The organism is Fictibacillus fluitans (assembly GCF_030418125.1).
Taxonomy (GTDB): Bacteria; Bacillota; Bacilli; order Bacillales; family Fictibacillaceae; genus Fictibacillus_C; species Fictibacillus_C fluitans.
Genome location: NZ_JAUHTR010000012.1, coordinates 55,661 through 113,331 on the forward strand (window position 1 = coordinate 55,661; position 57,671 = coordinate 113,331).

General features: G+C 44.6%; 54 protein-coding genes and 1 other annotated feature (2 of these 55 running past the window's edge). Of the genes, 40 read left to right on the forward strand and 14 right to left on the reverse strand.

Annotated elements, in window-relative coordinates; all coding sequences use genetic code 11:
• Positions 1-507, reverse strand: the 5' end (the start) of a protein-coding gene (locus QYB97_RS18865) for a BaiN/RdsA family NAD(P)/FAD-dependent oxidoreductase (protein ID WP_301167567.1). It extends 750 nt beyond the left edge of the window; 507 of the gene's 1,257 nt are visible here — the first part of the coding sequence; the start codon lies at positions 505-507; its stop codon lies beyond the left edge, outside the window.
• 206 nt (positions 508-713) lie between these two features.
• Here QYB97_RS18865 and QYB97_RS18870 point away from each other — a divergent pair, with 206 nt between their 5' ends.
• Entirely contained in the window at positions 714-2,345 is a 1,632-nt protein-coding gene (locus QYB97_RS18870) for a putative polysaccharide biosynthesis protein (protein ID WP_301167568.1), read from the forward strand.
• Positions 2,346-2,422: 77 nt separating this feature from the next.
• Here QYB97_RS18870 and QYB97_RS18875 read toward each other — a convergent pair whose 3' ends face one another.
• Entirely contained in the window at positions 2,423-2,857 is a 435-nt protein-coding gene (locus QYB97_RS18875) for a DUF6884 domain-containing protein (protein WP_356948195.1), read from the reverse strand.
• Between the two features lie 111 nt (positions 2,858-2,968).
• Between QYB97_RS18875 and QYB97_RS18880 the strand changes: the two genes are divergently transcribed.
• Positions 2,969-3,694 (forward strand): pseudouridine synthase, encoded by a 726-nt coding sequence (locus tag QYB97_RS18880; protein ID WP_301167628.1) that lies wholly within the window; start codon positions 2,969-2,971, stop codon positions 3,692-3,694.
• Positions 3,695-3,729: 35 nt separating this feature from the next.
• Entirely contained in the window at positions 3,730-4,377 is a 648-nt protein-coding gene (locus tag QYB97_RS18885; RefSeq protein ID WP_301167570.1) for a PRC-barrel domain-containing protein, read from the forward strand.
• A gap of 73 nt (positions 4,378-4,450) precedes the next feature.
• Here QYB97_RS18885 and QYB97_RS18890 read toward each other — a convergent pair whose 3' ends face one another.
• Complete coding sequence (locus tag QYB97_RS18890) at positions 4,451-4,669, reverse strand: DeoR family transcriptional regulator (RefSeq protein WP_074440559.1); 219 nt, start codon at positions 4,667-4,669, stop codon at positions 4,451-4,453.
• Positions 4,670-5,133: 464 nt separating this feature from the next.
• Here QYB97_RS18890 and pepV point away from each other — a divergent pair, with 464 nt between their 5' ends.
• Complete coding sequence (gene pepV / locus QYB97_RS18895) at positions 5,134-6,534, forward strand: dipeptidase PepV (protein ID WP_301167571.1); 1,401 nt, start codon at positions 5,134-5,136, stop codon at positions 6,532-6,534.
• Between the two features lie 70 nt (positions 6,535-6,604).
• On the opposite strand, the gene cysK is transcribed toward pepV, so the two are convergent.
• A complete protein-coding gene (gene cysK, locus QYB97_RS18900; RefSeq protein ID WP_301167572.1) occupies positions 6,605-7,537 on the reverse strand; it encodes a cysteine synthase A in 933 nt (310 codons plus the stop codon).
• A gap of 148 nt (positions 7,538-7,685) precedes the next feature.
• Here cysK and thpR point away from each other — a divergent pair, with 148 nt between their 5' ends.
• The 4 genes from thpR to QYB97_RS18920 all read left to right on the forward strand — a co-directional run bounded on the left by thpR (position 7,686) and on the right by QYB97_RS18920 (position 12,491).
• A complete protein-coding gene (gene thpR / locus QYB97_RS18905; RefSeq protein ID WP_301167573.1) occupies positions 7,686-8,264 on the forward strand; it encodes an RNA 2',3'-cyclic phosphodiesterase in 579 nt (192 codons plus the stop codon).
• Positions 8,261-9,193, forward strand: a complete 933-nt coding sequence (locus QYB97_RS18910) for a diacylglycerol/lipid kinase family protein (protein ID WP_301167574.1) — start codon at positions 8,261-8,263, stop codon at positions 9,191-9,193. The genes thpR and QYB97_RS18910 overlap by 4 nt, the downstream gene beginning before the upstream one ends.
• Positions 9,194-9,413: 220 nt before the next feature.
• Complete coding sequence (gene pulA / locus QYB97_RS18915) at positions 9,414-11,531, forward strand: type I pullulanase (protein WP_301167629.1); 2,118 nt, start codon at positions 9,414-9,416, stop codon at positions 11,529-11,531.
• A 165-nt stretch (positions 11,532-11,696) separates the two neighbouring features.
• The gene (locus tag QYB97_RS18920; protein WP_301167575.1) at positions 11,697-12,491 is read left to right on the forward strand and encodes a phosphotransferase family protein; all 795 of its coding nucleotides are present in this window, start codon (positions 11,697-11,699) and stop codon (positions 12,489-12,491) included.
• Positions 12,492-12,542: 51 nt separating this feature from the next.
• On the opposite strand, the gene QYB97_RS18925 is transcribed toward QYB97_RS18920, so the two are convergent.
• A complete protein-coding gene (locus QYB97_RS18925; protein WP_301167576.1) occupies positions 12,543-12,824 on the reverse strand; it encodes a YtzH-like family protein in 282 nt (93 codons plus the stop codon).
• Between the two features lie 194 nt (positions 12,825-13,018).
• Here QYB97_RS18925 and trmB point away from each other — a divergent pair, with 194 nt between their 5' ends.
• The 3 genes from trmB (at position 13,019) to QYB97_RS18940 (ending at position 15,271) form a co-directional block, all read left to right on the forward strand.
• Positions 13,019-13,666: a tRNA (guanosine(46)-N7)-methyltransferase TrmB gene (trmB, locus tag QYB97_RS18930; RefSeq protein ID WP_301167577.1), complete on the forward strand. Its 648-nt coding sequence runs from the start codon at positions 13,019-13,021 to the stop codon at positions 13,664-13,666.
• Positions 13,667-13,791: 125 nt separating this feature from the next.
• Positions 13,792-14,628: a YtnP family quorum-quenching lactonase gene (locus tag QYB97_RS18935; RefSeq protein ID WP_301167578.1), complete on the forward strand. Its 837-nt coding sequence runs from the start codon at positions 13,792-13,794 to the stop codon at positions 14,626-14,628.
• A 106-nt stretch (positions 14,629-14,734) separates the two neighbouring features.
• Positions 14,735-15,271 (forward strand): hypothetical protein, encoded by a 537-nt coding sequence (locus tag QYB97_RS18940; protein WP_301167579.1) that lies wholly within the window; start codon positions 14,735-14,737, stop codon positions 15,269-15,271.
• Positions 15,272-15,316: 45 nt separating this feature from the next.
• Here QYB97_RS18940 and QYB97_RS18945 read toward each other — a convergent pair whose 3' ends face one another.
• On the reverse strand, positions 15,317-15,646 hold the full coding sequence (locus QYB97_RS18945) for a PepSY domain-containing protein (RefSeq protein ID WP_301167580.1): 330 nt from the start codon (positions 15,644-15,646) through the stop codon (positions 15,317-15,319).
• Positions 15,647-15,941: 295 nt separating this feature from the next.
• Here QYB97_RS18945 and queD point away from each other — a divergent pair, with 295 nt between their 5' ends.
• The 12 genes from queD to murC all read left to right on the forward strand — a co-directional run bounded on the left by queD (position 15,942) and on the right by murC (position 28,405).
• Positions 15,942-16,424 (forward strand): 6-carboxytetrahydropterin synthase QueD, encoded by a 483-nt coding sequence (queD, locus tag QYB97_RS18950; RefSeq protein WP_301167581.1) that lies wholly within the window; start codon positions 15,942-15,944, stop codon positions 16,422-16,424.
• A complete protein-coding gene (locus tag QYB97_RS18955) occupies positions 16,408-17,139 on the forward strand; it encodes a 7-carboxy-7-deazaguanine synthase QueE (RefSeq protein WP_301167582.1) in 732 nt (243 codons plus the stop codon). The genes queD and QYB97_RS18955 overlap by 17 nt, the downstream gene beginning before the upstream one ends.
• 2 nt (positions 17,140-17,141) lie before the next feature.
• Complete coding sequence (gene queC / locus QYB97_RS18960) at positions 17,142-17,813, forward strand: 7-cyano-7-deazaguanine synthase QueC (protein ID WP_301167583.1); 672 nt, start codon at positions 17,142-17,144, stop codon at positions 17,811-17,813.
• Between the two features lie 91 nt (positions 17,814-17,904).
• Positions 17,905-18,969 carry a M42 family metallopeptidase gene (locus tag QYB97_RS18965; protein ID WP_301167584.1) on the forward strand — a complete coding sequence of 355 codons (1,065 nt, stop codon included), beginning with the start codon at positions 17,905-17,907 and terminating at the stop codon, positions 18,967-18,969.
• A gap of 18 nt (positions 18,970-18,987) precedes the next feature.
• Complete coding sequence (locus QYB97_RS18970; protein WP_301167585.1) at positions 18,988-19,491, forward strand: DUF84 family protein; 504 nt, start codon at positions 18,988-18,990, stop codon at positions 19,489-19,491.
• A 168-nt stretch (positions 19,492-19,659) separates the two neighbouring features.
• Positions 19,660-20,667 (forward strand): PTS sugar transporter subunit IIC, encoded by a 1,008-nt coding sequence (locus QYB97_RS18975; protein WP_301167586.1) that lies wholly within the window; start codon positions 19,660-19,662, stop codon positions 20,665-20,667.
• 15 nt (positions 20,668-20,682) lie between these two features.
• Positions 20,683-21,012 carry a thioredoxin family protein gene (locus QYB97_RS18980; RefSeq protein ID WP_301167587.1) on the forward strand — a complete coding sequence of 110 codons (330 nt, stop codon included), beginning with the start codon at positions 20,683-20,685 and terminating at the stop codon, positions 21,010-21,012.
• Positions 21,013-21,081: 69 nt separating this feature from the next.
• Positions 21,082-21,498: a preQ(1) synthase gene (queF, locus tag QYB97_RS18985; protein ID WP_301167588.1), complete on the forward strand. Its 417-nt coding sequence runs from the start codon at positions 21,082-21,084 to the stop codon at positions 21,496-21,498.
• A gap of 56 nt (positions 21,499-21,554) precedes the next feature.
• On the forward strand, positions 21,555-22,358 hold the full coding sequence (locus tag QYB97_RS18990; RefSeq protein WP_301167589.1) for a DUF1444 domain-containing protein: 804 nt from the start codon (positions 21,555-21,557) through the stop codon (positions 22,356-22,358).
• A gap of 277 nt (positions 22,359-22,635) precedes the next feature.
• Entirely contained in the window at positions 22,636-25,590 is a 2,955-nt protein-coding gene (locus tag QYB97_RS18995; protein WP_301167590.1) for a DNA translocase FtsK, read from the forward strand.
• Positions 25,591-25,795: 205 nt separating this feature from the next.
• Entirely contained in the window at positions 25,796-26,893 is a 1,098-nt protein-coding gene (locus QYB97_RS19000; protein WP_301167591.1) for a nicotinate phosphoribosyltransferase, read from the forward strand.
• A gap of 186 nt (positions 26,894-27,079) precedes the next feature.
• Positions 27,080-28,405 (forward strand): UDP-N-acetylmuramate--L-alanine ligase, encoded by a 1,326-nt coding sequence (gene murC, locus QYB97_RS19005; protein WP_301167592.1) that lies wholly within the window; start codon positions 27,080-27,082, stop codon positions 28,403-28,405.
• Positions 28,406-29,044: 639 nt separating this feature from the next.
• Here murC and QYB97_RS19010 read toward each other — a convergent pair.
• A complete protein-coding gene (locus QYB97_RS19010) occupies positions 29,045-30,157 on the reverse strand; it encodes an aminopeptidase (protein WP_301167593.1) in 1,113 nt (370 codons plus the stop codon).
• A gap of 191 nt (positions 30,158-30,348) precedes the next feature.
• On the opposite strand from QYB97_RS19010, the gene QYB97_RS19015 reads away from it, so the two are divergent.
• From QYB97_RS19015 to QYB97_RS19045, 7 genes are all read left to right on the forward strand, one after another.
• Positions 30,349-30,807 (forward strand): DUF948 domain-containing protein, encoded by a 459-nt coding sequence (locus QYB97_RS19015; protein WP_301167594.1) that lies wholly within the window; start codon positions 30,349-30,351, stop codon positions 30,805-30,807.
• 14 nt (positions 30,808-30,821) lie between these two features.
• Entirely contained in the window at positions 30,822-31,256 is a 435-nt protein-coding gene (locus QYB97_RS19020) for a YtxH domain-containing protein (protein WP_301167595.1), read from the forward strand.
• Positions 31,257-31,337: 81 nt separating this feature from the next.
• On the forward strand, positions 31,338-31,664 hold the full coding sequence (ytxJ, locus tag QYB97_RS19025; protein WP_301167596.1) for a bacillithiol system redox-active protein YtxJ: 327 nt from the start codon (positions 31,338-31,340) through the stop codon (positions 31,662-31,664).
• Positions 31,665-31,791: 127 nt separating this feature from the next.
• A complete protein-coding gene (locus QYB97_RS19030) occupies positions 31,792-32,841 on the forward strand; it encodes a bifunctional 3-deoxy-7-phosphoheptulonate synthase/chorismate mutase (protein WP_301167597.1) in 1,050 nt (349 codons plus the stop codon).
• A gap of 294 nt (positions 32,842-33,135) precedes the next feature.
• Entirely contained in the window at positions 33,136-35,049 is a 1,914-nt protein-coding gene (locus QYB97_RS19035) for an LTA synthase family protein (RefSeq protein WP_301167598.1), read from the forward strand.
• A 218-nt stretch (positions 35,050-35,267) separates the two neighbouring features.
• A complete protein-coding gene (ccpA, locus tag QYB97_RS19040; RefSeq protein WP_301167599.1) occupies positions 35,268-36,281 on the forward strand; it encodes a catabolite control protein A in 1,014 nt (337 codons plus the stop codon).
• 20 nt (positions 36,282-36,301) lie between these two features.
• Positions 36,302-37,003, forward strand: coding sequence for a 5'-methylthioadenosine/adenosylhomocysteine nucleosidase (locus QYB97_RS19045; RefSeq protein ID WP_301167600.1), 702 nt, complete (start codon positions 36,302-36,304; stop codon positions 37,001-37,003).
• A gap of 26 nt (positions 37,004-37,029) precedes the next feature.
• Here QYB97_RS19045 and QYB97_RS19050 read toward each other — a convergent pair whose 3' ends face one another.
• From QYB97_RS19050 to QYB97_RS19060, 3 genes are read right to left on the reverse strand one after another with little or no spacing between them, the layout of a single operon-like run.
• A complete protein-coding gene (locus tag QYB97_RS19050) occupies positions 37,030-38,190 on the reverse strand; it encodes an acetoin utilization protein AcuC (protein WP_301167601.1) in 1,161 nt (386 codons plus the stop codon).
• On the reverse strand, positions 38,187-38,834 hold the full coding sequence (locus tag QYB97_RS19055; protein WP_301167602.1) for an acetoin utilization AcuB family protein: 648 nt from the start codon (positions 38,832-38,834) through the stop codon (positions 38,187-38,189). The genes QYB97_RS19050 and QYB97_RS19055 overlap by 4 nt, the downstream gene beginning before the upstream one ends.
• 55 nt (positions 38,835-38,889) lie before the next feature.
• Positions 38,890-39,522: a GNAT family N-acetyltransferase gene (locus QYB97_RS19060; protein WP_301167603.1), complete on the reverse strand. Its 633-nt coding sequence runs from the start codon at positions 39,520-39,522 to the stop codon at positions 38,890-38,892.
• Positions 39,523-39,692: 170 nt separating this feature from the next.
• On the opposite strand from QYB97_RS19060, the gene acsA reads away from it, so the two are divergent.
• On the forward strand, positions 39,693-41,408 hold the full coding sequence (acsA, locus tag QYB97_RS19065; RefSeq protein ID WP_301167604.1) for an acetate--CoA ligase: 1,716 nt from the start codon (positions 39,693-39,695) through the stop codon (positions 41,406-41,408).
• A 30-nt stretch (positions 41,409-41,438) separates the two neighbouring features.
• Here acsA and QYB97_RS19070 read toward each other — a convergent pair whose 3' ends face one another.
• Entirely contained in the window at positions 41,439-44,297 is a 2,859-nt protein-coding gene (locus tag QYB97_RS19070) for a transglycosylase domain-containing protein (protein ID WP_301167605.1), read from the reverse strand.
• 142 nt (positions 44,298-44,439) lie between these two features.
• Positions 44,440-44,654 (forward strand) — a binding site (T-box leader).
• A gap of 62 nt (positions 44,655-44,716) precedes the next feature.
• Between QYB97_RS19070 and tyrS the strand changes: the two genes are divergently transcribed.
• Complete coding sequence (tyrS, locus tag QYB97_RS19075; RefSeq protein ID WP_301167606.1) at positions 44,717-45,976, forward strand: tyrosine--tRNA ligase; 1,260 nt, start codon at positions 44,717-44,719, stop codon at positions 45,974-45,976.
• A 229-nt stretch (positions 45,977-46,205) separates the two neighbouring features.
• Here tyrS and rpsD read toward each other — a convergent pair whose 3' ends face one another.
• Positions 46,206-46,808: a 30S ribosomal protein S4 gene (rpsD, locus tag QYB97_RS19080; RefSeq protein WP_301167607.1), complete on the reverse strand. Its 603-nt coding sequence runs from the start codon at positions 46,806-46,808 to the stop codon at positions 46,206-46,208.
• A 352-nt stretch (positions 46,809-47,160) separates the two neighbouring features.
• Here rpsD and megL point away from each other — a divergent pair, with 352 nt between their 5' ends.
• The gene (megL, locus tag QYB97_RS19085; protein WP_301167608.1) at positions 47,161-48,366 is read left to right on the forward strand and encodes a methionine gamma-lyase; all 1,206 of its coding nucleotides are present in this window, start codon (positions 47,161-47,163) and stop codon (positions 48,364-48,366) included.
• A gap of 47 nt (positions 48,367-48,413) precedes the next feature.
• On the opposite strand, the gene QYB97_RS19090 is transcribed toward megL, so the two are convergent.
• Positions 48,414-48,899 (reverse strand): GAF domain-containing protein, encoded by a 486-nt coding sequence (locus QYB97_RS19090; protein WP_301167609.1) that lies wholly within the window; start codon positions 48,897-48,899, stop codon positions 48,414-48,416.
• A 153-nt stretch (positions 48,900-49,052) separates the two neighbouring features.
• Between QYB97_RS19090 and refZ the strand changes: the two genes are divergently transcribed.
• The gene (gene refZ, locus QYB97_RS19095; RefSeq protein WP_301167610.1) at positions 49,053-49,739 is read left to right on the forward strand and encodes a forespore capture DNA-binding protein RefZ; all 687 of its coding nucleotides are present in this window, start codon (positions 49,053-49,055) and stop codon (positions 49,737-49,739) included.
• On the opposite strand, the gene hisJ is transcribed toward refZ, so the two are convergent.
• Positions 49,704-50,543 carry a histidinol-phosphatase HisJ gene (gene hisJ / locus QYB97_RS19100; RefSeq protein WP_301167611.1) on the reverse strand — a complete coding sequence of 280 codons (840 nt, stop codon included), beginning with the start codon at positions 50,541-50,543 and terminating at the stop codon, positions 49,704-49,706. The two genes, refZ and hisJ, sit on opposite strands and share 36 nt — an antisense overlap.
• Positions 50,544-50,814: 271 nt before the next feature.
• Between hisJ and ezrA the strand changes: the two genes are divergently transcribed.
• From ezrA to QYB97_RS19130, 6 genes are all read left to right on the forward strand, one after another.
• Positions 50,815-52,506 (forward strand): septation ring formation regulator EzrA, encoded by a 1,692-nt coding sequence (ezrA, locus tag QYB97_RS19105; protein WP_301167612.1) that lies wholly within the window; start codon positions 50,815-50,817, stop codon positions 52,504-52,506.
• 205 nt (positions 52,507-52,711) lie between these two features.
• Complete coding sequence (locus QYB97_RS19110) at positions 52,712-53,851, forward strand: cysteine desulfurase family protein (protein ID WP_301167613.1); 1,140 nt, start codon at positions 52,712-52,714, stop codon at positions 53,849-53,851.
• Between the two features lie 6 nt (positions 53,852-53,857).
• Complete coding sequence (gene thiI, locus QYB97_RS19115) at positions 53,858-55,063, forward strand: tRNA uracil 4-sulfurtransferase ThiI (RefSeq protein ID WP_301167614.1); 1,206 nt, start codon at positions 53,858-53,860, stop codon at positions 55,061-55,063.
• A gap of 116 nt (positions 55,064-55,179) precedes the next feature.
• Positions 55,180-55,377: an alpha/beta-type small acid-soluble spore protein gene (locus QYB97_RS19120; protein WP_301167615.1), complete on the forward strand. Its 198-nt coding sequence runs from the start codon at positions 55,180-55,182 to the stop codon at positions 55,375-55,377.
• A 139-nt stretch (positions 55,378-55,516) separates the two neighbouring features.
• A complete protein-coding gene (gene mbcS, locus QYB97_RS19125; protein WP_301167616.1) occupies positions 55,517-57,103 on the forward strand; it encodes an acyl-CoA synthetase MbcS in 1,587 nt (528 codons plus the stop codon).
• Between the two features lie 115 nt (positions 57,104-57,218).
• Positions 57,219-57,671: the beginning of an amidohydrolase gene (locus tag QYB97_RS19130; RefSeq protein ID WP_301167617.1), read on the forward strand. It continues 1,143 nt past the right edge of the window; only the first 453 of its 1,596 coding nucleotides appear in the window; the start codon lies at positions 57,219-57,221; its stop codon lies off the right edge, out of view.

Below are 57,671 nucleotides of genomic sequence, written 5' to 3' on the forward strand. Positions count from 1 at the left end.
CGGTACCGATTTTCCTCCGACGGCAATGATCACGGCCTTGGCGGGTATGACGGTGCCGTTTTTCAAAACGACTTCTTTTACCTCTTCGTCCGCATAGTTGATGGTTTCGACTGGCGCGTTGGTCCAGATTTTCACACCGAGGGATTCAATTTTCTGTAACAAGGCCGCAACCACATCGCCTGCCTTATTGCTGACAGGAAACATTCTGCCATTGTCTTCTTCTTTTAACGCAATGCCCAGTCCCTCAAAAAAAGAAATAATATTCTCGTTATTAAAGATGGAAAATGCACTGTATAAAAAACGCCCGTTTCCGGGAATGTGTTTGATGATTTCATCAATGGGCAGCCTGTTGGTGACGTTGCACCGTCCTCCGCCTGAAATGGCAAGCTTCCTGCCAAGCTTTTCCCCTTTATCGATGAGCAGTACTTTTCTGCCCTTTGATGCTGCTGCGGCTGAAGCCATGAGTCCTGATGGCCCTCCGCCGATGACAACCACATCATATTTCATGTTTGCACCTGCTTCCTTTTCTGCCAGGCTTTTAAACCGGGTCTTGTAAAACACGTTCATTTCATACAATCAAAAAGATACCATAAATTTTATCAAATTAAAAATTCTGTTTCATTTGATCGCTTGTGTTACAATACTAATGTTGTTTTAAGAGATCACATTAAAAGATTGCATAGTTGCAGCATTTAATAGTAGGAGATGGATTCATGTCTCGGTTATTGCGAGGAACGTTAATATTAACAGCAGCAACATTTTTTTCAAAGTTTATCGGTATGCTATACATTATCCCTTTCAATGCACTTGTCGGCACGAAGGGGCTTGCGTTATATGGATATGCCTATAATCCCTATACGGTGCTGTTAAGCATTGCAACGATGGGAGTTCCGCTGGCTGTTTCAAAGTTTGTATCGAAGTATAATACGCTCGGAGATTATGAGACCGGAAGAAGATTATTAAAATCGGGACTTTGGATCATGAGCGCCACCGGCTTTGTTGCTTTTCTGATACTGTACTTCATGGCTCCCGGACTTGCGTCAAATATTCTGGGAAAACACGACGGAGTCGGTAATTCGGTCGAGGACATCACGTTTGTAATCCGGATGGTAAGTACCGCCCTGATTTTTGTTCCTTCCATGAGCTTGATCAGAGGGTACTTTCAAGGGTTTCAATCCATGGGGCCTACTGCTGTTTCGCAGGTGATTGAACAAATTGTCCGTATTTTGTTTATTTTGATTGCCAGCTACATCGTCATTAAAGTAATGCATGGCGATTTAACCACCGCTGTCGGACTTGCTACGTTTGCGGCTACAGTCGGTGCAGTCGGCGGTTTGCTTGTTCTGATCTGGTACTGGAACCGCAGACGGCCTTATCTGAAAAAACTGTATGAAGAATCCACGGTTGAATCCACGGTGTCGCTGCCTGCGATTTATAAAGAAATCGTCTCGTATGCCATTCCATTTGTAGCGGTAGGGCTTGCCATACCACTATATAAAAATATTGATCAGTTTACCGTAGTTAATACACTGCAAAACGCGGGATACACCCTGAAAAAAGCAGAAGCTGTGTTTGCGATGGTCACCCAGACTTCCCACCAGCTGGTCATGATTCCGGTGTCGCTTGCTACCGCCTTTGCATTGACGCTGATTCCGGTGATCACGAAGTCTTATACAGAAGGTGACCGGGAAAACCTGAACAAGCAGATCACTCAGGCCTTCCAAATCACCCTGTTCCTGACGGTGCCGGCGGCTATCGGGCTTTCGGCCCTTGCCTATCCGGCGTATGGTACGCTCTTTACCCTGGGGGACATCAAGCTTGGAGGACAGATTCTCGAATGGTATTCTCTGTCCGGAATCTGGTTCGCCATGTTTACTGTGACAGCAGCAGTAATGCAGGGCCTTAACCGGCAAAAATTTGCGCTTTTCAGCATGCTTGTAGGAATTCTGTTTAAGCTGTCGCTGAATATACCGCTCGTTCTTTTATGGAAGGGAGTCGGATCCGTCATTGCCACTAATATTGGCTATACGGTCTCCATTTTAATTAACCTGTATGTCATCAAGAAATACGGGGAGTTTTCTTATAAGTGGGTCATTCGGCGCTCCATCCTGATTCTTGCTTTTGGTTTGGTCATGGCTGCTGCTGTCGTTTATCTGGTAAAAGCTCCGATTGAACAATCATTTGATGGTGTTTATACAAAAGCAAGAGGCGTTATCGTGCTGGCTGCAGGTATCATTTCGGGAGGACTTGTTTATTTCTTCCTCGCTTACCGTTCAGGCCTGATTGGCCTTATACTGGGACAGAGGTTCAAATTCCTGAAACGGAAAAATCAAAAAGCCACATAGAAAGAAGGTCCTGTAACAGGACCTTCTTTCTGCAGTGATGGCTTTGTGGGTCGTGCTGTTTGCTAAACTCCGGGAATTCACTTGGGATTGACTTTTTGTTCATCATACCATTTTAATTGGTTGCCGATACTATATCCCTGCAGGGGTACTTCAAATTGGTATCCCACACGGCTGAGCGCAGGCTGAAGATGCTCGCGATATACCCAGCCGCCATGGAGGAAAACCGTGGTTTCTTCCGGTTTTTCATGAGTGAGCAGTTCATCAATGACCTTACGTGCCCATTCCTGCTTTTGTTTGGATGAGAAATTTTTAATGGAAACATTATAAGGCTCAATCTCCTCATCCTGAGTAAGAAACCCTTCTTTTGCACTGTAAAAATAAAAGGCATCATAATGTTCCTTTGCATAATGAACAGATTTCGTAAAGAGTGGGCTTATGTATAATTCAATCGCAGTTGCGGGATGGTTCAGTTTTTTTCTGGCAGTAGCCAGCAGGCCAATTTTCCGCTTCATCACATAATCTCCTCCTATAGTACTAAAATACCCGCATTTAATAATTATAAAGCAAAAATTTCAAATTATATAGGAAAATATACTTATGAAAAGAAAAGAGGTATAGCCATGATTCGCATTGATAAATTATTAGCCAATATGGGATTTGGAAGCCGGAAAGAAGTAAAACAGTTATTGAAATCAGGTGCTGTTAACGTGGATGAAACAGTTGTGAAAGACAGTAAAACAAAAGTGGATCCAAACGGACAAAAGGTGACCGTTCATGGTGAGGAAGTGATTTATCAGGAAACCATCTATCTGATGATGAACAAACCTCCTGGGGTCATTTCTGCAACGGAAGACCGTGCTCAAGAGACAGTAATTGACCTTCTGGAGGAGAAGGACAGGGTTCTTTCTCCATTTCCGGTGGGCCGGCTGGACAAAGATACAGAAGGCCTGCTCATACTTACGAATGACGGACAATTGTCCCACTCGCTTTTATCCCCTAAAAAGCATGTACCTAAAACCTATTTTGCAAAAATTGACGGCTTTGTTACCGAGGAAGATGCAGAAGCCTTCAAACAGGGTGTTACGCTGGAGGATGGCTACCTCACCAAGCCCGGGGAACTTGTTATTCTCCATTCCGGAGAGAATTCCGAAATTCAGCTTACCATTACAGAAGGCAAGTTTCATCAGGTAAAACGGATGTTTGAGGCAGTCGGGAAAAAAGTAACCTACCTGCAACGGATACGGATGGGCAATCTTGATCTCGATGAAGAATTGAAATTGGGAGAATACAGAGTATTGACGGAGGACGAATTGGACCGGCTGCAGGACGGAGAGGTTTTTTCTCGCTGATATTGGGGTAAAGCCTCCAAAAGGAGGAATGTTTCATGCTTATAAAAGGAACAGATTTGCTCGACAAAAAAGTCCGTCATGCACAAGCCAATGAAGATCATATTGAATTGAATGGCATTCTTCTAAATAAATATGACTTTTCCCTGTGTTATCTTACATTTGAGGAGGCCGTTCCTGCAGATGCTGGTAATGAGAAGTCATTTGAGGCTGTCGACAGGAGTGTCCTGGATATGCAGGCAGCGACAAGCGGAATCGGTTCACAGAGTACACCATTAAGCGGAACAGGATATCCTGTTGCCACCAAAACAACAATAAAAGAAACATACTATATTCCGTGGCATGAGATTGTTTCACTGGATGACGATATCGTCTATCAGGGGAATGAACGGCAGCTGCAAGAGCCGGAAGAATGTATGGAATCCACCCTATTTAAGGGTTGGACATTGGAAACCATTGACGGAGACAAAATCGGTAAAATTCAAGATTTGATTCTCGATACCATTGCAAAGAAGGCAGTAGCTCTAGAAGTTACCGAGGGCTTTTGGTCCAAGCTGATGGGGGAAGGCAACAAGTATATGCCCATTGCGGGAGAGCCGAACTATGCAGAGGAAAAATGGATTGTTGAAACAGAACTCAAGGATCACCTGGTAAATTCCAAAGAAGAAATTCAGCCGATATTTTAAAAATTCGCAACAAAAACCCCTGTCCACTTCCGGCAGGGGTTAACTTATGGATGCAAGAAACGGATTCTCTTGCTTAAGATACTTTTACTTTTTTTGAGGTCGCCTGCCACAATCCGCGGCTCGGGCTTGTTACCAGGTTGTTATACGCCAATACATTTAAGTCTCTCTGGATCGTACGCTGCGTAGTTCCAAATTCTTCAACCAATTCTCGTGTTGTAACAGTCCCTTTCTTTTTGATAAAAAGATACATGGATTTTACACGGTTCAACATACGGTTAGTTGAAGGACTCAAAAAACCACTCCCTATACAGTATTGTTGGTTCATAATAAATTATAGTGATAGTTCATTAATTTATTATGATGAATTGTTTAAGTTTTCTTTAAATACGAGAATGAACATAAAAAGCGAAGACTCCACTTTAGGTTCTTCGCTGCTTGGCCATGATCTTAAGTATCATGTTTCTCTATATCTCGGATGATTGGCGGCTTTGCAGCATAGAATGGGCACTGTTTCAGTTACAAAAAACAGGCATTCATTTGTACGAATATAACAACCACACCTCCTATTTACGCGATATTATACTTCAATTTTCGAAAAAAAGCAAGCAAATAAGCTCTTTTCCGAACGTTTTTTAATATATTTTCATTTTTTTGATCCAATCGGCTAAAATAGAAGAAGGTTTTGACCATTATAAGGATGAACCATCCGGAAATGGTAAATCATACATATAGATCCAGAAGAAAGGTGAACCATCTATGAACCCAATAAATTGGAAAAAAGAAGTCGAGAAAAGAAAAGATTCTTTTTTGAAAGATACACAGGGACTTCTTCAAATCAGAAGTGTCCTTGATGAAGGAAAAGGAACAAAGAATGCGCCGTTTGGTCCTGAAATTGCGGCTGCTTTGGACTACATGCTTAAGCTGGGGGAAGACGGGGGCATGACTGTCAAAAATGTGGATGGATTCGCCGGCCATATTGAAATGGGGGAAGGGAAGGAACTGATTGGGGTTCTCGGCCATTTGGACGTTGTCCCTGAAGGCGACGGCTGGAGTGTGGATCCTTATGGAGGAGAAATCAAGGATGGCAAGATTTTTGCCAGAGGAGCCATCGATGACAAAGGCCCTACAATGGCGGCATGGTACGGAATGAAAATCGTTAAAGAATTAAATCTCCCATTATCCAAACGCGTCAGGCTGATTCTTGGAACGGACGAAGAAAGTCAGTGGAGATGTGTCGAGCATTATTTTAAGCAGGAAGAAATGCCTTCTGCCGGTTTTGCTCCAGATGCGGATTTTCCAATCATTCATGCAGAAAAAGGCATGATGAATGTAACAATGCAGCAAAAAAAACGTAATAAAGAGGAAGAGCCAAACGCTGTTTTGCAATCCTTTAAGTCGGGTTTGCGCCTGAATATGGTTCCAGACCGGGCGGAAGCTGAGCTGAAATTACGGGAAAAATGGAACGAACGTTTTCAGGATTTTTTAAGCGAAAACCACTTAACGGGCGAAATAGAGGAAGAGGGGGACGTGCATCACTTTTATCTGACGGGGAAATCCGCACACGGCAGTACTCCTGATTTTGGAGTGAATGCGGGGGTTATGCTTGCAAGCTTCCTGTCTCAACTTCCTCTGGATGGACAAGGGCTTTCTTTCGTCCACTTCATTAATGAACATCTGAAGGAAAGCACGGGAGAAAAGTTAGGAATCAAGGCGGAAGATGAAGTAAGCGGGGCACTGACCGTAAACCCCGGGGTGTTCAGCTATACCAGCGAATGTGGAGGTTCCATCGGTCTGAATATCCGTTACCCTGTAAAACACTCGGGTGATGCCGTACAAATGACTCTTGGAACATTGGCGGAAAGAGAAGGATTTACGATTGAGGTTACCAAGCACACAACTCCTCATTTTGTGGATGAACAGCATATCGTTGTACAAACGCTGAAAAAGGTATACGAAGATCAGACGGGACGCACGGGGAAACCGATTGCCATAGGGGGAGGAACGTATGCCCGATCGCTTGAAGCCGGAGTAGCGTTCGGTGCTTTGTTCCCCGGAAGGGAAGACGTAGCCCACCAGAAGGATGAATATATGTTTCTGGAGGATTTGTTCAGTGCTGCGGCCATCTATGCAGAGGCCATTTATGAACTGGCTAAATAAAAAGGCAGCTGAAAGTGAAAAAGGTGGCCATCCCGCTTGATGCGAATGATGGCCACCTTTGCTGTGTATATTAAAATTGAAACAAATCAGAGGACAGATAGCGTTCTCCTGAATCACATGTCATGCAAACAACAATATCGTCCTTGGAAAGTTTTTTTGCCACCTCAATAGCTCCGTGAACGGCAGCTCCGGATGAAGGGCCGACCAGAATACCTTCTTCTGCCGCAAGCCTTCTCACAGCTGTATAGGCCGGTTCATCTTCCACCCTGATAATTTCATCGTACACCTTTTGATTGAGGATAGGAGGGATGAAACCCGGGCTGGTTCCGACAAGCTTATGTTTTCCCGGCTTTCCTCCGGACAATACAGGCGATCCTGCTGGCTCAACCACGTGTACGGTCATTTCAGGAAAAGCCTCTTTTAATGTTTCGCCAGTACCGGTGATGGTACCGCCTGTACCTGCGGGAGCGATGAAGGCACTTAACGGCTTATCAAGTTCTTTCATCGCCTCAATAATTTCAACGGCGGTTGTGGTACGGTGCGCATCGGGATTGGCTTCATTTTCAAATTGCATCGGCATGAAGCTTGTATCCGGGTTGGCCGCCAGCAATTCTCTTGCCTTGTTAATGGCACCCGGCATCTTTTCCTCTCCCGGAGTAAGAACAACTTTCGCTCCATACGCTTTCAAAAGGTTGATTCGTTCCGCCGTCATGGTATCCGGCATTACAATGATCGATTTATATCCTCTGGCTGCAGCATTCATGGCTAATCCGATCCCTGTGTTGCCGGAGGTCGGCTCAATAATCGTATCTCCGGGTTTTAACTGTCCCGATTGCTCAGCCTGAACCAGCATATGATATGCCGCCCTGTCCTTCAGGCTTCGGCTTGGATTATAGAATTCGAGTTTGACATAAACAGCTGCTCCTTCTGGATCGGGCAGGCGGTTTAAACGGACAAGAGGGGTGTCTCCGATCAGGTCCGCGATGTTTTGAACAACTTTCATTGGTTTGCACATCCCTGTCTTTTACTGATTATTATGTGTAAAAGTATATCAAATGAAGCTTTTAAATGAAAATCTTCCGGCTTTGTGGGGCTTAGGCGCCTTCTTTTTGGTAAGATTAAACTAATTCCTGATAATGGAGATGGTACTTTTGAACAGACACATTTTTGCGGCGGTCCCTCTTCCTGTACATATAAAAAATGCCATTCATGATACTGCAGGTGGTTTAGAAAATAAGGTCCCTTTTAAGCAGTGGGTTCATCCGGATGATCTGCATATCACCCTGTCCTTCCTTGGACAGGCAGAGATAACTAAAGTACGTCCCTTGAAAGAAATCTTGCACGGGGAACTGCTGGACATTCCTGCCTTTACGCTGACTCTTTCTGATCCCGGCTTTTTTGGAAAAAAACAGCAGCCCCGTATTTTCTGGCTTGGTGTTGAGAAAGAGCCGGCCTTAATTGAACTTCAAAAAAAAGTGCACCATTCCTGCGAACAGGCAGGTTTTACACTGGAATCAAGGGCCTATTCCCCTCACGTCACCCTCGCTAAACGGTGGAAGGACCCTGATTCTACGATTAATGAAGTATTTGACGGGCAGGAGCTGTCTTCATTGTCGGGCCGGTCTTTTGATGTGAATGCGATCGTGCTTTACGAAACCCACCTGGATCAGGTTCCTAAATATAAAGTGATAGAAAAGATACCTCTTAAAGGGGAACTCCCTGATTCATGAAAAAAGAGTGCTTTTTTATAATTAATGCAAAAAGCAATAAAGCGAGAAAAGCCTGGGATGCCGTAAAGGAGATCCTTGCTGCAGAAGGAGTTCCTTACCGCGCTTTTTTCACAAACGGCAAAGGGGACGCCAAAAAGCTTGCGGAAACGGTTCAAAGCATCCATGGTAATCAGGCACAAGCCATCATTGCGGTCGGCGGAGACGGAACCATTCATGAGGTGGTTAACGGGCTAAACAACAAGGATATACCGGTTGGGTTTTTGCCGTGCGGTTCGGGCAATGATATTACCCGCGGGCTGGGAATTCGGAATAAGGAACATATGGACTCATTTATCAAGCATCGTTTAAGCTCTGAAAAAAGTGAGCGGAAAATGGATGTGGGATATTTGAAGAGTGCCGGTATCGGCAAGTTCGAAAAAAGGTTTGTAAGTGTTGCGGGAATCGGATTCGATGGGGAAGTAACGAGATTGACGAACATCTCCTGGTATAAAGACTGGCTCCAGCGGGTCGGGCTCGGAGGCTTTTCCTATACCATCAGCACGCTGCGGCTGCTTTTCTCATACCAGCCAGGGGATGTGACACTTAAGCTCGACGGAAGAACCTATGAATTTAACTCTGTGTGGCTGATTGCAGCCGGCAATTTGCCTTTTTACGGAGGCGGGATGAAAATCTGTCCTTCAGCTAATCCTTATGATGGAAAACTGGAAATCTGCATTGTACATAATTTAAGTCCTTATCAATTGCTGATCCTTTTTTTTACTGTTTTTTTCGGCCGCCACATAAAGAAAAAAGGGGTCACCATGCTTACCGGCACCGAACTCAGCATTGTCAGCAAGACACCTCTTACTGTCCAGGCCGACGGGGAAGTTATTGGCTCTACGCCTTTGGAGTGCAGGGTGCTCCCTTCCATGCTGACGATAAAGGTGTAGTTCCGTATAAAGTTTCAAAAGCCAATTCTGTTTTTTATATCTTTGGATAAAATAATAAGAGAGTATGGTTTCAAGCAGGCTGGTTTAAAGGTAAATAACAAGCATGAGCAGGTAATACATAAACGCCGCAATTATTCTGTAAAGCCATGGTTGAAACTGGGGGTGCAGTATACTGGACACAGAAAACAGAACGATTAATACAGATCAAATCGAAGCTTACCTGGATACCTTCACGATGATTACCCTTGTAATATTTACCGAGGTGTCAAGGGAAGCACAATTTGAAGTGACAGATAATGAAAGGGGTTACCCGCTCAAAAAGATCTCGGAACAGCGGCTGGAGGATCGTCTTCTCTTTCATATGGTGCTTGATGAGAAAATCCCCCTTTACCGCGACTATTGGGTGGTTTGCCCGGACGGCAGCAGGATTCCCCTCAAAACAGGCGCTGTTGTAAGAACGGGTGAGTTTGACGAATTATATGCGTACGACAAGCGTGATTTGGGAGCCGTTTATTCACCCGGGCAGACCGTATTCAAATTATGGGCGCCGACGGCTTCCTCTGTCCGCTTAAAGCTGTTTACCAATTCAAGTACAGCTTTTGAATACTCCATGAACAGGGAGGAAAAGGGTGTTTGGACCGCAGTGCTTGAAGGGGATCATCATCTGCATGAGTATACCTACCTCGTTCGTGTAAATCACAGTGTGAATGAAGCGGTCGATCCCTATGCGAAAGCTGTTACGGTCAATGGAACCAGGGGAGTAATAGTGGATATGAATAAAACCCATCCTCCGGGGTGGGACGAAACCCCTGACCTTCCTCAGATTAATAAAACAGACAGCATTATTTACGAGCTGCATGTCCGGGATTTTTCCATTCATCCATTAAGCGGGATTCAATACAAAGGAAAGTTTAAGGGACTTACAGAAAGCGGGACCACAGTCCCCGGTCCATACAGTACAGGTCTTGACTATTTAACATCACTCGGGATCACTCACGTGCAAATTTTGCCTGTTAACGACTATGGCAGCATTGACGAATTAAAAGCCGATACCGAGTACAACTGGGGGTACGACCCCTTGCACTTCAATGTACCTGAAGGATCATATGCCACAGACCCGGCTGATCCGGTAACAAGAATCAGAGAGTTTAAATCACTGGTCTCAGCCCTTCATCATAAAGGGCTTCGTGTGATTATGGACGTCGTATATAATCATGTGTTTATCCGTGAAACGTCTGACTTTGAAAAAATTGTCCCCGGCTACTATTTCAGGTTTGATTACGGCGGAAATCCGGTGAATGGGACGGGTGTGGGAAATGATACCGCATCTGAGCGGTATATGATGAGAAAGTTTATCCTGGACTCGGTTCTTTTTTGGAGAAGTGAATATCAGGTGGATGGCTTTCGTTTCGATTTGATGGGCATCCATGATATTGATACAATGAACCTCCTGTATACCGAGCTGTCTTCCATAGACCCGTCCATCTTCCTGCTCGGGGAAGGATGGAAGATGAACACTTGGCTTGATGAAGATCAAAAAGCCTGTATTGACGCTGCTGTTCGGATGCCTGGAATTTCTTTTTTTAATGACCGTTTTCGTGATCATGTGAAAGGCAACATATTTAACGAAGCCCAGGGAGGCTTTATCAACGGGAATACAGCCATGCTGAACGGGCTGTATGAAAATGTTTCCGGCAACAGCGGTGATCAAGGCCTGTTTAATACACCGGGCCAAAGCATTAATTATATTGAATGCCATGATAACCATACATTATGGGACCGTTTGAAAATCCTTCATCCACAGGAGGACGAATCTATTCTTCGCAGGCGCCATTTACTTGGTACCGCCCTGGCCCTATTTTCGCAGGGAGTCCCCTTTATTCATGCAGGGCAGGAATTTTTCCGTACAAAGCAGGGAGATGGCAACAGTTACCGTTCGGGAGATCTTATTAATCGTCTGGATTGGGAGCGGAGGGCGAAGTTTGCTGCGGATGTACAATATGTTCAGGAGCTCATTCGGATCAGACAGCGTCATCCGGCATTTCGAATGAATCATCCCGGTGACATTGCCGCTCATGTATCCATGGTTGGCGATCTGCCTGATGGCGTGTTTGGGGTTATTCTTAAAAGGGTGGGTAAGATGGATACATGGCAGGATATCGTTCTCTTTTTCAACGGCCATCTTGAAGAAAAAAATGTGGCTCTTCCAGAACCGAAAAAATGGCGGGTTGTCGCTGAAGACATGGAAGTAAAAGAGGATGGGCTGTATGAGACAGAGACAGGAAAACTGCTGCTGCCTCCTCTTGGATTTACTATGGCTGTACAGCATTCATTGTAAAAACCTGAGAAAACGCGGAAAGGTCATATAAATATGTACGAATTTTCATGAGGCTGTGTTAAAATAATGTATTCGTAGAGGTTTTTATTAATTTGTGTACGGAGCATATGAATCAACCGATAGATATAGGACATAATTTTCCGCATGAGATTGAAGGTGAACGTTTTGGAACATATACTAGGCAAAGGCTGGCAAATCATGCCTGCCGGCGGAGCAACAGGAGAAGCATACCAAGCTAAATATGAAGATCAGACCCTTTTTCTAAAGCGCAATTCATCACCTTTTCTTGCAGTACTCTCTGCGGAGGGAATTGTTCCGAAATTGTTATGGACAAAAAGATTGGGCAACGGAGATGTTATCACCGCCCAAAAATGGCTGAACGGCAGGGAACTGAAGGCTTCAGAGATGAATAACGATGGCGTCGGCAGACTGCTCAGCAGAATACATGGTTCTTCTGAACTTCTTGATATGTTAAAGCGTTTGGGAAAAAAGCCGCTTACTCCGGAACTGATCATTGATGAGATAGAAACCAATATCCAATCGGAGCAGGAATGCCCTCCCAAAATCAAAGAAGCTGTTTCTTACTTGAAAATGCAGAAAAATGTGATTCATCATGATAAAAAAGTCGTCTGCCACTGTGATGTGAACCATAACAACTGGATGGTGAGCGAAACGAATGAACTTTTCCTGATTGACTGGGATGGAGCGATGATTGCGGATCCGGCATTGGATCTTGGATTATTGCTTTACTGGTACATCCCTCGCGACAGTTGGGCACAGTGGCTTTCTGTCTATGGAATAGAATTGACCGTCGACCTTCAGCGAAGAATGCACTGGTACATTGTGGCGCAAACCATCCAGTCTGTTTTCTGGCATGGACAGAGAAAGCAGACTGCTGAAAAAGAGTACTGGTATAATTTTTTAAAACAAATTCTGAGAGAAAGCTACTATATCAATTAAGTTTCGACATTTTTTCCATTTATTACCCGGGGAATCCAAGTTTGTTAATGGTCAGCCCTGGGGACTCTGAATGGTATTCAGCCAGCCTTCGATATGCGTTTTGTGATCCGTAATATGCTGCTGCAGATTTTCATGAGTAGAGCCATCATGGCTGTACGTGTTGATCAGTCCGAGTATGTTTCTTACGTCACTGTTTACACTTCCATGCTGCATCAAATGGCTGGCAAGGCGTTCCAGTTGGGCACATTCCTGTGGGGTGCCATTGCAGTCGGTATGATGGTCCTGAAGAATATCATGAAGCAGGGTTAACTGATGAGTATAATCAAGAGGCATGCATTTCACATCCTTTTTTAGTGGGTGTCCCAATATAGGGTATGGAAAAGCCCTGAATTTATCCATGGCTGAACTCGGTTAGAGTTCTTTTTTTTGGAAGGAAATTCAGATGGGAATCCCTTTCTCTTTTTATATACTTCATGGTAAAATGTCGGAGTTATGAACTGGCACCGAGTCTAGAAAGGAAGATTATAATGCGTCAGCGTTTTAAACCGTGGGCAAAAGAAAAGCTTCACGAGTACCCCGCAATTGTTGCCCCGAATCCTGCCGAATTAAAAGGCAGATGGCACGAGTATTTTGGAAACAGCCACCCCATTCATATTGAAGTGGGGACAGGCAAAGGGCAATTTATCACAGAAATGGGAAAAGCCCATCCGGACATTAATTATATTGGAATGGAAATATACGATAGTATTATCGTTTCTGCGTTGGAAAAAGTCGTTGAGGAAGACATTGGTAATGTAAAAATCATCCGTGAAAATGCACAAAAACTGACGGAGTTTTTTGAACCTGGGGAAGTGGACAGAGTGTATCTGAACTTTTCTGATCCATGGCCGAAAAACAAGCATGAAAAACGCCGTTTGACCCATGAATCCTTCCTTTCCATTTTTGAAAACATATTGAAGGTAAATGGTGAAATCCATTTTAAAACCGATAACCAGGGGCTGTTTGAATACTCTCTTCACAGCTTTTCAAAATACGGCATGGTATTAAATCAAGTCTGGCTTGATTTGCACAATAGTGATTATGAAGGAAACATTATGACGGAATACGAAGAAAAATTCTCTTCTCAGGGCTCCAGGATTTACCGCTCAGAAGCCCAATTCCGTTCAAAAAACTGACCCGGGCCACGCTGCGGGGTTTTTTGTTGTTGAAATTTTGTCTAAAAATGTTGTCGGACGGAAAATACAAAGTATGGTAAACTAAATTCAGACTATTGTTACTACTGCTAAAGGAGTGTGAAGGAATGGATCAATGGAAAATAGGAGGTCTCACATTGACCTGGCTGGATGGCGGTGTCACTCATATGGATGGCGGCGCAATGTTCGGAGTCGTCCCCAAGCCGCTGTGGAGCAAAAAATATGCAGCCAATGAACTGAATCAAATTGAGCTGAGAACCGAACCCATTCTGGTTCAGGGGTTCGGAAAGAATATTTTGATTGAGGCCGGTATCGGCAGCGGTAAATTAACCGATAAGCAAAAAAGAAATTATGGAGTACAAGAAGAAGCTTCAATAGAAGCAAGCCTGAACGAGCTGGGATTGAACGAGAAGGATATCGACATGGTTTTAATGACGCACATGCACTTCGATCATGCATCCGGATTAACCCGTAAGAGCGGGGAAGATTATGTATCTGTTTTTGAAAACGCTGCCATACATACCTCCTCGATTGAATGGGAGGAGTTAAAGAACCCGAATATCCGATCCCGAAACACGTATTGGGAGGAAAACTGGAAACCGATTGAAGACCAGATCGTGACGTTCAACGAAACAATTGAACCCATTAACGGGATTAAAATGGTTCATACCGGCGGGCATAGCGATGGACACAGTATTATCGAAATACATACGGACGAACAAACGGTATATCATTTAGGCGACATTATGCCAACTCATGCCCATAAAAATCCTCTGTGGGTACTGGCTTATGATGATTATCCGATGACCTCCATTTATGAAAAGCAAAAATGGATTAAGCCGGATACCTGGTACTTTTTTTATCATGATGCCGTATACCGGGCCGTGAAATGGAACGAGGAAGGAAAGATCTCAGAAAGCATTAAGCGAACAGGAAACCGGTAACGTTGTCATATTTTCGTCACATTATTTCCAAATTCAAGTGGGTAAACAATATGGAGATTTATGATATGATGGAAGAGATTAGGACTGAAAGCAAGGAGGATTATTTATGAAAAAGAAGATTTTTGCACTATTTTCCGTTTTTACTCTTGTTTTTTCCTTTGCTTCGATTGCTTCAGCTGCTGGAGCAACTGCAGAAATGAAAGCAGCTATTGAAAAAGGATTGAAAGATGCTCACTATGATTACAAAAAAGGCAGCATCGAAATCAGCGATTTACAAACGGTGCCAAATGAGGACAAGAAGCTCGATACGTCAGAAATTGTTGTCGGCATGGGGTCCTACAAAACAATGAGGGACAACATCTTTTCTTTCACGCACAAAGAAATTGTCTTTTACAACCAAAAAGAAAATAAGATGCTGACAGAGCAGGAAGTGGCCAAGGCTGGTCCTGAACTGCAAAAGTACAAGAAAGATCATGAAAGCCAGACAGGAACCAAAATGGATTTTGTGGTTGTTCTTCTGCTTCTTTCCCTTGTATTGCTTGTGCCTCTGTTCCTTCTTACTATTTGGGAAAAAGGACAGTACCGTACGACAAGCTTCAAGATTAAAAACAACTTGTATAATCACACGAAAGAATTCAACTAAAAAAAGAAAACACCGCTTGCTCGAGCGGTGTTTTTTTTATGCCGGTTAGACAGTGGCAGCCACTTTTTCTCCATGTTTTGAAATATCAAGAATACTTCCGGTTTTTGCATCGATCATGAAATCATATTGTGTCAATGTGGAATGAAGTCTGCTGGACAGACCTCCTTTATACACGGTGTATGGAAGCCCGAAACGCTTAACCTCTTCCGGATGGACATTGATCCAGGAACCTGTAATCATAAACTCGTCCCTGGTCTGGTCCTTGACGAGGTTTAATGCTTTTTCAGGAGTCAATGTCTGCGGTAAACGTTTTGCGGCGACATATCCTGCCGCAAATCCTGCAACTCCGGCAAGAATCCATTTGCTAGCTTTCATGTTCAGCATCTCCTTTTTTATGTGAGCTTTTCCCATTAAGTATAACAGAAAAGAAGTCATGAACAAAAAACAGGGCCCTGTCCGTAAAAACGGGGATGAGAAAGCAGCTTGCGTATTTTGGTGTGTTTTTGCTATGCTAAAAAGCGTAAGGAAAGAGGGTTCGAAATTCCCGCCCCTCATTAAAAAAAACTAGGGAGCGTGGAAAACCATAAATCTTTCACTCTCTCCCGTTCGTATGCAAACAGGGAGATTTTTTTGTGGTTTTTTCATGTTCTTGGAAGGATGTCGAGTATAAATGGAATTTGAAATTCCAAAAAAGGTTCAAAAGATAGATGAGGATATTCAGCGCAGCAAGCTGAAGTACCACCATAAGCGCGTTGCGGTAACAAAAGAATTTACCTTCGATGCGGCTCATCATCTTCATTGCTATGAAGGTAAATGCAAAAACCTGCACGGCCATACCTACAGGCTTGTTCTGACCATCAGCGGGTTTGTAGATCCGGTAGGAATCTCCATGGACTTTGGGGACATTAAGAAAATTTATAAAGAAGCGATCGAAAGCAGGCTGGATCACCGTTATTTAAATGATGTTCTGCCGCCGATGAACACGACAGCGGAAAATATGATTGTATGGATTTGGGAAGAGTTTGACCAAAAACTGGACGATTACCAGTGGAAAGAAAAAGGCTTCCGCCTGGAGGAAATCGTGTTGTACGAAACACCGACAAGCTATGCGACGATGAAAAGGGAGTGGATGGATCATGATGAAACTCTTTGATCTCCCTACAGGCGAGGTGTATTCCCAATGGAAACTGCCTATGGTTGAAATTTTTGAAACCATTGAAGGAGAGGGAATGGCTGCTGGCTTTCCAACCATTTTTGTCCGCGTGTTTCATTGTAACTTGAGGTGCACGTGGTGTGATACCACCTACAGCTATGCTCCGGCCAAGCCTGAATTTGAAGCCACGATTGAGGAGATCATTGAGCGCATCAACACGTTCGCCTCAAAACGCATTTGCTTTACCGGCGGGGAGCCATTGATTCACAGAGAAAAATCCGCTGCGCTATTAAAAGCGATGGCAGACATTGAGCGGATTGAGGATATTCATGTGGAAACAAACGGGGCGATTGACCTGGAGCCTTTTCAGGATCTGCGTGAAAGCGACCCGGTGCTAAACAGCAAAGTCCGATTCGTGATGGATTACAAGCTGCCGGCTTCCGGTGAGATGGACCGCATGATCCATGGAAATTTTGAAGTTTTGAAGCCAGGGGATGAAATAAAATTCGTAATCGGAAGCGACGAGGATTTTGAAATCGCCGCGTCTGTACTCGAGCAGCATCACAAACAGGGTCTGGCATTATTCAGCCCGGTCTGGGAAACCATGCCGCCTGAGAAACTGGTAAACAAAGTATTGAATGCACGCATGGCAGATGTCAAAGTCAGCATGCAGCTTCATAAAATCATCTGGGATCCGGAAAAAAGAGGAGTATAAACATGAAAAAAGCAGTTATCGTTTTAAGCGGAGGTCTTGACAGCACCACCTGCATGGGGATTGCAAAACAAGAAGGATATGATCTCTATCCTTTAACCTTTAATTATGGCCAGAGACACAGCCGTGAAGTAAACCAGGCAAAAAAGGTTGCTGAGTATTTTGAAGTAAAGGAACACCGGATTGTGGATATTGCCTTCCTTAACCAAATTGGAGGGAGCGCCCTTACCGATTCTTCTATCGATGTTCCTACGGAAAAAGAAGAAAAGGAAGAGATTCCATCTACTTATGTTCCTGCCCGTAATATGATCTTTTTATCGCTGGCGAGCGCTTATGCGGAAGTAATCGGTGCTGAGGCCGTCTTTATTGGTGTGTCAGCAGTCGATTACAGCGGTTACCCTGATTGCCGGCCTGAATTTATTAAAAGCATGAACGAAACGATTAATCTTGCAACCAAGGCGGGCACGACCGGAGAGCATATTGCAATCCAGGCACCGCTGATGCATTTGACGAAAAAGGAAACCATTGAAAAAGGACTCGAGCTTAAGGTGCCTTATCAGTTAACGACTTCCTGTTATAACGGAGAGGAAGAAGCATGCGGCGAATGCGACAGCTGCCAGCTCCGCTTAAAGGGATTTGAGGAAGCAGGCGCAAAAGATCCAATTCCATACAAATAATGCGCTTTGCCCCTATTGATGGTTGGTAAATTTTGATTGCCAGCGGTACAATAGGGGTATTACATATATCCGTTTGCTGAAAGGAGAAACAATGAATACTGAAACATTACAATTGTTTAAAACATTGACAGAACTTCCAGGTGCGCCTGGGTTTGAACACGATGTTCGTAAATTTGTGAGAAAAGAGATTGAACCATACAGCGATGAAATCATCCAGGATGGAATGGGCAGCATTTTTGGCGTCAGACATGGAGAGGGACCGAAAGTCATGGTTGCGGGCCACATGGATGAAGTTGGATTTATGGTGATCCGTATCACACGCAACGGCATGATTCATTTTGAAACCCTCGGCGGCTGGTGGAGTCAGGTTCTGCTTGCCCAAAGAGTTCAAATCATTACAGATCAAGGCCCGGTGACTGGTGTGATCGGCTCCGTTCCACCACATCTTTTGAGTGAAGATCAACGAAAACGGCCGATGGACATCAAGCATATGTATATTGATATTGGAGCTGACAGCAGACAGGATGCAGAGAAAATCGGCATTCGGCCCGGGCAGCAAATTGTTCCCATCTGCCCGTTCACCCCGATGGCAAATCCTAAAAAAATTCTCGCTAAAGCATGGGACAACCGGTATGGTGTCGGACTGGCGATAGAACTTTTAAAGGAATTAAAGGATGTGAAGCTGCCAAACCAGCTTTATTCAGGGTCAACGGTTCAGGAAGAAGCGGGCCTTAGAGGGTCTAAAACAGCGGCAAATCTAATTGAACCTGATATTTTTTATGCCCTTGACGCAAGTCCGGCCAATGATATGACTGGAAACGAAAATGAATTTGGACATCTTGGCAAAGGGACACTTCTCCGTATTTTGGACCGCACGATGATTACCAATAAGAATCTTCGTGAATTTATCCTTGATACGGCTGAAACACATAACATTCCTTATCAATACTTTGTGTCTCCAGGGGGCACAGACGCGGGAAGTGTTCACCTTTCAGGAAAGGGAGTTCCGTCAGCTGTCGTGGGAATATGCTCCCGTTATATTCACACTCACGGCTCTATTGTTCATGTTGATGACTATGCAGCGGCAAAGGAACTGCTGATCCAGCTTGTTAAAACAACAGATCAATCCATGCTGGACAGCATCCTGAACGACTGAGTTTTGGCTGGTGATGAGATGAAATATGCAATTGGGTCAGCGAACCCCGCAAAAGTAAAAGCAGTGGAGAGCATGGTGAACGATTCCGTTGTGCCCTTGGACGTGCCTTCAGGTGTATCACCGCAGCCTTTTTCCGATGAAGAAACACGGCTTGGGGCGGTTAACCGTGCAAAAGCGTGTGTGGAAAAAGGAGCAGAGCTTGGATTTGGCCTTGAAGGCGGCGTCACTGAAATCGGAGAAACACTATTTCTTTGCAACTGGGGAGCGCTGGCTGATCAGGATGGCTGGCTTATTGTTGCCAGTGGAGCAAAAATTCCTTTGCCAGATGAGATTGCGGCTCCTATCCGGGCAGGTAATGAACTGGGTGAAGTGATGGCGAGGTTTACGTCCGATAAGGATATTAGAAAAAAAGCAGGGGCTGTCGGTGTTTTGACGAATGGCGAAATGGCACGGGATGAGATGTTCATGCACATTGTCAAGCTCCTGTATGGCCAATATCAATTTCAAAAATCATACAAATAAAAAACTCCTTTTACGGGAGTTTTTTATTTGTGGTTTTTAAAGTCCTTTTTGAACAAGAATAAGTTTATATTCCTTTTTTATATGAAGTGTCTTTACAGTTGTTAATCCTTTTGTATAATGAATAGGTTACACTATGCATTCAATATAAGATCATAAAGGAGAATGGGTGTGGGTCAATTTTTGGCAAGAAAAGGAGTAACCTTATCCCCGAAGGTATATTTCATAACGGGGTTCAGCTATTTTGCGCTTGGATTAATGTCCTCACTGGTGATTGGACTTATCTTAAAAACGATTGGCGAGCAGGCCGGGTGGCCGTTTTTCATTAAAATGGGAGCCATTGCCATGAGCATGCTTGGCCCGGCCATAGGAGCCGCGGTTGCTTATGGGCTTCAGGCACCTCCGCTCGTTTTGTTTGCGACCGTAGCTGCAGGAGCGGCAGGGGCCGAGCTTGGAAGTGTGGCAGGCTGTTTTGCAGCTTCACTTGTTGCGGTTGAAGCAGGCAAGCTAGTTTCAAAAGAAACGAAAGTGGATATTCTCATCACTCCAGCAGTTACTGTTTTTGCGGGCTTTACGGTCGCCTATTTTGCCGGACCGGGAATCGATCAGTTTATGAAGGGGTTTGGCCATCTCGTCATGTGGGCTACGGATCAGCGGCCCTTGGTCATGAGTATTCTTGTTGCTCTTTTGATTGGCCTTGCCCTGACAGGACCCATTTCAAGCGCGGCCATCGCCATCATGCTCGGTCTTGAAGGAACAGCAGCTGGTGCAGCCACCATTGGATGTGCGGCTCAGATGATCGGTTTTGCAACTATCAGCTTCAGGGAAAACGGATTTGGTGGCTGGATTACACAGGGAATCGGGACCTCTAAGCTTCAATTTCCCAACGTGGTACGCAATCCGAGAATCATCATTCCGCCAACGGTTGCCGGGATGATCCTGGCGCCGATTGGCACACTTGTTTTTCAAATGGAGAACATACCGGCTGGTGCTGGAATGGGGACCAGCGGCCTGGTTGGACAAATTATGACGTTTCGAACAATGGGTTTTAGCTGGGACGTATTTTTATATGTGGTGCTGCTGCATATTGCTGGACCTATTGTCATCAGTCTGGTACTTTCAGAATGGATGAGAAAAAAAGGTTATATCGCATTTGGGGATATGAAAATAAATCAGTAAGAGGAGCGGATTTTCATGAAAACTGTACAATCCATAGAAGAATTTAAAGAGGTTGCGGGAGCAGGGAAAACCTTCGCTGTGTTTTCGGCAGACTGGTGCCCTGACTGTGTGTTTATCAAACCATTTCTTCCGGAACTGGAGCAGGAATTCAGTGAATTTACATTTGTGTATGTGGACAGGGATGAGCTGATTGAATTGTGCCAGGAACTTGATATTTTCGGGATTCCAAGCTTTGTGGCTTTTCAGGATGGAAAAGAGATCGGCCGGTATGTGGACAAGGACCGTAAAACGAAGGAACAAATTTCATCGTTTATAAATAATTTGCCTGTTCATGCCAACGAATAGAAGAAATATGTTAAACTCATAAATAGTACGTGAAAACGTCGAGCATCATATTAAGAAAGGGCGTTAGCAATGGCAAAGGTAGAAGTAAATCATTCAAAATACGAAGGAATTCGTTTTGATATAGAAGATGAAAGTGTTATTTTGGTAGACATTCTTGAAACCATTCCTTATGAGTATGTAGGAAAGGACACTATGGTCACCATTCCTACAACAGAGTTCACCTCTGTTTGTCCATGGTCAGGTCTTCCTGATTTCGCGGATATTATTATCAGTTATGTTCCGAACGAAGAACTCGTGGAAATGAAATCGTTAAAATACTATTTGACATCTTACCGCAACGTCGGCATTTATCAGGAACACGCAACCAACAAAATCAAGGAAGATCTGGTTGATCTTCTTAAACCTAAGTATCTTAAAATTGTCGCAACCTGGAACGCTCGCGGAGGGTTGGGTACAGAAGTGGTTGTAGAATACAAACAAGACTAATAAAAAACCTCCGTCCAGGAGGTTTTTTATGCTTTTATTAATGGAGGGATTTTCGCATGAGTACAAGTCTGAAGCTGAAAAAGGCACTCGAGGACCGGCTGAAACGCCCGGAATGGGAACTGTCCTATGACCGGGAAAGTGAACAGCTTAGAATTGAACACAAGGACATTCGAAAGGGAATCACACTTTCTCTTTCAGGACTAACAGTGGAATGGGAAAAAAAGAAGGATGCGTTTTTGGATGAACTTGTCTACCATGTTGAAGAAGCGCTGAAAGCAATTGAAGAAACGCCTGCCGATAAAGCGGAAAATCAAATTTATCCGGTTATCCGCTCCACCTCTTTTCCAAAAGAATCACCCGAGGGAGATGCGTTGATCAACGAAGAGCATACGGCAGAGACGGCTGTCTTTTATGCATTGGACCTTGGAAATACGTACAGGTTGATCAATGAAAAGATGCTTGAAGAAATGAATATGACGATGGATCAGCTGAAGGAAGTGGCCCGTTTTAATGTGAGATCGCTGGACACCTCGATGAAAAAAGACGAGGTCGCAGGCAACACCTTCTACTTCATCAATCACAATGACGGCTATGATGCGAGCAGAATATTAAATGCCTCCCTGCTGGACCGAATGGAACAGGAGGCATCGGGCACATTCGCGGCTGCCATTCCGCATCAGGATGTTCTAATTCTGGCTGATATCCGTAATAATCAGGGCTATGATATTCTGGCCCAGATGGCGATGCAATTTTTCATGAACGGCCGTGTCCCTGTCACTGCGCTGCCGTTTTTATATGAAAAAGGTGAGCTCGAACCCATCTTTATTCTGGCGAAAAACAAGCCGGTGGACGAATCATAAAAAAATCATGAAATTGTTGGTAAAAAAGTGGTGAAAAAAGTCATAAAAGCCATTTGTGAACCGAAATTTTATGATAGAACATATAAGTATGGTTCTCTTTTTGAGGTTTGCCAGTGAAGCTGTTTGGATATCGGAAATGAGCTTGTGTTTTCATAACCGCTAGAGCAATCTAGTGGTTTTTATATTTTTTACTTTCGATGGCAAATTTTTCTTAAAGTATGGCCGGAATTCAGCTACAATATAAAGACAGACACAGAGAAAAAGAAGGTGAAGCCCTATGTCGTGGTTTAAAAAATTGATGAATTTAATGTTTGATGATGAACCTTCTGAGACAGAAGAAACAATAGATCCAGCCCTACATAAAAACGAGAAAACACAACCAGTGAAAAGACGTACAGTCGGCCGGTTTCAGAACCATCAAAACAGCTCTGCAGCCAGAATGGTCAGCCGCTATCCCGTAGAAGGGAAGTTTCGTTTCCCGCTGATTGATGATCAAGAAGAGATTGGAAGATATTCAGCAGCAAGAAAGCAAAGCTATTCGAAAAAACAGGACAGAGAAGAACATGAGGCAACAGCGTATACAAGGGAACGGCAGAAAGAGAAACCGTCCAAGGAAGAGATGTCACCGCCTTCTAAAGTGGAGAAAACAGAACCCTTTAAGCCTTCAGAAATCCCGTCACCCATTTACGGGTTTGGCGGCCGAAAAGGAACCAACAAAACGGCGGAGGGACAAGCGGGTGAAAAGCCGCAGGAGCAAGGTTCAAACAGCAAGTTTCGGCCTTCTGAAATTCCATCTCCTATTTATGGATTTGGAGGCCGTGACAAAAATGGGGCAAGCTCGTCAAAGCCACCAGAGGAACGTTCAAAGGGGGGCTTCATGCCTTCTCAGGTCCCTTCCCCGATTTATGGTTACGGTGAACGGAAGCCAGATACGATTATAAATCCGGGATTATGGAAGCTATCCGAAATCCAGAAAAAAAAGATGCCGGATCCTGTATTGATGGAGGAACTGCTAAAAGAGCCGGCAGCAAGCAAAGAGCCAGTTATTCTTAGTGAAGAAGAAGTCAGGAATCTTCCTGTCCGGGATATCCAGGAAGAAAAAGCGGAAGAACCCATGGCAAAGCCGGTCCCTCAAATGGTGAAAGAGCCGGTCCTTATCATTGATGAATTCAGAAAAGAAACGATTGAGCCGGCCCAAGCAGAGTTGCTGCCAGAACCGGAACCAATTCAGCCAGCTGAACCATTTGAAGAACGCAAAAATGAGCTCGTTGTTGTTCATGAAACACCGGAAGAAGTAGTTTTTGAACTGCCGCCTGAAAGTCAGGAATTAAAGGAATCTGAAGACGAACAACAAATGGAACCTGCCATTTCAGAAGTTGAAGAGCCAAAAGCTCTAGAGCCGGAAGAAGAAGTTATGATTGAGCTGCCGGCTGAAGAGCATGAACTGAAAAAAACGGAAGCCGAACAACAAATGGAACCGCCGATTGCGGCTATTGAAGAACCAACAGTTTTAGAGCCGAAAGAAGAGGAAGTGCCTGCGGTAACGAATCGGATCAAAACCGATCAGGAAGAAGAAGTCCTGATGGAAAAACCTGCTTCACAGGAACCGGAAGCAAAAGAAGAAGCGGTTACCCGCAGAGAGACTGAGAAGAAACCTGGCGGAACCTATATTCCGTTTAATGTACTAATGCTGAAGAAAGACCGGAAACCTGCTGCCAGCGCTCCTGTTGCCACCAGGCCTGCGGCTCCAGTGGAATCAAGCGTAAAAACAGCTGAGGTTGCTCCTGTTATGGAAGAAGAGGCTGATCTTTCTTTTCCACCGCTGGAATTACTTCAGAATCCTCCCGTACAGGAGGAGGATGACAGTCTTTGGATGGAAGAGCAAAGAGATTTGCTTCAGCTGACACTCGATAACTTTAATGTGAATGCCAAAGTAGTCAACATGACGAAAGGCCCGTCGGTTACCCGTCTTGAAGTGCAGCCGGCACCTGGCGTTAAAGTGAATAAAATTACCAACTTAAGTGATGATATCAAATTGAGCTTGTCAGCAAAGGATATCCGGATCGAAGCGCCCATCCCTGGGAAAAACACAATCGGCATCGAGGTGCCAAACCGGTACAGCCAGCCGGTTTTTCTAAGGGAAATCCTGCAGAGCGGTGAATTCCGCGACAGCACTTCACCGCTGACCGTTGCACTGGGGCTGGACCTATCCGGTGAACCGATTGTGACCGACCTGCAGAAAATGCCCCATGGACTGATCGCGGGAGCGACAGGATCGGGGAAAAGCGTGTGCATCAATTCCATTCTGGTTTCATTGATGTATAAAGCCTCTCCGGATGATGTGCGCCTGCTGCTTATTGATCCGAAAATGGTGGAACTGGCTCCTTACAATGCTATTCCGCATCTGGTTACTCCGGTCATTACCGATCCAAAGGAAGCAACTACTGCTTTAAAGTGGACGGTAGAAGAAATGGAGCGGAGGTATGAAGCCTTTGCAAGACATGGCGTTCGTGATATTAAACGCTTTAATGACAAAATGAAACGCGAACAGCTTTATGCGAATAAAATGCCGTATATCGTCGTGGTCATTGATGAGCTTGCAGACCTGATGATGGTATCGCCGCAGGATGTGGAAGAGGCCATCTGCCGTATTGCTCAAAAAGCAAGGGCTTGCGGCATTCACTTGCTGGTGGCAACCCAACGGCCTTCCGTTGATGTTATTACCGGTTTGATCAAAGCGAACATCCCGACAAGAACAGCCTTTGCTGTTTCTTCGGCGGTCGATTCCCGCACGATTATCGATATGAGCGGTGCGGAGCGCCTGCTCGGCAAAGGCGATATGCTGTTTCTTGAAAATGGTTCAAGCAAAGCGGTGCGCATTCAGGGTAATTTTGTATCAGATGATGAAATTGAACGGGTTACAGCGTTTGTTAAAGAACAGCATCCGACCAATTACTTATTCAGCAGAGAAGAATTGATCCAGTCCAATCAAACGGTTGAACCAGAAGATGATCTGTTTGAAGAAGCCTGCTATTATGTACTTGATGTTGGGGCTGCCTCATCCTCAAGCATCCAACGACGCTTCAGGGTTGGATACAATCGTGCTGCGCGCCTTGTAGAGATGATGGAAGGCTTTGGTCTCGTTTCCGAAGCAATGGGCTCAAAGCCCCGCACTGTTCTCATGACCAGTGACGAGTTCCAAAGCAAGCTTTACAGTGAGGCAGAGGTTTAAAAATAATATCAAATAGACGGTTCATTGCCGGCCATCAGGCCAGGCAATGAACCGTTTTTTTATGCCATTGGAATGCCTGCTCGTTCACTCCCTCTTGTTTTCTCAGTGGCACTTCTATATGATAGTTAAGGATGAGTCCAAAGGGCCCATTTTTAAAAGACAGAAAGAGACCATGAATTTCTTGACCGGATGATGAGGAGTTTGTATGAAAGAAATAGAATTAAAGCTACAAGGTAAAATCAAACGCTTGACCAATCAAACGTTTAAATTTGATGAACGGGCAGGCGATGGCTGGTTTTCAGCTGTTTATTTCTTGAAAACGTGTGAAATCGTAAAAAAATATAACCCTGACAATATAGTAACTATGCAATTTTTCCAGAAAAACGATGCAGTTCTTTGCGGTACAGATGAAGCTATTGCCTTAATCAAGACATTTGCTAAAAATGCAGATGATCTTGAAATTCACTCGTTGAAAGATGGAGACAAAATATCTCCTTTTGAAACCGTGTTTACCATCAAAGGGCCATATGAAAATTTTGGCTTTTTGGAAGGTATGCTGGATGGCATTTTGGCCAGAAGAACGTCAGTGGCTACGAATGTTTATAATGTTGTTAAAGCAGCAAGCATTTCAGGTGTCCAAAAGCCGGTCATCTTTATGGGCGACCGGGATGATCATTTTGCCCAGCAGGCAGGAGATGGTTATGCTGCTTATATCGGAGGGTCTACGGCACAGGCTACCCATGCCATGAATGAATGGTGGGGCAAAAAGGGGATGGGCACGATGCCTCATGCCCTGCTCCAAATGTTCGATGGGGATATCGTAGAAGCGACAAGAGCGTATCATGAAACGTATCCTGATGACGAACTGATGGCCCTGGTGGACTATAACAATGATACCATCACGGATGCACTTAACGTGGCAAGAGAATTTGGCGATGTGTTAAAAGGAGTCAGAGTGGATACCTCGAGGACGATGGTTGACCAATACTTCTTCCGCAATCCTGAGGTGCTCGGAAGTTTCGACCCGCGTGGTGCGAATCCGGAGCTTATTTTTGCGTTGCGCAAAGCACTCGACCAGGAAGGATTCGGGCATGTGAAAATCATCGTAAGCGGGGGTTTTACCGAGGCGCGGATTACCGATTACGAAAAACGCGGTGTACCTGTTGATATTTACGGAGTTGGAAGCAATCTTCTTAAAATTAACATTGGGTTTACCGGAGACAATGTACAGATGAATGGAAAGCATCAAGCGAAAGCCGGGCGGATTTACAGACCGAATACGCGTCTTGAAAAAGTAGAATAGTGGTTGTCCGGAAGTAATGGAGTTAGACATCATTTTTTGGTATAATGAAAAAATGAGTCGGTCAGCTTGCTCGATGATTATCACTCTATCGCAGCAGGCATATACTAACAGAAAATAGGCCTTGAAAAGTGGGTTGCCTAAAATAGGTGATTCTTGAGAAGGTTTTTTGATTGTGGAGGTCTTTACATGACACATTATCACTTTGTGGGAATCAAAGGTACGGGGATGAGTGCCTTGGCTCAAATACTTCATGACATGAAGCATGAAGTTCAGGGGTCGGATGTTGAAAAGTATTTCTTTACCCAGCAGGCTCTGGATGAGCGCGGGATTACAATACTGCCATTTAATAAGAATAACATTAAGCAGGGCCAGACGATCATTGCAGGAAATGCGTTTCCCGATGACAATGAAGAGCTTGTAGCGGCCCGGGAGCTTGGATTGCCGATTTACCGTTACCATCATTTTCTTGGAGACTTTGTAAAAAAGTATACAGGAGTTGCCGTAACAGGTTCTCACGGCAAAACATCAACAACAGGTCTGCTTGCCCATGTGGTTGGCGGAGCAGAGCCCACCTCGTTTCTGATTGGAGACGGTACAGGAAGAGGAGTGGAAGACAGCAAGTATTTTGTATTTGAAGCATGCGAATACCGCCGTCACTTCCTTTCTTATGAGCCTGCTTACGGAATTATGACCAATATTGATTTTGATCACCCAGATTATTTTAAAGATATTGATGATGTCATCAGCGCATTTCAGCAAATGGCGATGCAGGTTACAAAAGGAATCATCGCATGCGGTGATGATCAATATCTTCAGCAAATTCATGCAAATGTACCCGTAGTATTTTACGGACTGGGAGACCATAACGATTTTCAGGCTTCCAACGTCCACAGGGATGAGAACGGGACGACATTTGATGTGTTTGTCAGAAATACCTTCTACCATATGTTTACAATTACGGGATACGGTACACACAACATTCTTAATGCCCTGGCTGTTATTGCGCTTTGTCATTACGAAGATGTGGATGTGGAGATTATTGCCGACCGTTTGAAAACATTTGGCGGTGTGAAACGCCGTTACTCTGAAAAGCCATTCGGGGACCAGGTGCTGGTTGATGACTACGCCCACCACCCGACTGAAATCAGCGCAACCATTGAAGCGACGAAATACAAGTATAAAAATCGCGATGTGGTCGCTATTTTTCAGCCTCATACATTCACAAGAACGAAAACGTTCCTTCATGAATTCGGGGAAAGCTTAAGAAAAGCGGATTATGTTTATTTGTGCGATATCTTTGGTTCGGCACGAGAAAATGCCGGCAGTCTTTCCATTAAGGATCTGCAGGAGCAAATCCCAAATGCGGTGCTGCTAAGCGAAGATGAAGTAGGCATTCTCGAACAGCATAAAGATGGCATTCTTTTATTCATGGGAGCAGGGGATATTCAAAAGTTCCAAAAATCCTATGAGAAGACAGTAGAAGATCAAGGGAAAAGCACGCAAATCGGATAGAAGCGCTAGGGAGCTGTCCAGAAAGTCAGAAAACTGACTTCTGACAGCTCCTTTTTTTTTCACTTCGAAGCATTGAGTTTTGGTCATCATCTTCGTTGATAAGTTACATGGAGTGTAGGGTGCGAGACTCCTCGAAAATGTGATCACATTTTCTTCGTGCGATGTTTCGCTGCCGAAGCCTTCCTTGTCCTGCAGGGGAAGCGTGACAGGTGAGACAAGGTAGGCGTTTACGCCGGCACACAGGCGCTTGCGCCGGTGGGGCTCAGCGCACGCCCTGCGAAAGTAGGCGCCCGCGCCGGTAAAAGCGAGCGACCCCGAACGGAAAGTAACACTTTCAAGAGCGAAAGACACTTTTTAGACACCTCCTTAAAGGCATCACCACTCATTTGATGAGAGGTGATGCCTTTTTTTTGAATCAGCTGAAAAAATCTGTTGAATTCAAGAATTAAAGCAGCTGAATGAAGCGATTGACCTTCATGACCGTATTGCTCAATATATGATCAAAAATGAAATGTACCATGCTTATAACCTTCCTGAACAGGTAAAGCATGATATTGAAAAAGCGGGAAAAGCACTGAAACTGACAGAAGATAAATAAAAAAGAGGCTGCCGTTCATGCTGGCAGCCTTCTTTATTGTCCTATTTCAAGTTTTCAGGATTAAGCACGTCAAGCTCAGGAAGTACGAAGCGGCCATCTTTACGGATGAGCACATCATCAAAATAGATTTCACCGCCCCCGTAATCCGGACGCTGAATCATTACCATATCCCAGTGAATGTTGGACTCGTTGCCGTTGTATGCTTCTTCATACGCCTGTCCCGGAGTGAAGTGGAAGCTTCCGTCGATTTTCTCGTCAAACAGAATGTCCTGCATTGGGTGCTGGATGTATGGATTGACTCCGATCGCAAACTCACCAATATATCGGGAACCTTCATCAGTATCAAAAATTTTGTTGATGCGTTCAGAATCGTTGGCTGATGCGTTTACGATTTTTCCATTTTCGAATGTCAGGGATACATTTTCAAAAGTGAAGCCCTGATAAGGTGATGGTGTGTTATACGTAATAGTTCCGTTCACGGAATCACGAACAGGTGCTGTATATACTTCGCCATCCGGAATGTTTGCTTCCCCGGCACACCTTACAGCAGGAATGTCCTTAATGGAGAAAGTAAGATCGGTTCCTGGCCCTTTTAAATGGACTTTATCAGTGCGGTTCATCAGATCCTCAAGTGATTTCATAGCTTCATTCATCTTGCTGTAATCAAGGTTGCACACCTGGAAGTAGAAATCTTCAAACGCTTCAGTGCTCATGCTGGCGAGCTGTGCCATCGCTGCATTCGGGTATCGAAGAACAACCCATTTCGTTTTCTTGATGCGAATTTCACGGTGCATGGCAAGCACGGTTTTTTCATATAAAGCCATCTGTTCACTCGGAACATCTGACAATTCATTAATATTGTCACCGGAACGAAGCCCGATATAGGCGTCCATTTGGGACATCAGGTCCCCTTCATGCTTGGCAATGATCTTCATTTGATCTTCAGACGCATTCATGTACTGTTGACGCATGACAGAATGGTCCTTTAGCAGTACGAAAGGATAACCGCCTGCAGCATAGGCTTCCTGCACAAGTGCATTTACAAGTTCTTTTTGAAAACCAAAATTTTCAATCAGCACCTTTTCCCCTTTTTGAAGATTTACAGAGTATGTAATCAAGTTTTTGGCCAATTGTTGGATTCGTGGATCTCTCATTGACGTTTCCCCCTCAAATTATGTTAAACCCTTACCTGTTTATTTTAACTCAATCTAAATAATTTGTAATGTTCAAACCCTTGCATCTTTAGCAGGAATTCTGAAAAAAGGGTAGAATATAGCATACATGTTTAGTTTTACTGGCATAGGGTAATTTTAAAAGCATCTAACTCAGGAGGTGTCGTGGAAACATGAACATACTTATACCCATCAGTGTACTCATCATTGCCCTAGCTTTTGTCGTCCTTGTAATCTTCTTGGCACGTACGCTTAAATCCCTTACAGTCACACTTGATAACGTGGCAAAGACGGTAGACGGCCTAGAAACTCAATTGAATGGTGTGACATCGGAAACAGCTCAATTGCTTCACAAAACCAACAAATTGGCAGAAGATGTTCAGACGAAAGCAGCTTCATTGAACACTGTATTCTCAGCAGTTCAGGATCTTGGCAGTTCAATTCATAATGTAAATGAATCTGTACGCAAGGTCACAGAAAAAATCACAACAGGAGCAGAACGGCAGTCTGAAAATATTTCTCAGGCCGTTCAATGGGGAAATGTAGCTATTAATTTGTGGGAAAAGTGGAAGGTTAAGAAAAGCAGCGTAGATTCTACCCAGCATGCTTCCCAAAGAAGACAATACCAATAAAGGAGGAGATTTGTATGAGTAACGAAAACAATAATCAAAACATCAACAGTAAAGATTTTATTATTGGTGCTTTAGTTGGCGGAATTGTGGGTGCAGCATCCGCCCTCCTCATGGCCCCTAAAACCGGTAAGGAATTGAGAAATGACCTTACGGACCAGGCCGGTACGATTAAGGATAAAAGTACAGAATGGTCTTCAATGGCAAAAGACAAGTCCTCTAACATTGCCCGTACGGTTTCTGAGCAGTCCAATCAGGTGGCAGGCAAGGTAAAGGAGCTTTCAACCAGCCTTCGCCGTGATTTGAACAACTGGAGAAACAAGGGACAGGATGATGAAAGTAATCAAGCGTATGATGAAATCACCACTCTGGTGGAAGAAGAAACCACACGCCAGCCTGATCCTCTGGCAACCGAGGACGATTTGGTACAAACAAGTATTGATAAACGCTAAAGCTAGCAGATGATCATAAACGAAGAAGTATACTTCTTCGTTTTTTCATTGATTTAAGATACAACCAGGGAGGAACTACATATGTCACTCGTTAAAATTTCAAGTTCTGAAGAATTTGAACAGGCTATCCGGGAGAATGACCAGCTGTTTTTAATGAAGAACAGCACAACTTGCCCGATCAGCCATGCTGCATTTCAGGAATATCAAAAGTTTGCCGCTGAACAGGATACGCCGGTTTTTTATTTAAATGTTCAGGAAGCCCGCCCTCTTTCCAATGAAATTGCGGAGAAGTTTGGGGTGAGACACGAGTCGCCGCAAGCTCTTCTTTTTGAAAAAGGAGAGGTAAAATGGAATGCGTCCCATTATTCCATCACCTCCGCAGCGCTCAGCGAGCAGCTGGGCAAATAAACTTTTCACCAAACCCCGGAGTGTCCCGGGGTTTTTTTATGGAATCAGGTGGTTTTCAAATGACGGGTACAGGCTTATAATGAAACTGCATTATAATAATTTGTTTACAGAGCAGAGGAGAGATGAGATGAGAAAGAGTACGCTGGATGAGCTGAGGAATCAGATGGATGATTTGGATTTGCAGTTGATTGATCTTATAAATCAACGAGAGGTACTGCTTCAAAAGCATGAAGAGTTACGAACTGAAAGGGCAGAAAAGGTGCTTGAGCGAATAGCCTGCCATTCAAACGGCCCGATAAGGAAGGAAACCCTGATCAGTTTGTTTAAGCTGCTGGACCAGGCTGTGCCTGCCAGCTCACGGAAATTACTCGTATCGCGGAAAAGCAAACTGGAAAATACAGTTGTAACTGTTGCGGGAGAAGAAATTGGCGGAGCATATCCAATCTTGGTTGCCGGTCCATGCGCTGTGGAAAGCGAAGAACAGGTGGATGCTGCAGCCAGAGCAGTCAAGGCACAGGGATTGCATTTTTTACGGGGCGGGGCATTTAAACCAAGGACATCGCCTTATGATTTTCAAGGGCTTGGCGAAGAAGGACTTTGTTTACTAAAGCAGGCTGGCACCCGTTACGGGCTGTCTGTAATCAGTGAAATCGTGGATCCGAGAGATTTGGAAATGGCTTCCGGTTATCTGGATGTTATCCAAATCGGAGCAAGGAACATGCAAAACTTTGAACTGCTGAAGGAAGCAGGAAGAATCCGTAAACCGATTTTGCTGAAAAGAGGACTTTCGGCTTCGATCGATGAATTTATTCACGCTGCTGAGTACATTATGGTTCATGGCAATGATCAAATCATACTATGTGAACGCGGCATAAGAACCTATGAAAAAGCAACCAGAAATACGCTTGATATTACCGCTGTGCCTCTTCTTAAACAGGAAACACATCTTCCCGTCCTGGTAGACGTGACTCATTCAACAGGAAGAAAGGATTTGCTTGTTCCTGCAGCCAAAGCTGCTTTGGCCATTGGAGCGGACGGTGTCATGGCCGAGGTTCACCCAAATCCGAAGCAGGCATTATCGGATGCTTCCCAGCAAATGAACTTTACGGAATTTGAAAGCTTTGTCAGTGAGCTGGAGAAGAGCGGTTTATATAAAAACAATAAAGTAATGGTATAAGAAAAAAGCCCTCTGTTTCATGGAGGGCTTTTCTTTTATATGGATAGCCAAGAATAATAAGGAAATAAATTATGTCCATTTTCAAGGATTACAGAGCATAATCAAGGGATTTAAAGAATAGCTGGATGTGATGCTACACTGATTGTTACAGAGGAATATACCTCTAGGAATCAAGATATCGGATTTTTTACTTCCTTCCTGAACCCCGTATAATGGATAGGGTGAACCTGAAAACACTGCAAATGGATCAATTTGTAGCAAGGTTTTTTTCTTTTTTGAGGAGGAAAATTAACGATGATTAAACTTGAACAGCAACCGAACATACAAAATTCAACAAAACAGTCTTTGAGCTTTTTCCTGCTGGCGGTTATTCTTTTGTGGGTAAAATCATATATCGCCTTCAGAGTCGGGCTGAATCTTGATCTTGAGAACGTTATGCAGGAGATCATTCTGGTTATTACACCGCTCAGCTCAGCTCTGTTTTTCCTGGGCCTTGGTTTGTTTGCCCCGGCAAAGAGCAGAAATAAAGCATTGCTTACCATCCATTTTATTATGTCATTTATTTTATACGCCAATATCGTGTACCATCGGTTCTTCGATGACTTCATCACGATACCGGTACTGTTTCAATTTAAAAACTTTGGGGATCTTGGCGGGAGTGCACAAAGCCTGATGCATCCGCTTGATATTTTATATTTTTTGGACTTTCTGCTGTTATTGACTATTGTTTTATCCAAGAAAGTAAAACCTGTGGAAAAATTGAAAAAGAAAACCATAGGTCTTGTTTTTGTTTCAGCATTAAGTATTTTTTTAGCAAACATCGGGATGGCGGAAATCCAGCGTCCTGAACTGCTGACACGCACATTTGACCGGGCGATTCTGGTTAAGCTGATGGGTGTTTACAACTATCATGTGTATGACGCTGTACTGAACACCAAGTCATCCACGCAGCGTGCACTGGCAGACAGCAATGACCTGGCTGAAGTCAAAAACTATTCGGATTCACAGTACAAAAAACCAGATCCGAAAATGTTTGGGGCAGCCAAAGGAAAAAATGTGATCCTTGTATCCATGGAATCCACCCAGAACTTTTTGATCAACAAGAAAATTAATGGTCAGGAAGTTACACCGTTCTTGAATGATCTGACGAAAAACAGCTACTACTTTGATAACTTTTATCATAATACAGGACAGGGCAAAACATCAGATGCCGAATTCCTGATTGATAATTCACTGTACGGACTGCCTGGAGGTTCAGTTTACTCCACTAAAGCGCAAAACAAGTTTCATGCAACACCTGAGATTGTTAAAGAAAATGGATATAACCCGGTTGTCTTCCATGCCAACAATAAAAGTTTCTGGAACCGTGACATGATGTACAACACGCTCGGTTATAACAAGTTTTACTCTAAGCCTTATTATGATGTGAACGATCAGAACTCCGTTAACTACGGCCTGAAGGACAAGGAGTTTTTTAAACAGTCCATGCCGATGCTTGAGAATCTGAAACAGCCGTTTTACAGCAAATTTATTACACTGACCAACCATCATCCGTTTATTTTGAATAATGAACAGGAGAAGAGCATCCAGCCTGCTGACACTGGAGATCCTACGGTGGACAATTACTTTGTAACAGCTCGCTATCAGGATGAAGCCTTAAAGCAATTCTTCCAGCAGTTGAAAGCTTCAGGGCTCTATGACAATTCAGTTATTATTCTGTACGGAGACCACTACGGAATTTCAGAGAACCATAATAAAGCCATGAGCAAAATCCTCGGCAAGGAAGTAACACCATATGAACACCTGAAGCTGCAAGAAACACCATTGTTCATTCATGTGCCAGGGCAAAAAGGTAAAGTAATGCATACAATTGGCGGAGAAATTGATTTGAAGCCAACGATCTTACACTTGCTGGGCATGAAAACGAAAGGCGATATCCAGTTTGGATCTGACCTTTTTTCTCCTGAACGCGACGAATTTACGGTTCAGAGAGACGGCAGTGCCATTACCAAAGACTATGTTTATGCCGGAGAAAAAGAGAAGTGTTACAGCCAGTCTGACGGGCAAGAGGTTGCCGCTAAGCTTTGTAAGCCTGCAAAAGATAAAGCGGCCAAAGATTTAAATCTTTCAGATAAAGTTGTTTATGGCGACTTGCTCCGCTTTTTTAAAGACGGCAAAATAATAAATCAACAAGAATCGAAGCAATAAAGATAAGCCGGCTGATTTCAGCCGGCTTTTTCTTGTTTTGAATGGACTTTTAAGGATTGGAGAAAACTATACAGAGAAAGTTGGAAAATGTTCACTTTTATCCGGTAGAATATGCAGTTGTACGGGCTTTTCGTTGCCTAACAGCAGTTCTTTACTGTATGATAGCAATAACATTACATAACCTGTCTGGATTGTGGAATTAAAGGAGGATTACTAAATTGAATACAACAATTTATGATGTAGCACGTGAAGCAGGCGTCTCAATGGCAACTGTTTCCCGTGTTGTGAATGGAAACCCGAATGTTAAACCATCTACAAGGAAAAAGGTGCTTGAAGCGATTGATCGCCTTGGTTACCGTCCAAACGCAGTGGCAAGGGGGCTTGCCAGCAAAAAGACCACAACCGTAGGCGTGATTATCCCTGATATTGCGAGCATCTTTTTTGCAGAGCTTGCAAGGGGTATCGAGGATATTGCGACCATGTATAAATACAATATTATCTTGTGTAACTCCGATCAGAACAAGGATAAAGAAATTCATCTTTTAAATACATTGCTCGGAAAGCAAGTGGACGGAATCGTCTTTATGGGAGGTAAAATTACAGATGAGCATGTTGAGGAATTTAAAAAGTCTCCCGTGCCGATTGTAATGGCAGCGACCGTTGATATGAACAACGAAATTCCGTCGGTTAATATCGATTACCAGCAGGCAGTGTATGATGCTGTTGAGCATCTGTTGAAATCGGGACATGATTCGGTCGCGATGGTTACCGGTCCGCTGGAAGATCCAATCAACGGCTATCACAAGTTCACCGGCTTCCGTAAAGCGATGGAGGATGCCGGCAAAAAGGTGGATGAAAAACAAATCTTTGTTGGGGATTACACCTATGATTCAGGGATTGAAGCGGTGGATACCTTCCTTGAAAGCGGAAATATGCCTACAGCCATTTTTGTTGGAACGGATGAAATGGCGCTTGGAGTAATTCATGGCGCTCAGGATAAAGGAATAACGGTCCCTGGCGATCTGGAAATCATCGGCTTTGATAATACACGGCTTGCGACAATGGTAAGACCGACTCTTTCAACCGTTGTACAGCCGATGTATGATATCGGTGCAGTTGCCATGCGTCTGTTGACAAAGCTTATGAACAAGGAACAGGTGGAAGAGAACACGGTAGTGCTTCCTCACCGTATTCAATTCAGAAATACAACAAAAAACAACGACGAACAATAGATGTAAGAGGTGGGAGAGTTTTGAGAATCGGCATTATAGGAGCCATGGATGAAGAAATCCTTTATATGAAACAGGCTCTTGAAATCTATGGGGAAAGCAATTACGCGAAGACCATCTTTTATGAAGGAACCTATGCCGCCAAAGACGTTGTTCTTTGCAAGTCCGGTGTGGGAAAAGTGAATGCGGCCGTTGTGACACAGCTTTTGGTGGACCGGTTTAACGTGACACATATTATGTTTACCGGCGTCGCAGGAGCTTTGCATCCGGACCTTGAAATTGGCGATATTGTGATCTCAACAAGTGCATTGCAGCATGATATCGATGCTTCTGCATTAAGTCCTGACTTTCCGCAGGGAACCATACCCATGTTTGCGTATAATTCGGATTTTGCGGCCGACCCAGGCCTTGTGGCTCTGGCGGAAACAGCCGCCTCAAAGGTTGCTGGGGTCTCCGTAAGAAAGGGAAGGGTTTTAAGCGGGGATCAATTTATTGCCAGCCGTACACTCGTGGAAAATTATTATCAGCTTTTTGACGGTGTGTGCATTGAAATGGAAGGGTCAGCTGTAGCGCAGACAGCCTTTTTAAATGACATTCCCTTTGTCGTGATTCGTTCAATTTCGGACAAGGCCAATGGTGAAGCATCGGTCAATTTCGCTGAATTTACAAAGCTTGCTGCAAAGCGGTCTTCGGATATGGTGGAAGAGATGCTGAAAGCTATTTAATAGGAAAGACCTGATGCATGTTAGCGTCAGGTCTTTTTTCTGCTGTCGCGGATATGGTGGAGTGCCTTGGTTAAAGTCAGGCTGTTTTTTTCCATGATTTCCGGTTTGCGGGGAATCGGTTTATACAACCCTGGCGGATCTTCCCACGTAAGCGGCAGCGTGACGGGAGCGGCTTTCTGCCACTTTTCAATCCATTCCATCGGAAGCGATCCTTCCAGATCGATATCATTCATGGCGAGCCAGATCTCTGACCAGGCGCGTGGAACAACTCTCCAAATATCATATCCGCCCCCGCCGGTTGCGATCCATTTTCCACCGCAAAACCGGTCGGCCGCTGCCTTTGCGATTCTGGGAATGGCATGAAAGGATTTCATGGTTACCGAGAGGTGGGTCAGTGGATCGAAATAGTGAGCGTCTGCTCCGTTCTGCGACAAAATAACATCGGGCTTAAAAAAAGAGACGACTTCATGAACCGCCGTTTCATACAGTTCCAGCCAGGATTCATCTTCTGTAAATGCATCCACAGGAAGATTAAAGGAGTAGCCGTACCCGTCGCTCTGACCCCTCTCCGTGACATTGCCGGTTCCCGGGAACAGGTAACGTCCCGTCTCGTGTATGGACAGGGTACAGGCATCAGGGTCCTCGTAAAAGGACCATTGCACACCGTCTCCATGGTGGGCATCTGTATCGATATACAGCACTCTCGCATTGTATTTCTTTTTCAAGTAAGCAATGGCCACAGCGCTGTCATTGTACACACAGAACCCGGAAGCTTTTCCCCTGAATCCATGATGAAGGCCGCCGCTTGGATTAAATCCATAGGTTGCTTTTCCTTCCATCACCATGTCTGCAGCCTGCAGGGTTGCGCCAACGATCCATGCGCTCGCTTCATGCATGCCGGGAAACATCGGGGTATCCTCCGTGCCAAGTCCGTAATTTTCTGCGGCGGCTCCTTTTAACGTTCCGTCACCCGCTTTTTTTACGGCTTCGATATAAGCTGTATCATGGATAAGGGCGAGCTCTTCATCCGTTGCCATCCGAGGCTCTATGATCTGGCTGTCATCGAGCGCATCAGCCATGCGCAGCAAGTCGTATGTGAGCTTGACACGCAGCTGGTTAAAGGGATGACCCTCGTTGAATTTGTACCGAAGCAGGTCATCAGAATATACAAAAACTGGCTTTTTCATTGTCCCACTTCCGGTTCCTGCGGCCAAATGACATCATAACCATTCTGCCTTAATTCTGAAGCGACTCGGTAGGGATTCATGGTTCCGATGCGCAGGACGAGAATTTTCTGGGTGTCGTCCTGCTTGCTCGGATAAACAAGCACACTGTTGATATTAATTTTAAAATTCTTGATCAGGGAAGCAACATCTGCCAGCTGTCCGGCTATGTTATCTACTTTTACCTCAAGGTGAGAGCTCGGCTGGTGAGCCCCAGTGAGCTGGATCAATGTGTAAAGCATGTCCCGTTCTGTAATGACGCCCACCAGCTTTTCGTGTTCGAGGACAGGGATACAGCCGATTTGATGTTCATAAAAAATACTGAGGAGATCTTCTGCAAAATCAAGGGGATGGGCGGTAATCACATCACTTACCATGATTTCAGATACCGGCCTCTCAAACTTGTCGGCATGATCGGCTGCATCAAAGATGGAAGGGCTGGCATCCCTTAGGTCACGGTCAGAAATAATCCCGGCCAGTGTTCCATCGTCCACAATAACGGGCAGATGCCTGATCCGGTGTTTTTTAAGCGTAAGCAGTGCCTCCATAATCGTTGTCTCTGGCCTTGCAGTAACGGGCTTTTTATTCATCATATCCTGAACAATCACAGTTATTTCCCCTTTCTTCAACTTTCTGTAAAGCTGCACCTCTGGACAGAAATTCTTAAAACATGAAACGGTTCTGAAAACGAATCCGGTCAAACTGCTGGACGGACTCCATTGTAACCCTGCTGCCAATGCGGACCATCAAACAGTTGGCAGGGTGAGAACTTATCTCGGGATCATCCGTTGCCATGTATTCAAGTCCGCCGGCATTCATCATTTTTTCCATTACTTTTCGGTAATCCCACACCGATAAACCGGTGCCCTTTAAATCCCAATGCCAGTAATACTCTGTTGTAATAATGATATAATCTTCCATGCTGTCATCCATCATGGAGACCCTTAACAGGCTTTTCCCTATTTTATAGTTCCGGTAATCAGAAATGACTTCAATTGCTCCAAGCTCCAGAAGATTTTCCATATTGCCATGTGACCATCGTTCCATTGGATCCGGATAAACGTATGTAACATAACCGATTATGGTATCTTTTGTTCTGGCAACAATAATCCTTCCTTCATCAAGGCCGGCAATCTCGATAAGAGCTTCATGCTGCTGCGGTGCAGGTCTGAATGCTTTTAGTCCGGCATGAAATTCATATTCGGCCAGATGTTCCGGTGAGATGGGACCCTCAATAATAACCTTGCCTGAAGGTGTATCAACAGCAAGGCAATTGTAAGTTTTAATATGATTCATATATACACCACCCAAGTAAAAGTTCAACTACTTCCATTATACATAACGAACGGGATTTGTAAGGGGTTTCGAGACAGACAGATTTGACAATTCTAATAAATTTAAAAATTTTGAACCTATATGATATACTAAGCATGTATATATTTATTGGCATAGGAGGAGATTGACAGATGAAGGTGGAAGCGCTTCCGAGTATTAAAGGTAATTTTAACCTAGAAGATTATCAAACAGCATATGAGGCATTTGACTGGACCGAAGTTGAAAAAGAATTCTCCTGGAACGAAACGGGGCGAGTCAATCTGGCCTATGAAGCAGTGGACAGGCATGCGGAAGGGGACAGAAAAAATAAAGTGGCCCTTTATTTTTCTGATCAAAAAAGAGATGAAAAATATACTTTCCGCGATCTGAAGGAAATGTCAAACAAGGCAGGAAACATGCTCCGACAGCTTGATGTTGAAAAAGGGGACAGGGTATTTATTTTTATGCCGCGTTCTCCCGAGCTGTACTTCGCACTTCTTGGTGCGGTTAAAGTTGGAGCGATCGTTGGCCCGCTGTTTGAAGCATTCATGGAGGGGGCGGTCAGGGACCGTCTGGAAGACAGTGAAGCCAAAGTGCTCATTACCACTCCACAGCTGCTTGAACGTGTACCTGTAAGCGAACTGCCTCATCTCAAGCATGTTGTTCTTGTAGGCGAAGATGTAAAAGAAGAAGGGCCGTATGTCGACTTTTTCAGCAGAATGGAAAAAGCAGACAAGCACCTTGATATCGAATGGGTGGACCGTGAAGACGGCTTGATTCTTCACTATACCTCCGGATCCACTGGAAAGCCAAAGGGTGTATTGCACGTTCATAATGCTATGATTCAGCATTACCAGACTGCCAAATGGGTGCTTGACCTGAAAGATTCTGATGTGTACTGGTGCACCGCCGATCCCGGCTGGGTGACCGGAACATCCTACGGTATTTTCGGTCCATGGCTGAATGGGGCATCCAATGTGATCCGGGGCGGCCGCTTCAGTCCGGAAGACTGGTACGGCACGATTGAAAAGTATGGCGTAACCGTCTGGTACAGTGCGCCGACCGCTTTCCGCATGCTAATGGGGGCAGGAGATGAGGTTGTGAAGAGGTTTGATCTTTCTTCCCTGCGCCATGTGCTGAGTGTGGGTGAACCGCTCAATGCTGAAGTTGTACGATGGGGAATGAAAGTCTTTAACCTGAGAATCCATGATAACTGGTGGATGACAGAGACCGGAGCGCAGCTCATCAGCAACTATCCGGCAGTGGAAATCAAACCTGGCTCCATGGGGAAACCCTTCCCTGGTGTAGAAGCTGCCATTATTGATGACCAGGATAATGTGCTTCCGCCAAACCGAATGGGGAATCTGGCCATTAAAAAGGGCTGGCCGTCCATGATGCGTGCCATCTGGAACAACCCGCAAAAGTATGAATCTTATTTCACACCTGGCGGCTGGTATGTTTCCGGAGACTCCGCCTACATGGACGAAGAGGGATACTTCTGGTTCCAGGGCAGAATTGATGATGTGATCATGACGTCCGGTGAGCGGGTAGGTCCGTTTGAAGTAGAAAGCAAGCTTGTTGAACATCCGGCAGTTGCAGAAGCGGGTGTCATCGGTAAACCGGATCCCGTCCGTGGTGAAGTTATCAAGGCATTTATCGCGCTGAGAGAGGGGTATTCGCCAAGCGATGAACTAATTGAAGAGATTCGTTCATTTGTTAAATCCGGCCTTGCTGCCCATTCAGCGCCAAGGGAAATCGAATTCCGTGACAAACTCCCTAAAACAAGAAGCGGTAAAATTATGAGACGTGTGTTGAAAGCCTGGGAGCTTGATCTTCCGACTGGCGACTTGTCCACAATGGAAGATTAGAAGAAAAGAAGACAGAAAAAACCCCCTCGATCAATTCGAGGGGGTTTCTTTATCCTTTTTATCGGTATTCTGCTCATCAGAGGGTTTTTTTGGCTTATCCCCTGACGGTTTTTCTTCGGTTGGTTTCTTGTCCTTTGGCTTATCTTTCTTAGGATCATCTTTCTTCTCTTCTTTTGACTCTTTTTTAGGAGTTTCCTGTTTCTTTGTGCCGTATGTCACTTTTCCTGATGGAGATGATTCCTTGCCTGCAATATCCACGGCAGTGACGTAGAGAACACCTGAAGGAGCTGACAGGGATGTCTGGTCTGATGTCACGCTGCCAATCTTCCTGAATGATCCACTGGTACCGGCAGCCTGGTAAATGCGATAACCGATCACATCGCTTTCGCCAGAGGAAGACCAGGACAGCTTTCCATCTTTGACGGTTAATCCGGTAACTGCACCAGGTGATTTACCGTTTTCCGGCAAGCTCTTGTCAGGGAGAAGGTCTCCGGCATCCACGCCGGCCGCTTCCTTCAAATCCACGCCGTTAAATAATTCCTGATCGACCATTACACCATTCTTCGTAAACTCTTTTGGTGTTGAATCCGAAGCTTTGTATTTTCTGCCATTCGCGATCACATAAAGGCCGGTATCAAGACTGTTGTCTTTTGAATTTGGAGCATATTTGACATTAAATAAATCGGTCGTGACCAATCCGGCTTTTCGGCATAAGTCAGACGGAAGTTTTCCGGAAATGCCGCAGATTTCTTTTCTTACGATGCCGGATGGTATGCTGAACCTCTCTTTTGGAGCAATCAGAGAAGGCGCGTATTTATAGGCATCATTCGCAAAAGCTGCCCACAGGGTCTGGCTGATATGCTGCTGCCCTTTCGGAAGGGCAGCGGGTTTATCATATCCATGCCATACACCGAGGGTGACATTCGGGTTTGTCGCGACAAACCAGGAGTCCTTTGCAGACGATGTTGTCCCTGTTTTACCTGCCCAGTCTGCATGAAAATTCAGCCTGCCTGGAATGCTTGCCGCTGTTCCGCCCGGTTTCAATACATCTCTCATCATATCAAGGACCAGATAAGAGGTTTGTGGCGAATAAACAGAGACAGGCTTGGATTTGTGCTGATAAACGGCTTTTCCATGCTTATCTGTAATTTTGCTGATCAGATAGGCATCCACAAACTTTCCTTCATTTCCAAAAGTAGCGAACGCATTTGTGTTTTCTTCCACGGTAACTCCGTGGGTCAGTCCGCCGATGGCAACAGAAGGCGCACTTTTATCTGCTTCTGCAATAGAGGAGAATCCCATCTTCTCCAGACGGTTGAACGCGTCAGCGTGGTCAGCCATCATAAAGCTTCTAAGAGCAGGAATATTATACGATTTGGCAAGCGCGGTTCTGGCCGAAAGCAGACCGTGGAACCTTTTATCAAAGTTGTTGGGTTTATACTTTCCGATGGATAAAGGTGTATCCGGAAGAATATAGCCCGGCTGTATTTTACCTTCTTCAATGGCAGGCGCGTAGGCGAGCAGCGGCTTCATGGTCGAACCATTCTGGCGTAGTGCCTGTGTTGCATGGTTCAGCTGCTCACGTTTATAATCACGGCCGCCGACGAAGCTGATGATGGCACCCGTTTTATTTTCGATTAAAATGGATCCAACTTCCTGAGGCTGCTGCACATATACCCATTTTCCTTTGTCATTTTTGACGCGGACCGTGTGCGATGAGCCAAAGAGATAGTTGTTCTTCGCTGTTTTCTCCATTTCATCATAGATCTTTTTATTGATGGTCGTATATATTCTCAAGCCATTTTGACGAAGCTGGACGTAGGCATTCTGGCGGTATTCATCCTTTTCCTTCTGCTTCAGCTTGGAATAGTCTTTACCGTCTTTCTTCGCTGCCTGCACCGCCAAAATGGAGGCTGAGCGGCGTTCCACTTCCATACTCAAGTAAGGATACTTTTCATAGGAAGATTCTTTTTTCTTCGTAAAGTGCTTTTTCACATCATACTTCATGGCTTTTTCGTACTGCTCAGGTGTTATTTTCCCGGCTGTCAGCATGCGTTTAAGCACGGTTTTCATACGATTGGTTCCCGCGGCTGTGTCTTTTTTCACATCCCCGCTGTTTGTAAAAGGAGTATAGACAAATGGATTTTGCGGCATTCCGGCAAGGAACGCTGCTTGCGGAAGATTTAAATCTTTTGCATTTACACCAAAAACTCCTTGTGCAGCAGCCTGTATGCCGGCGACATTATGGCCGGATGAGCTGCGTCCAAAAGGAACAATATTCAAATATGCTTCGAGAATTTGTTCTTTTGTAAAAAAGTGCTCCAGACGGAGAGCCAGCAGAATTTCTTTTGCCTTCCGGTCGAAGGAGACTTCATTGGTGAGAATTTGGTTCTTGATCAGCTGCTGGGTCAGCGTACTGCCTCCCGAGCGGTTTGCCGATCCTGTTACTTCCTGGATGACCGCACGTATAATCGCTTTTGGAACCACACCTTCATGTTCGTAAAAGTATTCATCTTCTGTTGAAATAACAGCGTCTTTTACAAAAGGAGAGATGTTTTTTATCGACACTTCATCACGATTCAGGTCCGCCCGAAGGTTGCCCAGCTCTGATTTGTCATTAAAGTACATCATACTCGTCGTTGAGTAATTATAAATCTCCTCTTTCATGGTAGCCTGGGCCCTGACTGGTTCATTTTTGACAAGTGAGGCCAGGAAGCCCGCACCGGCTCCTGCTGCCAGACATCCGCCAAGCACAGCCAATACGACAATGATTAAAAATAAGTTCCATGTAAACGTGTATGTTTTATCGGCGGCCTGGATGATTTTCTTCTCATTAAGGTAGGCGATAAAACGCCTCCATTTTTCCTTAATTACCTCTAGATGAGACATATGTAAATTCCCCCCTATTCGGCTAATTATATCATATTCGCTGTCGTTTGAAGGGAGTATGGGTACAAATTTGTCAGTGAAAGAGGAATTGACATCGTCGTTCAGCTATGGTAAAAAGAAGAATATATGCTAATAGGATAAGTAAGAAGCGAAGATAGGATTTAGTAGTAACTGTCTCCCTGTTTCAGAAAGCTGGTGGCCGCTGCAAACCAGTACACAGACGGATTATGAAGTACACCCTGGAGCTTTCTTTGTGAACGTCAGTAGCAAAGACCGGTTGAAAAGCCGTTAACCGATACGAGTGGAAGGATTTTTGTCCTTCAACAAGGGTGGTACCGCGATAATCACGTCCCTTATTCAGGGGCGTTTTTTATTTGTCTTTTTTTAACGAATTGGATGGAATGAAAGGAGCAACATTAATGGGAATCTTGCAAGATTTAGAATACCGGAACCTGATCAACCAGGTTACCGACCGTGAAGGTCTCGAAGAAAAATTGAACAAGGGAAAAACGGCATTTTACTGTGGGTTTGACCCGACAGCCGACAGTTTGCATGTTGGCCATCTGCTCGTCATCATGACCATGCGCCGACTTCAGCAGGCAGGCCACCAGCCCATTCCTTTGGTGGGGGGCGCCACTGGCATGATTGGCGATCCGAGCGGGAAAAAGGCAGAGCGCACTTTGAATGAATCGGGTGTCGTCGAGCAATGGAGCGAGCGTATCAAAGGCCAGCTCTCCAAGTTTTTGGATTTCGAAGCGGAGAACAATCCGGCTGAAATTGCCAATAACTATGACTGGATCGGAAAAATGGATGTAATTTCGTTCCTCCGTGATGTGGGTAAATACTTCCCGCTGAACTATATGCTCGCAAAAGAATCAGTAGAATCGCGTTTGGAAGCAGGAATTTCCTTTACAGAGTTTACGTACATGATTCTGCAGTCCTATGACTTTCTGCAATTATATCGCGAGAAAGACTGCCGCCTACAGCTCGGAGGAAGCGACCAGTGGGGTAACATCACAGCTGGTCTTGAACTGATCCGAAAAGCAGGGGAGGAAGAAAAGGCATTCGGCCTGACGATTCCTCTAGTTACAAAGAGCGATGGAACCAAATTTGGTAAAACTGAAGGCGGAGCGATCTGGCTGGATCCTGAAAAAACAACGCCATACGAGTTCTACCAATTCTGGATCAATACCGATGACCGTGATGTGGTCAAATTCCTGAAATACTTCTCGTTCAAGAGCGATGAAGAGATCAACTCACTTGAAGAGCAGGTGCAAAGTGCTCCTGAAAAACGTGCAGCTCAAAAAGCGCTTGCTGAAGAACTGACAGCCCTTGTCCATGGCAATGCGGCACTCGAACAGGCGATCAAAATTTCACAGGCTTTGTTCAGCGGACAGCTTTCCGAGCTTACCGGGGCAGAGATTGAACAAGGATTTAAAGATGTGCCATCCTTTGAAATGGAGTCCAAAGAGGATATTGGACTCATTGATTTGCTTGTGGCAAGCAAGATATCTCCTTCCAAACGCCAGGCGCGTGAGGATATTACGAATGGAGCGATCTCCATCAACGGTGAGCGCTGCCAGGACCTTGAAAAGGTTGTAGGAGCAGACTCACGGATCGATGACCGCTTTGTTGTTATCCGCCGTGGCAAGAAGAAGTACTTCCTCATCCGATACTAATAAACGAAAACCGGCCCACCTTGATGGTGGCCGGTTTTTTTGATCCGAAGTTATTAAGTTTGAAAACAAATCAGCCTCTTTTGAAAATGAAAGTATGTCTTTTGAAAATAACTGCCACGGTTTTGAAAATAAATCATGCATTATTGAAAACAAACAGGTGCAGTTCGCATTTATCCTACTCTATAACAATAAAAAAAGCGTCCCGCATAAACGGAACGCTTTCTTAAACTTAACGAGAGTAGTACTCAACGATAAGTTGTTCTGAAATTTCAGCTGGCAATTCAGAACGCTCTGGTAAGCGAGTGAATGTACCTTCAAGTTTGTTTTCGTCAAAAGTTAAGAAGTCAGGTACGAAGTTGTTTACTTCGATTGCTTCTTTAACTGCGCTGATGTTTTGAGACTTTTCACGAACTCCGATTACTGAACCAACTGCAACGCGGAATGATGGGATATCAACGCGCTTACCATTTACAGTAACGTGTCCGTGGTTTACCAATTGACGAGCTGCACGGCGTGTGCGAGCAAGACCAAGACGGTAAACGATGCTGTCCAAACGAGACTCAAGAAGGATCATGAAGTTCTCACCATGAATTCCTGTCATTTTGCCTGCATCGTCAAACATGCGACGGAATTGACGCTCGTTTACACCATACATGTGACGAAGCTTTTGCTTCTCCTGTAGTTGTAAACCGTATTCAGAAAGTTTTTTACGTTGGTTAGGACCGTGTTGTCCTGGAGCGTAAGGGCGCTTTGCTAATTCTTTTCCAGTTCCGCTTAGGGAAATACCTAAACGACGGGAAATCTTCCATGATGAACCTGTATATCGAGCCATGAATGACTCCTCCTTCACGTGTTTTGTTGTTGTAAAACAACCACAGTGACTGTCTTCTTTCCGCCTGTCTATTTTGTTCAACTATACCTTCACTTCAGCAGCCATGAAGCTACGCGGTATACCATGCCAGAGAAAGGCATGTAACAAAATAAAAGCAAGTGGCGAACACAGTGCCGCTTTATTTTACACAAAGAGTAGTATAAGTTTTTTTGGACAACAAGTCAAGTGCCATCCTAAAGATAGTGATACATTGGCTCTGACGGATGAATACAATAGTAAGGGAAGGATTCTCCTTTCTGAAGAAGAAGCTATAAAAGGTAAGCGCTTACAAACAGAGAAGGGGTGCGTATACATGAAATCCAATTATTTTGAGACATACGCTATTCACGCTGGATATGATAACAGGGAGCATAGCGGAAGCCTGTCCCCGCCCATTTTTCAAACGTCAACCTTTGTATTTCCTGACGCAGAAACCGGGGAGCGGAGATTTGCCGGAATGGAGGAAGGCTACGTCTACTCCAGGCTGAAAAATCCAACCGTTTGCCAATTCGAAGAAAGGATGGGCGTGCTTGAAGGCGGTGAAAAGGCATTGGCGTTTGCTTCCGGAATGGCTGCTGTTTCTGCCGTGTTGCTCGGACTTGCAAAAACCGGAGAGCATATTCTTTGTTCAGAAGGAGTATATGGCTGTACGTACGGGCTTCTTCAGTTTATGGAGGAGCGGTTTGGAATCAGTCATTCCTTTCTCTCTATGGAAAGTGCAGAAGAACTCCATGCAAAAATGCTGCCGAATACGTCATTGATTTACATTGAATCCCCAATCAACCCGACTATGAAGCTTGTTGACCTGGAGATGGTGGTGAATACGGCCAAAGAAAAAGGGATTCCGGTTATTGTGGATAATACGTTTTGTTCCCCGTACCTGCAACGGCCGCTGGAGTTGGGCTGTGACATTGTCGTTCACAGTGCTACCAAGTATTTATGCGGCCATGGCGATGTCGTAGGGGGTGTGGCTGTTGGCAGGCGGGAGACGATGGAACAGATTGCCCACACCGCACAAAAGGATATTGGCGGCATTATGTCCCCCTTTGATGCCTGGCTGCTTCTTAGAGGAATAAAGACGCTTCCTGTAAGAATGGACCGCCATTGTGATAATGCTGAACACATTGCCGTTCTGTTAAAACGGCATCCTTACGTTGAGAGCATTTTTTATCCGGGTGATCCGGATTTTCCGCAGTATAACATCGCCTGTAAGCAAATGAAAAAGTCAGGGGGAATGATCAGTTTTAGTATAAAAGGAGGGAAAGAAGAAGCGCAAGAGCTCATGAACAACCTTCAGCTTATTAAAATTGCTGTCAGCCTTGGGGATGCAGAAACGTTGATTCAGCATCCGGCCACCATGACTCATTCGGGTGTTCCGGAGCACGAAAGGGAGAATATGTCGATAACTCAAAATCTGCTCCGGCTGTCTGTAGGGCTGGAAGCATGGCAGGACATCTGGGCAGATCTTGAACAGGCTCTGCATTCCCTCATGAAAAAAGAGGACCAGGCGATATCATAAAAAAAAACGGCCCCGGAATCTTCCCGGGGCCGTTTGCTGTGCGTAAGTTAAATGTGTTTATTCAGTTCATCCACAAACTTTTCAAGCCATTCTTGATCGAGTTGATCAAATCTTCCTTTTTCAGGGCTGTCAATATCAAGAACACCAAAAAGCTGGCCGTCCTTTACAATCGGTACAACAATTTCAGACTGAGACGCAGCATCGCAGGCGATGTGTCCGGGAAATTGGTGAACATCTTCAACAAGAACCGTTTTTTGTTCTTTTGCTGCTGTCCCGCAAACTCCCTTGCCCATGGGAATCCTTATACAGGCAGGAAGACCTTGAAAGGGCCCCAGCACAAGCTGATCCGATAATTCTTCGTATTCGTAAAATCCTACCCAGTTAATGTTGGGAAGGAACTGGTTTAAAAGTGCAGAAGCATTGGCCAGGTTGGCCGTGATGCTTGTTTCATCTTCCAAAAGAGCACGTGCCTGTTTGAGCAGCTGTTCGTATCCTTCTTTGCGGTTCTGACTGTATTTTTCGACTGTAAACATGAACATCCCCCTTTATGTGCTAGCCGTCTTTTTCCATCTTATCAAAAATTGTAGAAGAAAACATCCGAACAGACATATTTGTCGAGCGAATCTTAAAGGGAAAACCCTATGTATAAAAGAAAAAAGAAGTATAAGAAGGGCGGTGGTTGTAAAATGTCTAAAGATCAGATGGCTACAAAGATAAAAATTGCCGAATCTGCAGTTGAGCTGTTCACAAGTCAGGGGTATCAGGGCACTTCTGTCCGTCAGATTGCAAAAAAAGCGGGAGTGAACCTTGCCCTCGTCTCTTATCATTTTGGCGGAAAGAAAGGGCTTCTCGAAGAATTAATCTCTTCTTTTTATGAGGGGTACATCCGCAAAATTGAAGTTGTGTATCATACCTCTGCTGATCAGCCGGAGAAAGAGCGGCTGCTGGAGATGATTGAGAGTGTACTGAATTATCAGCTCAGGCAGCCCGAACTGTCCCGGTTTGTTCATCGTGAAATGACTCTGGATTCAACGCTCGTCCGCGAAGTGATGACCACTTACCTGGCGAAAGAAAAATATTATTATGATTCCATCTTTGAAAAAGGAATGAAACAAAAAGAATTTTACAAACAGCCGGTTATGCTCCTGAGCCTGCAGCTTCGCAACCTGATCATTATGCCTTTTCTTCATCCCTTATATATATCTGAAGTGTTCTATACCGCGCCTCATGATCCGTTATTTGTTACTTCCTATATGAGTTTTATCCATAAATGGCTCGAACAATCTATATGTGTGCCGCAAAAGAAGGGATCTCTTCTTACAGCTGTGCAAAATCCGTTATTCGCCACGATTCAGGAAAAGTGGAACGGATAAGCTTTCGGTATGGATCAGAGAGTCAAGACCTTGGCCCAATCCCTTCACACTATGTGCATCCGATCCAAATACGAGAGGGATTCCTTGTTTTACTGCCTCTTCAACTACCTTGTCGGGGGGATAAGGCTCCTTGCAAAAAGGCTTTGAAAGTCCTGCTCCATTGTAGTCCAATTCAAGACCATGAGTTTTAAAGAGCGTTAAAATACCTTGTATGTCACGTTCGAAAGAGGCTTCAGTTGGATAGAGAGCCTGAAATTTGTTCACAAGTGTCATATGACCGATCCTTCTCGGTTTGTACGTGCCAAGATCGGAAGTGATCGACTGTGCCAGTGTCCTGTAGTACGATGAATGGACCTGGGCGGTGCTGCCAAATACTGCGGCAATTTCTCCGAACATCGTCTCACTGTAGTCGAGGCAATAGTAATGTTCATTCTGCTTTAAAAAGTGAACCGACAGAATGGCATCGTCCAGCCGGGGGCCGAATTCATTCAGGAAAGCCCGGGTTTCGTTCTCCCAGCCCTCAATATAATCCACTTCCAGGCCGATATTAAGGGTAAGGGCACTGCTGTAATACTTTTTTAATGAAGTAAGCTCATCAAGGTATGCCGGAAGCCTGGACATTTCCATCGCCGAGTCGTTTTCAGGCACCGGATCAGTGAATCCTTCCGGAAGCGGGGCATGTTCAGTAAAGGTCATGCCCCGGTAACCCAATTGAATAGCCCTTTCTATATACTCTGAAAGTGAATCGGCTGAACCATGCGGACAATAAGGGGTATGAATGTGGCCGTCATAAATTCCTGTCATGCTTATCCTCCTGATTGTTTTAAGTAAAAAGCAACTTTGATAATTCTGGAAAAAAATTATTCGGTTTTTTCATTTTTTTTTGGTCAAAATTCGGGTTTACATGTTATCATTAGTACATTGAGTCAGCACGAAATGTGGTTTAAGAGGAAGAAAAATGCCGGCTCGGAGTAAAAACAGGAATAAATCATTATTACAATAAAACGTAAATCATTGTAACATGATTATTACATAGATTTTGCAGTTTTGCAGAAAGGAAGAAAGGGTGCTTCCTATGACATACATAATTGCCGCAGTAATTCTTTTAATTGCTTTAGTTGTTTTCGGCTCCTTTTCACGAAAGCGGATTTACAAGCAAATTGACCGGCTGGAATCCTGGAAAATGGAGATTATGAACCGACCTCTGACAGAGGAAATTTCAAAGGTCAAAGGGCTTACCATGGTAGGCGAAACTGAAGAGAAATTTGAGTCCTGGCGAAACGAATGGGATGAGATGGTGACTGTTGAACTGCCAAATATGGACGAGGCTTTGTTCGATGCGGAAGAAAGCGCAGATAAATACAGGTTCAGCAAAGCAAAGGGAGTCCTTCGGCGAATTGAATCACAGCTTCAGGGGATGGAAGCGCGGATTAAAGCCATCTCGTCAGAAATAGATGAGCTGGTAACAAGCGAAGAGTTGAACAGAGAAGACATCATTGAAGCCAAGGAACAATTCAGTGAAGGCAGAAAGTATTTTCTTACACACTCCCGCTCATTGGGTAAAACGGCTGCGCTGTTTGAAGCTGAGTTCTTGGAAGTCAACTCAATGTTTGTGCAGTTTGACGAAATGACCTCACAGGGCAACCACCTCGAAGCCCGCAAAATCCTCGTTAACAGCATCGAACGGTTAAAAGTAGTCCGCGAGAAAATGGAATCCGTTCCAGAACTGCTTGTCCTGCTTTTATCCGATCTTCCATCGAGCCTGAAGGATCTTAAGGATGGTTTCTCCGATATGGAAGAGCAAGGCTACATTCTTAATCATATCGGCATTGATAGAGAAATCAGCTCTATGAACGAACGGATTGGCGCATTGCTTGAAAAAGTATATGAGCTTGACATTGACGAAACACAAAAAGGAATTGATCAATTAAATAACGAGATTGACCAATTATATGATCTGCTCGAAAATGAAGTGATATCCAAGCAGTTTGTAATCAAAGAGAAGGAAGTCATCCTTCAGTCGCTGGCCGATCTTCAGATGGACATGGACAACATCCGTGACGAAGCAGATATGGTTTCTCTGAGTTACCAGCTCGACCAGTCGGATGTAGAGGTGCATAAGCGGCTCGAGAAGATGTTCAGCAAATTGCAGACCCGCTTTGCTTTGATCGAACAGTCCATTGAGGAAAAGAAGGATTCCTATTCCGTTATCCGCGAGATGATGGAGGAGATGGCAGTTCAATTGGAAGACCTGAAAAAATCCAACCAGGAATATCAGGAAAGGCTTCTCAATCTCCGGAAGGATGAGCTAGAGACCAAGGAAAAGCTGAAGGAACTTAGAAGGCGCCTGCTTGAAGCAAGAAGAATGATGCAAAAAAGCAACTTGCCAGGACTGCCGGATCACTATCTGATGACCATTGAAAAGGCAGAAAACTACATTATCGAGGTGTCAAAACGCCTTGACGATAAACCGCTCGAAATTGCTGAAATTACGGAAGTGCTTGAACAAGCGCTTCAAGCGGTGGAAGAAGGATATCAAGAAACGGCGGAAATCATTGAAACAGCCATGCTGGCCGAAAAAGTGATTCAATATGGCAACCGATACAGAAGCTCCTATTCTTCCGTTTCAGTCCGGCTTATTGAAGCAGAAATTGCCTTCCGCAACTTCCAGTATGAAGAAGCACTTAATCTTGCAGCGAACGCCATAGAAAGTGTTCAGCCGGGAATTTTAAAAGAACTGGAAGTTAACATTAAACAAAAAATCTGATGAAATCGGAGTCCGTCAACGGATTCCGTTTTTTTTTTTTCACCAAAGAAGCGGAAATTCGTATACATGGGAAGCAGAACGTAAGGGTTAGTATCTTAAGATGATGGAATGCTAAGAGCACGGAAAAATACAATTTTTTCTTTTCATCCATTATGGTATTATAGATTGATGTGTAGAATAACTGAGTTATGCGGAGGACTCGAACATGATTTATTTTGACAACAGTGCAACAACCAGACCTTATAAAGAGGTTCTCGACTCGTTCGTTACGGTTTCTCAAACGTATTTCGCCAATCCATCCTCCATTCATTCCAAAGGCGGGGAAACTGAGCGTCTGATGTTTCAAGCCCGGAAAACAGCAGCTGGACTTCTGGGTGTTAAACCAAATGAGATTATTTTCACTTCCGGAGGAACGGAAGGAAACAATACAGCAATTAAAGGAATCGCATTAAAACATCAGGAGCGGGGCAAGCATTTGATCACGAGTGAAGTGGAGCATGCTTCATCCTATGAAACGTTTCATTATCTGGAATTCCTTGGATTTGAAGTCACCTGCCTGCCAGTCAACGCCAAAGGTGAAATCTCACTTGAGCAGCTTGAGAACAGCATCCGGGAGGACACCATTTTGGTTTCGCTCATTCATGTGAACAATGAAGTGGGCACGATTCAACCGATCGTGGATGCAGGTAAAATTATCAAGAGGTTTCCTAAAGTATTTTTCCATGTGGATCACGTACAGGGAATAGGCAAAGTGCCATTGAATCTTAAGGAAGCTGCGATTGACTTATGTACCATGTCAGGCCATAAATTTCACGGCCTGAAAGGGACCGGGATTTTATACAAACGCGAAGGTGTCAGTCTTTCACCGCTGCTTACCGGCGGCGAGCAGGAAATCAACATGCGTGCAGGCACCGAAAATGTCGCCGGCATTGTTTCGATTGCCAAAGCGCTTCGTATGTCTTTAGACCGGATGGACGAAGGCGTGGAAATCATGAACACTGTAAAAGAGCGGATTGTGGATGGCCTTTCGGAAATTCGGGGAATTTCAATCAATACCCCGGCCGATGGAGCTCCCCACATTATCAACTTTTCGGTGGACGGAGTGAAACCGGAGGTACTGATTCATACGCTTGACCAAAAGGATATTTATGTATCCACCCGCTCCGCCTGTTCTTCAAAGCAGGCAGGGCCGAGCAGAATACTAATGGCCATGGGCCTTGGGCAAAAGAGGGCCAATACGGCTATACGGATCAGTCTTTCGTATGAAAATACGATGGCAGAAGCAGAGATTGTTCTAAAAGAAATAAAAAATGCAGTGGTTCAGCTGCAGACAGTAATGGGGTAAATAACTATGCAATATAATCACATTGTTATCCGTTTTGGTGAATTGTCGCTGAAAGGGAAGAATAGAAGACATTTTGAAAGTCAGCTGAGGGAGACGGTACGCAAAAAGCTGTCTCCGTTTCCGAAAGCAGCCGTACTCAAATCGTACGACCGTATTTTGGTGGAAATCAACGGGGAAGATCATCAAAAAATGATTGCGAAGCTGCAGGAGGTTTTCGGAATTCATGCCATCAGTCTGGCGATCAGAGCGGAAAGTGAGCTGGAAAGCATTAAAGAAGCCGCGCTGGCCGCATTTTTAAAAAATGGACAGGGCCCGATGACCTTTAAGGTTTCTGCCCGCAGAAGCAATAAACATTTTCCGGTGGGCTCCATGGAATTGAATCGGGAAGTGGGCGGCCATATTTTAAAGAATACGGATAATGTAACAGTGGATGTCCACAACCCTGATGTCGAGGTGAAAGTAGAAGTTAAAGACAATGGAACCTTTATCAGCTGTGAGACTTATCCCGGGGCAGGCGGACTGCCGATCGGTGTAGGCGGTAAAGCATTACTGATGCTGTCCGGAGGAATTGACAGCCCGGTTGCAGGATATCTTACCATGAAGCGCGGTGTCCGTATTGAGGCGGTTCATTTTCACAGTCCCCCGTTTACGAGTGAACGTGCAAGGCAAAAAGCGGAAGACCTTGTACAGGAGCTGACAAGATACGGCGGCAAAATGAAACTTCATATTGTTCATTTTACTAAAATTCAGCAGATCATTAAGGAAAAGATTCCGGCAAGCTACAGCATGACAATTATGAGACGGATGATGCTGCGCATCACCGAGCGGATTGCAGAAGAGCGGAATGCAATGGCGATTGCCAATGGTGAAAACCTGGGCCAGGTAGCGAGCCAGACGATGTACAGCATGCATACGATCAATGAAGTGACCAACCTGCCGATTATCCGGCCGGTGGTGACGATGGATAAGCTTGAAATTATTGATATTTCACAAAAAATCGGCACATATGACATTTCCATCCGTCCGTATGAAGATTGCTGTACCATTTTTGTTCCGGCAGCGCCAAAAACGAAGCCAAAGCGTGAAAAAGCGAACCGGTTTGAACAGGCGATCGAGAATATGGATGAGCTGATTCAGGAAGCTGTAGATACCTTTGAAACCGTTACGTTTGAAGAGCAAAAAGAACAAACAGAATTTGAAGACTTATTTTAAAACCATCCTGAAGGAGATATTTGCCTTCAGGATTTTTTTTGGTTTTCCACTTAATATTTACCACGGTTTAAAGAATGTTTCTGTCGCAACCTATAAGTACAGGAGGTGAACACAACATGTCAAACAACTCTAATCAACTTCTTGTACCTGGTGTACAGCAGGCGATCGATCAGTTGAAATTTGAAATCGCTTCTGAATTGGGCGTTAATTTAAGCGCTGATGGATCTTCCCGATCCAACGGGTCTGTCGGAGGAGAAATCACAAAACGCCTTGTCGCAATGTCTCAGCAGCAATTCAACGGACAACAAAAATAATTCATTCCGAAACCAACTTCATATATGGCTTAAGAGCGGGCAGAATCCCCGCTCTTTTTTCGTTATTTTAAAATATTCTAAATTTATTGTATAATGAAGAGGTTAAATGGGTTTGGTTTACATAGAGGAGGAAACATGAATGGATAATCTTTTGGAACTGCAGGCACCGCCAATTTACAATGTAACAGAGGAAATGGAGAAATATGCTGAAAATCCTGATCGTAAAGCCATCGTTTGGCAAAATGACCAGGGGGACAAGAAAGAAATGACCTACAGCGAGCTTTTCAAATGCTGCAATAGCTGTGCAAACGCACTGACGAAGCTTGGACTATCCAAGGGAGATAAGGCATTAATCGTGATGCCCAGGAAAGTATCAACCTATGTGGTTTATTTGGCTTGTTTAAAAGCAGGCATAGTGGTCATTCCATCCTCTGAAATGCTCAGACCTAAAGACTTGAGCTACCGGATTATACATAGTGAAGCAAAAGCTGTCATCATCGACGCCGCTTTCCTTTCAGGGATTGATGAAATCACTGACGAATTGCCTTCTCTGCAATACAAACTATCCATTGGGGGAAGCAAGGATGGGTGGCAATCGCTTGATGATTTGGCAGAAAATGAAAGCGATTTCTTTGAAGTGGTTAAAACAAGTAAAGATGAAATGGCGTTTCTATCTTATACCTCTGGAACGACGGGCCTTCCTAAGGGAGCGGTCCATACCCACGGATGGGCTTTTGCACATCTGCAGACAGCGGCAAAAGGCTGGCTTGGCATTAAAGAAGATGATAAAGTCTGGGCGACTGCCGGACCCGGCTGGCAAAAATGGATCTGGAGTCCTTTTGTTTCCGTACTGGGCTGCGGAGCTACAGGTTTTGTATACAATGGGAAATTTGCTCCTGACAAGTATTTGTCACTGCTGGAGGAGCAGGACATATCCGTTTTATGCTGTACACCGACCGAATACCGGCTGATGGCGAAAACCGATAATCTGGACCAATATAAGCTTCCTTCATTGCGCAGTGCGGTGTCCGCTGGAGAACCGCTTAACCGGGAAGTTATCGATATTTTCCAGCGCCATTTCAATGTCACAGTCCGTGATGGGTACGGGCAGACCGAAAACACATTATTGGTTGGCATGATGGAGGGTATGGAACTGCGGCCGGGATCCATGGGAAAACCGACACCAGGGAACCGCGTCGAAATCGTGGATGAAAATGGAGAGCCCGCCGGAAACGGTGAAGTTGGTGATATTGCCGTTCACAACAGTTCTCCAGCCTTGTTTAAAACCTATTACAAGGATCCTGAACGAACGAAAAAGGCCTTCAGGGGAGAATATTATTTGACTGGTGATAAAGCCAAAAAAGACGAAGACGGCTATTTCTGGTTTGAGGGTCGTAGCGATGATATTATCATCAGTTCGGGCTATACCATCGGGCCTTTTGAAGTCGAGGATGCACTGGTTAAGCATCCTGCAGTAAAAGAATGTGCAGTCGTGGCCAGTCCAGATGAGATCAGAGGCCATATTGTAAAAGCATATGTCATTTTAAAAGACGATCAGCAGGAAGATCCGGAATCACTTGTCAAAGACCTGCAGGAACATGTTAAAACACTCACTGCCCCATATAAGTACCCGCGCAGTATCGAGTTTGTATCCGATTTGCCGAAAACAACATCAGGAAAAATCAGGCGAATCGAGCTCAGACAAAAAGAAAACAGCGGCAGCTGATAACAAAGGCAGGCAAAAAAGCCTGCCTTTTGAGTGCATAAATATTCCGTTCATTGGTTGAAATATGGTTAAATGAGGAAAAGCATAGCTGAAATCTATACATAAGAGGTGCCATATGGGAACGTTATACTTCAATGGAACAATCTATACGATGGTGCAGGAAGGAGAAACGGTGGAAGCCGTTTTTGCCGATGGGAAGGATATTCAGGATACAGGCTCCCTTCAAGACCTGACCGAAAGATACGGTAGCGTTATTAAAGAGAAAGTAGACCTAAAGGGAGCCGTCATGTTTCCCGGATTTGTTGACAGCCATCTTCATATCATCGGACATGGGGAAAAGCTGATCCGCAGGGATTTGTCCCAATTTACATCAGCAGAGGAAATGGGGGCCTATTTAAGGGAAGAAGCTGAAAAAGAGAAACCCGGAAATTGGCTGCTCGGAGACGGCTGGAATGAAAACAATTTTCAGGACCGAAAAATATTCCACCGCCAGGAGCTTGACGAACTGGCTCCTGAGCATCCCATGCTGCTGTCCAGAGTATGCCGCCATGCATCTTTGGCCAATTCA

Coding starts and splice junctions, on each gene's coding strand:
- QYB97_RS18870 (WP_301167568.1), top strand. CDS start 714: ATGTCTCGGTTATTGCGAGGAACGTTAATATTAACAGCAGCAACATTT.
- QYB97_RS18875 (WP_356948195.1), bottom strand. CDS start 2,857: ATGAAGCGGAAAATTGGCCTGCTGGCTACTGCCAGAAAAAAACTGAAC.
- QYB97_RS18885 (WP_301167570.1), top strand. CDS start 3,730: ATGCTTATAAAAGGAACAGATTTGCTCGACAAAAAAGTCCGTCATGCA.
- pepV (WP_301167571.1), top strand. CDS start 5,134: ATGAACCCAATAAATTGGAAAAAAGAAGTCGAGAAAAGAAAAGATTCT.
- cysK (WP_301167572.1), bottom strand. CDS start 7,537: ATGAAAGTTGTTCAAAACATCGCGGACCTGATCGGAGACACCCCTCTT.
- QYB97_RS18910 (WP_301167574.1), top strand. CDS start 8,261: ATGAAAAAAGAGTGCTTTTTTATAATTAATGCAAAAAGCAATAAAGCG.
- QYB97_RS18925 (WP_301167576.1), bottom strand. CDS start 12,824: ATGCCTCTTGATTATACTCATCAGTTAACCCTGCTTCATGATATTCTT.
- trmB (WP_301167577.1), top strand. CDS start 13,019: ATGCGTCAGCGTTTTAAACCGTGGGCAAAAGAAAAGCTTCACGAGTAC.
- QYB97_RS18935 (WP_301167578.1), top strand. CDS start 13,792: ATGGATCAATGGAAAATAGGAGGTCTCACATTGACCTGGCTGGATGGC.
- QYB97_RS18940 (WP_301167579.1), top strand. CDS start 14,735: ATGAAAAAGAAGATTTTTGCACTATTTTCCGTTTTTACTCTTGTTTTT.
- QYB97_RS18945 (WP_301167580.1), bottom strand. CDS start 15,646: ATGAAAGCTAGCAAATGGATTCTTGCCGGAGTTGCAGGATTTGCGGCA.
- queD (WP_301167581.1), top strand. CDS start 15,942: ATGGAATTTGAAATTCCAAAAAAGGTTCAAAAGATAGATGAGGATATT.
- QYB97_RS18955 (WP_301167582.1), top strand. CDS start 16,408: ATGATGAAACTCTTTGATCTCCCTACAGGCGAGGTGTATTCCCAATGG.
- queC (WP_301167583.1), top strand. CDS start 17,142: ATGAAAAAAGCAGTTATCGTTTTAAGCGGAGGTCTTGACAGCACCACC.
- QYB97_RS18965 (WP_301167584.1), top strand. CDS start 17,905: ATGAATACTGAAACATTACAATTGTTTAAAACATTGACAGAACTTCCA.
- QYB97_RS18970 (WP_301167585.1), top strand. CDS start 18,988: ATGAAATATGCAATTGGGTCAGCGAACCCCGCAAAAGTAAAAGCAGTG.
- QYB97_RS18980 (WP_301167587.1), top strand. CDS start 20,683: ATGAAAACTGTACAATCCATAGAAGAATTTAAAGAGGTTGCGGGAGCA.
- queF (WP_301167588.1), top strand. CDS start 21,082: ATGGCAAAGGTAGAAGTAAATCATTCAAAATACGAAGGAATTCGTTTT.
- QYB97_RS18990 (WP_301167589.1), top strand. CDS start 21,555: ATGAGTACAAGTCTGAAGCTGAAAAAGGCACTCGAGGACCGGCTGAAA.
- QYB97_RS18995 (WP_301167590.1), top strand. CDS start 22,636: ATGTCGTGGTTTAAAAAATTGATGAATTTAATGTTTGATGATGAACCT.
- QYB97_RS19000 (WP_301167591.1), top strand. CDS start 25,796: ATGAAAGAAATAGAATTAAAGCTACAAGGTAAAATCAAACGCTTGACC.
- murC (WP_301167592.1), top strand. CDS start 27,080: ATGACACATTATCACTTTGTGGGAATCAAAGGTACGGGGATGAGTGCC.
- QYB97_RS19010 (WP_301167593.1), bottom strand. CDS start 30,157: ATGAGAGATCCACGAATCCAACAATTGGCCAAAAACTTGATTACATAC.
- QYB97_RS19015 (WP_301167594.1), top strand. CDS start 30,349: ATGAACATACTTATACCCATCAGTGTACTCATCATTGCCCTAGCTTTT.
- QYB97_RS19020 (WP_301167595.1), top strand. CDS start 30,822: ATGAGTAACGAAAACAATAATCAAAACATCAACAGTAAAGATTTTATT.
- ytxJ (WP_301167596.1), top strand. CDS start 31,338: ATGTCACTCGTTAAAATTTCAAGTTCTGAAGAATTTGAACAGGCTATC.
- QYB97_RS19030 (WP_301167597.1), top strand. CDS start 31,792: ATGAGAAAGAGTACGCTGGATGAGCTGAGGAATCAGATGGATGATTTG.
- QYB97_RS19035 (WP_301167598.1), top strand. CDS start 33,136: ATGATTAAACTTGAACAGCAACCGAACATACAAAATTCAACAAAACAG.
- QYB97_RS19050 (WP_301167601.1), bottom strand. CDS start 38,190: ATGAAAAAGCCAGTTTTTGTATATTCTGATGACCTGCTTCGGTACAAA.
- QYB97_RS19060 (WP_301167603.1), bottom strand. CDS start 39,522: ATGAATCATATTAAAACTTACAATTGCCTTGCTGTTGATACACCTTCA.
- acsA (WP_301167604.1), top strand. CDS start 39,693: ATGAAGGTGGAAGCGCTTCCGAGTATTAAAGGTAATTTTAACCTAGAA.
- QYB97_RS19070 (WP_301167605.1), bottom strand. CDS start 44,297: ATGTCTCATCTAGAGGTAATTAAGGAAAAATGGAGGCGTTTTATCGCC.
- tyrS (WP_301167606.1), top strand. CDS start 44,717: ATGGGAATCTTGCAAGATTTAGAATACCGGAACCTGATCAACCAGGTT.
- rpsD (WP_301167607.1), bottom strand. CDS start 46,808: ATGGCTCGATATACAGGTTCATCATGGAAGATTTCCCGTCGTTTAGGT.
- megL (WP_301167608.1), top strand. CDS start 47,161: ATGAAATCCAATTATTTTGAGACATACGCTATTCACGCTGGATATGAT.
- QYB97_RS19090 (WP_301167609.1), bottom strand. CDS start 48,899: ATGTTTACAGTCGAAAAATACAGTCAGAACCGCAAAGAAGGATACGAA.
- refZ (WP_301167610.1), top strand. CDS start 49,053: ATGTCTAAAGATCAGATGGCTACAAAGATAAAAATTGCCGAATCTGCA.
- hisJ (WP_301167611.1), bottom strand. CDS start 50,543: ATGACAGGAATTTATGACGGCCACATTCATACCCCTTATTGTCCGCAT.
- ezrA (WP_301167612.1), top strand. CDS start 50,815: ATGACATACATAATTGCCGCAGTAATTCTTTTAATTGCTTTAGTTGTT.
- QYB97_RS19110 (WP_301167613.1), top strand. CDS start 52,712: ATGATTTATTTTGACAACAGTGCAACAACCAGACCTTATAAAGAGGTT.
- thiI (WP_301167614.1), top strand. CDS start 53,858: ATGCAATATAATCACATTGTTATCCGTTTTGGTGAATTGTCGCTGAAA.
- QYB97_RS19120 (WP_301167615.1), top strand. CDS start 55,180: ATGTCAAACAACTCTAATCAACTTCTTGTACCTGGTGTACAGCAGGCG.
- mbcS (WP_301167616.1), top strand. CDS start 55,517: ATGGATAATCTTTTGGAACTGCAGGCACCGCCAATTTACAATGTAACA.